The organism is Ruegeria sp. CG8 (assembly GCF_056537165.1).
Genome location: NZ_JBQFRA010000008.1, coordinates 1 through 56104 on the forward strand (window position 1 = coordinate 1; position 56104 = coordinate 56104).

Annotated in this window: 54 protein-coding genes and 2 tRNA genes (1 of these 56 cut by a window edge); 33 read left to right on the plus strand and 23 right to left on the minus strand. The window is 63.5% G+C overall.

From position 1 onward, the window contains the following. Window positions 1-11: 11 nt before the first annotated feature. Window positions 12-88: transfer RNA gene (locus ACR0EF_RS18130), tRNA-Met, on the plus strand. A 165-nt stretch (window positions 89-253) separates the two neighbouring features. Here the strand turns inward: ACR0EF_RS18130 and ACR0EF_RS18135 are convergent. The 4 genes from ACR0EF_RS18135 to gntH all read right to left on the minus strand — a co-directional run bounded on the left by ACR0EF_RS18135 (window position 254) and on the right by gntH (window position 5793). After that, a complete protein-coding gene (locus ACR0EF_RS18135) occupies window positions 254-1486 on the minus strand; it encodes a DUF3179 domain-containing (seleno)protein (RefSeq protein WP_170373438.1) in 1233 nt (410 codons plus the stop codon). 47 nt (window positions 1487-1533) lie between these two features. Then, window positions 1534-3162: a sulfatase-like hydrolase/transferase gene (locus ACR0EF_RS18140; RefSeq protein ID WP_254438896.1), complete on the minus strand. Its 1629-nt coding sequence runs from the start codon at window positions 3160-3162 to the stop codon at window positions 1534-1536. A 173-nt stretch (window positions 3163-3335) separates the two neighbouring features. Next, window positions 3336-4316: a CobW family GTP-binding protein gene (locus ACR0EF_RS18145; protein ID WP_170337610.1), complete on the minus strand. Its 981-nt coding sequence runs from the start codon at window positions 4314-4316 to the stop codon at window positions 3336-3338. A gap of 4 nt (window positions 4317-4320) precedes the next feature. Then, a complete protein-coding gene (gene gntH / locus ACR0EF_RS18150; RefSeq protein ID WP_217353659.1) occupies window positions 4321-5793 on the minus strand; it encodes a guanitoxin biosynthesis MBL fold metallo-hydrolase GntH in 1473 nt (490 codons plus the stop codon). Window positions 5794-5870: 77 nt separating this feature from the next. On the opposite strand from gntH, the gene ACR0EF_RS18155 reads away from it, so the two are divergent. From ACR0EF_RS18155 to ACR0EF_RS18185, 7 genes are all read left to right on the plus strand, one after another. Then, entirely contained in the window at window positions 5871-6044 is a 174-nt protein-coding gene (locus ACR0EF_RS18155; protein WP_480771330.1) for a hypothetical protein, read from the plus strand. Window positions 6045-6136: 92 nt separating this feature from the next. Further along, the gene (locus ACR0EF_RS18160) at window positions 6137-7471 is read left to right on the plus strand and encodes a tetratricopeptide repeat protein (RefSeq protein WP_170373436.1); all 1335 of its coding nucleotides are present in this window, start codon (window positions 6137-6139) and stop codon (window positions 7469-7471) included. Window positions 7472-7754: 283 nt separating this feature from the next. Continuing rightward, window positions 7755-8204 (plus strand): c-type cytochrome, encoded by a 450-nt coding sequence (locus tag ACR0EF_RS18165; protein ID WP_170370964.1) that lies wholly within the window; start codon window positions 7755-7757, stop codon window positions 8202-8204. Between the two features lie 24 nt (window positions 8205-8228). Next, window positions 8229-8549, plus strand: a complete 321-nt coding sequence (locus tag ACR0EF_RS18170; RefSeq protein WP_170370963.1) for a hypothetical protein — start codon at window positions 8229-8231, stop codon at window positions 8547-8549. A gap of 54 nt (window positions 8550-8603) precedes the next feature. Beyond that, complete coding sequence (locus ACR0EF_RS18175) at window positions 8604-9176, plus strand: c-type cytochrome (RefSeq protein WP_170337416.1); 573 nt, start codon at window positions 8604-8606, stop codon at window positions 9174-9176. Between the two features lie 9 nt (window positions 9177-9185). Further along, entirely contained in the window at window positions 9186-10085 is a 900-nt protein-coding gene (locus tag ACR0EF_RS18180; protein WP_170373435.1) for a c-type cytochrome, read from the plus strand. Next, on the plus strand, window positions 10072-10584 hold the full coding sequence (locus ACR0EF_RS18185; RefSeq protein WP_437342552.1) for a c-type cytochrome: 513 nt from the start codon (window positions 10072-10074) through the stop codon (window positions 10582-10584). Before ACR0EF_RS18180 ends, ACR0EF_RS18185 begins: the two co-directional genes overlap by 14 nt. Before the next feature lie 98 nt (window positions 10585-10682). On the opposite strand, the gene ACR0EF_RS18190 is transcribed toward ACR0EF_RS18185, so the two are convergent. The 4 genes from ACR0EF_RS18190 to ACR0EF_RS18205 all read right to left on the minus strand — a co-directional run bounded on the left by ACR0EF_RS18190 (window position 10683) and on the right by ACR0EF_RS18205 (window position 14802). Continuing rightward, window positions 10683-11462 (minus strand): IclR family transcriptional regulator, encoded by a 780-nt coding sequence (locus ACR0EF_RS18190; protein WP_170337627.1) that lies wholly within the window; start codon window positions 11460-11462, stop codon window positions 10683-10685. Between the two features lie 11 nt (window positions 11463-11473). Beyond that, window positions 11474-12832, minus strand: coding sequence for a TRAP transporter large permease (locus tag ACR0EF_RS18195; protein ID WP_170370961.1), 1359 nt, complete (start codon window positions 12830-12832; stop codon window positions 11474-11476). Next, a complete protein-coding gene (locus tag ACR0EF_RS18200; RefSeq protein WP_170370960.1) occupies window positions 12832-13497 on the minus strand; it encodes a TRAP transporter small permease in 666 nt (221 codons plus the stop codon). Before ACR0EF_RS18200 ends, ACR0EF_RS18195 begins: the two co-directional genes overlap by 1 nt. A gap of 66 nt (window positions 13498-13563) precedes the next feature. Beyond that, a complete protein-coding gene (locus tag ACR0EF_RS18205) occupies window positions 13564-14802 on the minus strand; it encodes a TRAP transporter substrate-binding protein (RefSeq protein ID WP_093962894.1) in 1239 nt (412 codons plus the stop codon). Window positions 14803-14910: 108 nt separating this feature from the next. On the opposite strand from ACR0EF_RS18205, the gene ACR0EF_RS18210 reads away from it, so the two are divergent. Next, complete coding sequence (locus ACR0EF_RS18210) at window positions 14911-16506, plus strand: GMC family oxidoreductase (protein WP_170370959.1); 1596 nt, start codon at window positions 14911-14913, stop codon at window positions 16504-16506. Between the two features lie 44 nt (window positions 16507-16550). On the opposite strand, the gene ACR0EF_RS18215 is transcribed toward ACR0EF_RS18210, so the two are convergent. Then, window positions 16551-17753: an APC family permease gene (locus ACR0EF_RS18215; protein ID WP_254438895.1), complete on the minus strand. Its 1203-nt coding sequence runs from the start codon at window positions 17751-17753 to the stop codon at window positions 16551-16553. 385 nt (window positions 17754-18138) lie between these two features. Between ACR0EF_RS18215 and ACR0EF_RS18220 the strand changes: the two genes are divergently transcribed. Both ACR0EF_RS18220 and ACR0EF_RS18225 read left to right on the plus strand, forming a co-directional pair. Then, on the plus strand, window positions 18139-19527 hold the full coding sequence (locus ACR0EF_RS18220; protein ID WP_170370958.1) for a bifunctional enoyl-CoA hydratase/phosphate acetyltransferase: 1389 nt from the start codon (window positions 18139-18141) through the stop codon (window positions 19525-19527). Beyond that, entirely contained in the window at window positions 19524-20771 is a 1248-nt protein-coding gene (locus tag ACR0EF_RS18225; RefSeq protein ID WP_170370957.1) for an acetate/propionate family kinase, read from the plus strand. Before ACR0EF_RS18220 ends, ACR0EF_RS18225 begins: the two co-directional genes overlap by 4 nt. A gap of 222 nt (window positions 20772-20993) precedes the next feature. Here ACR0EF_RS18225 and gph read toward each other — a convergent pair whose 3' ends face one another. After that, window positions 20994-21668, minus strand: a complete 675-nt coding sequence (gene gph, locus ACR0EF_RS18230; protein WP_170366743.1) for a phosphoglycolate phosphatase — start codon at window positions 21666-21668, stop codon at window positions 20994-20996. A gap of 220 nt (window positions 21669-21888) precedes the next feature. Here gph and hemP point away from each other — a divergent pair, with 220 nt between their 5' ends. Together hemP and ACR0EF_RS18240 are read left to right on the plus strand one after the other, a co-directional pair. Beyond that, entirely contained in the window at window positions 21889-22056 is a 168-nt protein-coding gene (gene hemP / locus ACR0EF_RS18235; RefSeq protein ID WP_005978533.1) for a hemin uptake protein HemP, read from the plus strand. After that, a complete protein-coding gene (locus ACR0EF_RS18240) occupies window positions 22053-22529 on the plus strand; it encodes a hypothetical protein (protein ID WP_170370955.1) in 477 nt (158 codons plus the stop codon). The genes hemP and ACR0EF_RS18240 overlap by 4 nt, the downstream gene beginning before the upstream one ends. Window positions 22530-22572: 43 nt before the next feature. On the opposite strand, the gene ACR0EF_RS18245 is transcribed toward ACR0EF_RS18240, so the two are convergent. The 6 genes from ACR0EF_RS18245 to ACR0EF_RS18270 form a co-directional block, all read right to left on the minus strand. After that, window positions 22573-25638 (minus strand): aminotransferase class III-fold pyridoxal phosphate-dependent enzyme, encoded by a 3066-nt coding sequence (locus ACR0EF_RS18245; RefSeq protein WP_170373434.1) that lies wholly within the window; start codon window positions 25636-25638, stop codon window positions 22573-22575. Window positions 25639-25740: 102 nt separating this feature from the next. Next, on the minus strand, window positions 25741-26613 hold the full coding sequence (locus tag ACR0EF_RS18250) for an NAD(P)-dependent oxidoreductase (protein ID WP_170373433.1): 873 nt from the start codon (window positions 26611-26613) through the stop codon (window positions 25741-25743). Window positions 26614-26746: 133 nt separating this feature from the next. Continuing rightward, window positions 26747-27505 (minus strand): SDR family NAD(P)-dependent oxidoreductase, encoded by a 759-nt coding sequence (locus ACR0EF_RS18255; protein WP_170373432.1) that lies wholly within the window; start codon window positions 27503-27505, stop codon window positions 26747-26749. Continuing rightward, window positions 27502-28434, minus strand: coding sequence for an SDR family oxidoreductase (locus ACR0EF_RS18260; RefSeq protein WP_170373431.1), 933 nt, complete (start codon window positions 28432-28434; stop codon window positions 27502-27504). Before ACR0EF_RS18260 ends, ACR0EF_RS18255 begins: the two co-directional genes overlap by 4 nt. Further along, window positions 28431-29333, minus strand: a complete 903-nt coding sequence (locus ACR0EF_RS18265; protein WP_170373430.1) for a bile acid:sodium symporter family protein — start codon at window positions 29331-29333, stop codon at window positions 28431-28433. Before ACR0EF_RS18265 ends, ACR0EF_RS18260 begins: the two co-directional genes overlap by 4 nt. After that, complete coding sequence (locus tag ACR0EF_RS18270) at window positions 29330-30646, minus strand: flavin-containing monooxygenase (RefSeq protein WP_170373429.1); 1317 nt, start codon at window positions 30644-30646, stop codon at window positions 29330-29332. Before ACR0EF_RS18270 ends, ACR0EF_RS18265 begins: the two co-directional genes overlap by 4 nt. Window positions 30647-30710: 64 nt before the next feature. Here ACR0EF_RS18270 and ACR0EF_RS18275 point away from each other — a divergent pair, with 64 nt between their 5' ends. Beyond that, complete coding sequence (locus ACR0EF_RS18275; protein WP_170373428.1) at window positions 30711-31385, plus strand: TetR/AcrR family transcriptional regulator; 675 nt, start codon at window positions 30711-30713, stop codon at window positions 31383-31385. Between the two features lie 51 nt (window positions 31386-31436). Here the strand turns inward: ACR0EF_RS18275 and ACR0EF_RS18280 are convergent, their stop codons facing one another. From ACR0EF_RS18280 to ACR0EF_RS18290, 3 genes are read right to left on the minus strand one after another with little or no spacing between them, the layout of a single operon-like run. Beyond that, the gene (locus tag ACR0EF_RS18280; protein WP_174819685.1) at window positions 31437-31685 is read right to left on the minus strand and encodes a hypothetical protein; all 249 of its coding nucleotides are present in this window, start codon (window positions 31683-31685) and stop codon (window positions 31437-31439) included. Window positions 31686-31732: 47 nt separating this feature from the next. Next, a complete protein-coding gene (locus ACR0EF_RS18285) occupies window positions 31733-32347 on the minus strand; it encodes a pyridoxamine 5'-phosphate oxidase family protein (RefSeq protein WP_170373427.1) in 615 nt (204 codons plus the stop codon). A 13-nt stretch (window positions 32348-32360) separates the two neighbouring features. After that, the gene (locus ACR0EF_RS18290; RefSeq protein ID WP_170373426.1) at window positions 32361-32822 is read right to left on the minus strand and encodes a nuclear transport factor 2 family protein; all 462 of its coding nucleotides are present in this window, start codon (window positions 32820-32822) and stop codon (window positions 32361-32363) included. Window positions 32823-33126: 304 nt separating this feature from the next. Between ACR0EF_RS18290 and ACR0EF_RS18295 the strand changes: the two genes are divergently transcribed. The 3 genes from ACR0EF_RS18295 (at window position 33127) to ACR0EF_RS18305 (ending at window position 35795) form a co-directional block, all read left to right on the plus strand. After that, window positions 33127-33690: a TetR/AcrR family transcriptional regulator gene (locus tag ACR0EF_RS18295; RefSeq protein WP_170373425.1), complete on the plus strand. Its 564-nt coding sequence runs from the start codon at window positions 33127-33129 to the stop codon at window positions 33688-33690. Between the two features lie 47 nt (window positions 33691-33737). Continuing rightward, window positions 33738-34529, plus strand: a complete 792-nt coding sequence (locus tag ACR0EF_RS18300; RefSeq protein ID WP_170373424.1) for a TIGR03084 family metal-binding protein — start codon at window positions 33738-33740, stop codon at window positions 34527-34529. 108 nt (window positions 34530-34637) lie between these two features. After that, on the plus strand, window positions 34638-35795 hold the full coding sequence (locus tag ACR0EF_RS18305) for an acyl-CoA dehydrogenase family protein (protein ID WP_170373423.1): 1158 nt from the start codon (window positions 34638-34640) through the stop codon (window positions 35793-35795). 101 nt (window positions 35796-35896) lie between these two features. On the opposite strand, the gene ACR0EF_RS18310 is transcribed toward ACR0EF_RS18305, so the two are convergent. Then, the gene (locus tag ACR0EF_RS18310) at window positions 35897-36781 is read right to left on the minus strand and encodes a LysR substrate-binding domain-containing protein (RefSeq protein WP_170373439.1); all 885 of its coding nucleotides are present in this window, start codon (window positions 36779-36781) and stop codon (window positions 35897-35899) included. Window positions 36782-36879: 98 nt separating this feature from the next. On the opposite strand from ACR0EF_RS18310, the gene ACR0EF_RS18315 reads away from it, so the two are divergent. The 4 genes from ACR0EF_RS18315 to ACR0EF_RS18330 are packed head-to-tail and all read left to right on the plus strand — an operon-like array spanning window position 36880 to window position 42601. Then, window positions 36880-38046 (plus strand): pyridoxal phosphate-dependent aminotransferase, encoded by a 1167-nt coding sequence (locus tag ACR0EF_RS18315; protein ID WP_170373422.1) that lies wholly within the window; start codon window positions 36880-36882, stop codon window positions 38044-38046. Between the two features lie 18 nt (window positions 38047-38064). Continuing rightward, window positions 38065-40254, plus strand: a complete 2190-nt coding sequence (locus ACR0EF_RS18320; protein WP_170373421.1) for a dehydrogenase E1 component subunit alpha/beta — start codon at window positions 38065-38067, stop codon at window positions 40252-40254. Further along, window positions 40251-41285 (plus strand): ACP S-malonyltransferase, encoded by a 1035-nt coding sequence (locus ACR0EF_RS18325; protein ID WP_170373420.1) that lies wholly within the window; start codon window positions 40251-40253, stop codon window positions 41283-41285. Before ACR0EF_RS18320 ends, ACR0EF_RS18325 begins: the two co-directional genes overlap by 4 nt. A 41-nt stretch (window positions 41286-41326) precedes the next feature. Continuing rightward, the gene (locus tag ACR0EF_RS18330; RefSeq protein ID WP_170373419.1) at window positions 41327-42601 is read left to right on the plus strand and encodes an NAD(P)/FAD-dependent oxidoreductase; all 1275 of its coding nucleotides are present in this window, start codon (window positions 41327-41329) and stop codon (window positions 42599-42601) included. A gap of 4 nt (window positions 42602-42605) precedes the next feature. Here ACR0EF_RS18330 and ACR0EF_RS18335 read toward each other — a convergent pair whose 3' ends face one another. Beyond that, entirely contained in the window at window positions 42606-43310 is a 705-nt protein-coding gene (locus tag ACR0EF_RS18335) for an SDR family oxidoreductase (protein ID WP_170373418.1), read from the minus strand. A 104-nt stretch (window positions 43311-43414) separates the two neighbouring features. On the opposite strand from ACR0EF_RS18335, the gene ACR0EF_RS18340 reads away from it, so the two are divergent. Next, window positions 43415-44266, plus strand: a complete 852-nt coding sequence (locus ACR0EF_RS18340; RefSeq protein ID WP_170373417.1) for a LysR substrate-binding domain-containing protein — start codon at window positions 43415-43417, stop codon at window positions 44264-44266. Here ACR0EF_RS18340 and ACR0EF_RS18345 read toward each other — a convergent pair. Then, complete coding sequence (locus tag ACR0EF_RS18345) at window positions 44257-45159, minus strand: LysR family transcriptional regulator (protein WP_170373416.1); 903 nt, start codon at window positions 45157-45159, stop codon at window positions 44257-44259. The genes ACR0EF_RS18340 and ACR0EF_RS18345 overlap by 10 nt on opposite strands. Window positions 45160-45234: 75 nt before the next feature. Here ACR0EF_RS18345 and ACR0EF_RS18350 point away from each other — a divergent pair, with 75 nt between their 5' ends. The 5 genes from ACR0EF_RS18350 to ACR0EF_RS18370 all read left to right on the plus strand — a co-directional run bounded on the left by ACR0EF_RS18350 (window position 45235) and on the right by ACR0EF_RS18370 (window position 52409). Beyond that, window positions 45235-48447 carry a reductive dehalogenase gene (locus tag ACR0EF_RS18350; RefSeq protein ID WP_170373415.1) on the plus strand — a complete coding sequence of 1071 codons (3213 nt, stop codon included), beginning with the start codon at window positions 45235-45237 and terminating at the stop codon, window positions 48445-48447. A gap of 126 nt (window positions 48448-48573) precedes the next feature. Next, window positions 48574-49440: an FAD binding domain-containing protein gene (locus tag ACR0EF_RS18355; protein WP_170370938.1), complete on the plus strand. Its 867-nt coding sequence runs from the start codon at window positions 48574-48576 to the stop codon at window positions 49438-49440. Continuing rightward, the gene (locus ACR0EF_RS18360; protein WP_170373414.1) at window positions 49437-49916 is read left to right on the plus strand and encodes a (2Fe-2S)-binding protein; all 480 of its coding nucleotides are present in this window, start codon (window positions 49437-49439) and stop codon (window positions 49914-49916) included. Before ACR0EF_RS18355 ends, ACR0EF_RS18360 begins: the two co-directional genes overlap by 4 nt. Beyond that, window positions 49916-52171 (plus strand): xanthine dehydrogenase family protein molybdopterin-binding subunit, encoded by a 2256-nt coding sequence (locus ACR0EF_RS18365; protein ID WP_170373413.1) that lies wholly within the window; start codon window positions 49916-49918, stop codon window positions 52169-52171. The genes ACR0EF_RS18360 and ACR0EF_RS18365 overlap by 1 nt, the downstream gene beginning before the upstream one ends. Beyond that, window positions 52164-52409 carry a MoaD/ThiS family protein gene (locus ACR0EF_RS18370; protein ID WP_170373412.1) on the plus strand — a complete coding sequence of 82 codons (246 nt, stop codon included), beginning with the start codon at window positions 52164-52166 and terminating at the stop codon, window positions 52407-52409. The genes ACR0EF_RS18365 and ACR0EF_RS18370 overlap by 8 nt, the downstream gene beginning before the upstream one ends. A 275-nt stretch (window positions 52410-52684) precedes the next feature. On the opposite strand, the gene ACR0EF_RS18375 is transcribed toward ACR0EF_RS18370, so the two are convergent. Beyond that, window positions 52685-52759, minus strand: a tRNA-Thr gene (locus tag ACR0EF_RS18375). Window positions 52760-52842: 83 nt separating this feature from the next. Between ACR0EF_RS18375 and ACR0EF_RS18380 the strand changes: the two genes are divergently transcribed. The 6 genes from ACR0EF_RS18380 to hisD all read left to right on the plus strand — a co-directional run. Further along, window positions 52843-52998 carry a hypothetical protein gene (locus ACR0EF_RS18380; RefSeq protein ID WP_170337448.1) on the plus strand — a complete coding sequence of 52 codons (156 nt, stop codon included), beginning with the start codon at window positions 52843-52845 and terminating at the stop codon, window positions 52996-52998. A gap of 6 nt (window positions 52999-53004) precedes the next feature. Next, window positions 53005-54270 carry a UDP-N-acetylglucosamine 1-carboxyvinyltransferase gene (murA, locus tag ACR0EF_RS18385; RefSeq protein ID WP_170373411.1) on the plus strand — a complete coding sequence of 422 codons (1266 nt, stop codon included), beginning with the start codon at window positions 53005-53007 and terminating at the stop codon, window positions 54268-54270. Then, the gene (locus ACR0EF_RS18390; RefSeq protein WP_170370934.1) at window positions 54270-54746 is read left to right on the plus strand and encodes a DUF2948 family protein; all 477 of its coding nucleotides are present in this window, start codon (window positions 54270-54272) and stop codon (window positions 54744-54746) included. The genes murA and ACR0EF_RS18390 overlap by 1 nt, the downstream gene beginning before the upstream one ends. Before the next feature lie 168 nt (window positions 54747-54914). Then, window positions 54915-55148: a GNAT family N-acetyltransferase gene (locus tag ACR0EF_RS18395; RefSeq protein WP_367646432.1), complete on the plus strand. Its 234-nt coding sequence runs from the start codon at window positions 54915-54917 to the stop codon at window positions 55146-55148. Continuing rightward, complete coding sequence (locus ACR0EF_RS18400) at window positions 55148-55270, plus strand: GNAT family N-acetyltransferase (protein ID WP_254438894.1); 123 nt, start codon at window positions 55148-55150, stop codon at window positions 55268-55270. Before ACR0EF_RS18395 ends, ACR0EF_RS18400 begins: the two co-directional genes overlap by 1 nt. Before the next feature lie 58 nt (window positions 55271-55328). Next, window positions 55329-56104: the 5' portion of a histidinol dehydrogenase gene (gene hisD / locus ACR0EF_RS18405; protein ID WP_170373410.1), read on the plus strand. Its footprint extends 526 nt past the window's final position; only the first 776 of its 1302 coding nucleotides appear in the window; its start codon is at window positions 55329-55331; its stop codon lies off the right edge, out of view.

The window sequence follows — 56104 nt, forward strand, 5'->3', positions numbered from 1 at the left end:
ACCCAAAGTGTCGCGGGATGGAGCAGCCCGGTAGCTCGTCAGGCTCATAACCTGAAGGTCGCAGGTTCAAATCCTGCTCCCGCAACCAAAATCACAAAATCAAAACTATCCACAAAACCCAAGCTGTGGACCAAGGCTAGTCCTGTACCAATAGGGTAATGTCTTGGGACGCGAAGCAGATGCGCTTTAGGAATGTTTCTCCGAAAGCGTTGCGCTGTGGCGCCGCACCTTCACGCTCGATGAGCCAATCCGCCTAACTTACGTTCGCGCTACCGCCGATGCGATTGACATCTGTGTTGGGAAAGAACTCTGCCCAGACGTGCCAGAACAAACCGGCACGCAAGGTTTCAACCCGCGTGAGTTGCCCCTGATCGCTATTTCCCCAAAAGTCACATCGCTTTACTGGCTTTCCGCTGTCGTTGTACCAGACCCCGAGGCTTTCGAAATGTGGGTCTATTTGCACCACAAGATCACGCCCACCGACTTGTGTGTTCACTAGCCAGTTCTGATCAACCACGAAGTCGTCGGTCCAACACACGGCATCCGACCCGATGGTCACGCCCCAAACAGGTGTCTTGTTGGGCAGGCGTGTGTCGGGCGCGTGCTCCATGTTGTCCATGACGGGGTCAGCCTCTTGATGCTGCCTGGCGATCCCCCATCCGAAAATGATCTCTAGCGCCATGTCGAGCAGTCTCAGGAACGGGTTGCTTGACGGCTTGTTCAGAAAGACCTCACCTTCCGGATAGGCTTTCTTGAAGCCACGGAATGTCATGCGGAACGTTGGCCATGGCTTCATTTGAGCTTCCGGGCGCAATGGACAGGCGGGACCGTCCGACGCGGTGTCCCGATCCGCTTCTCGGAACCCATAGATGTGTTGAATCGGTTCCCCGGTGTCGTTGTCCCGCAGGATCAGGTTGTTGCCATGTTGCGCAAGAACTTGAAGGTTCAGCCGCTTTCCTTCGATGGATGGCCTGTAACCCTGGCCAAGATTGGCCATTGCACAATAGGTCATGACGATGTCTTCGCCCCCAAGCCCCTTGGCGTCGCCGGCCAGGTGAGGCCGCATGATCTGGGCGTCAGGATGTGCCCGGGCGTGATCGCCGTTTGTCATCACGATCACGGGCGCGGTCGGTCCGACGAATCGTTCCGCTTCGGCAATGCTGTAATACCGGGCTGTGTTGAGCTGGTTTCTCAACCCTAAATGGACCCACACATAGGGAAAGCCATACAGAACCAATGCCAGAGCCGCGCCCAACCACCAGATCGCGCCGATGCCAGCACCGAACGCAAAGTAGGCTATGGTCGCAACCGCAAAAGCCGCAAGGCCAAGCCCGATCAACCGATATTCGTTGCGAATGAAGCGGATCATGTTTTCTCGCTTTACCTTCAGCAACATCTGGGAGACGTCACCGAGGTCACGGAAATAGAGAAAGCCAATCCCGAGCGAGATAGCGAGTCCGATATAGAAGATCAGGTTGGCAAGCATGGAGGTGCCTCTTGAACGTGGCGGGCCGACGTGAGGTCGGACCGCAGTTAGCGTTCGACCGCAGCCTGTTTGGTCAGAAAGGCTTCGACCGCGGCAACGGTTTCCGGGCGCAGGTTTTCGATGCCTTCATACGGCACGCCGCGCGCAGGTTCGGTATCAGGATACAGCTTCTTTCGGGCAAGATGCCGGCCCAGAATGCGCTGGAATTCCTGGCCGCCCCACGCGCCGACTTCGGTCGAAACCGGGTACTTTTCATGCGTATCCCGATAAATATCGAAGAAATTCGCCAGAATTGCACTTTCTCCGGCACCCGGAAGGTTCAGTTTCAACTGGTCCTTCACGATCGCCTTCGGGGACGCCACCGAATAGATGATCACGTGATCGCGCCGCGTTTTCGACTCATCGCCGAACAGGATTGACGCGGATTGGTCCACTCCATCCACAAGCCTGTCCCGCGGGATGAACGCGTCGGCGCCCGCCAGGCGGGACAGGGTCGTATACAGATCCGACACATGGATGATGTTGTTCACGATCGAGTCCGCCTCGATCATTCCGGGCCAGCGGATGAAGGCATCCACACGTACGCCGCCTTCTGTCGTATCTCCCTTGCCGCCGCGGAAAATCATCGGCGTGAAACCTGACTGTGGGGAATATTTCGTGAAGTGCCCGTTGTCGCCCATCAGCACCACAATGGTGTTTTCGGCTACGCCGAGCGTCTCCATCTCGTCAAAGAGCACGCCCAGATATTCGTCCAGCAGTTGCAACTTGTCGGCGTAAAGGCCGCCATTCACGCTTTCGGGGCCGTCGCGTCCTGCACGCGTGTTGTCCAGCGGGATCATCGGCCAGTATTGCAGAAAGAAGGGGGTGTCGCCGCCTGCCAGCCGCTGCAGTTCAGACAGCGCCTTGAGCTGGAACTGTTCGTTCATCTCATCATATTTTTCTGCGTCCCACCGCTCGCCGGGCTGCATGCGGATTTCGCGGATTGGACCGCCGGCCTCACCTTCGATGACGGTGGCCATAGCGGCAGGATCGGGGCGGAACCAATCGTCTACGATATAGTCCTCTTCGAAGTCCTGGATACCGACCGAGACCTGCTCGCGGATGGCGTCATCGTTGAAGATCGTCAGCTGACCCTGTTGATGGATGGCATGCTGCGCATAGTCGAAACCCTGGTTCATCGCCCAGCTTTCCGCGATATCACCCATATGCCACTTGCCGACATGGCTGGTGGCATAGCCGGCCTTTTTCAGAACCTCTGCCAGCGTGACCTCATCTCCGGGAAGGCCAAAGCCGGCTATGTCGACCGTGGTATCGCCCATGCCCATGCGCACCGGCAGGCGCCCGGTCATCTGGGCCACGCGCGTCGGCGTGCACGAGGGCTCGGTATACATTCGAACCATGCGCATGGCTTCGTCCGAGAACGCATTGATGTTGGGGGTCTCAATTCCGCGTACCGCATTCAGTTCGGGAATGCCCATGTCGCCGAAACCCAGATCGTCGATCAGAATGGACACGATGTTGGGAGGGTTGCCAGCATTGCCTTCACGGAACTCTTCCAGCACCGCATCGACGGCAGCGTTGTCTTCAATCCACTGCTCGCCATTCTGCGCTTCCAGAATATAGTACTGTGCGTCATGGATGATCGGTGTGTCCTGCGCAAAAAGCGGGGAAGACAACAGGATCGAGATGGCCGGCGCCAAACAAAAGAGTCTTGTGAACATAAGGGTTTCCCCGCTGCAGGATGGTTGCGACTGCGACAAGTCTAATTATTTCTGTCCCTAAATCAAATTCAGGGGCGGTGGCATGAAGGCCGGTCACCCCGTTTGGGGGCAAACCACCGGCGTGATCACTAGGCTGTTTCGAACAGGGCGTCGGTGAGCACATGTTCCGAAAGCGCACCGGGCGCGCCGATTGCCACAAGCCGCGTCTCGGGCTTTCGGTCACCCCATGCGCCATCCCGTGAGATATCCATGCGCTTTCCGACGACCTGCACAAGAATGCGATGGTCCGGGTCCTCCTCGCTGAAAACGAATCCTTTGAGGCGATAGACGTCGCCCGGAAGCTTTCGAATTGCGCCTCTCAGCGATGACAGGCTGATGGGTTGCTCGGCCTTCATCATCGTTGTTGAAAAGCCGTCTGAATGATCAGCGTGTCGGCACCCGCAGTCAGGCCCATGCTCATGATGCTCCGGCACTTCTGTCTCAAGCTGTTCGGCGGCAAACCGGCCGACCGACAGCAATATGTTCAGCGGGACATCCGCATTGACCGCTTCGACCAGGCGATACCTGCGGAAACGCGAGCCGAGCCAGTCGTGCACTTTCTGGACTGTTTCTCTGCTGACCAGGTCCACCTTGTTCAAGATGACCATGTCGGAGAACGCGATTTGCCTGAGTTTCAACTCCATCTGCTCTGGTGCGGCGAACAGCTGCTCGGCGTCGACAAGGCACATGAGGCTGTCGAGCCGGATCATGTCCCGGAACTTCTGGTCCGTGAACGTCATCGCAATTGAAGACGGATCAGATACGCCACTGGCCTCGAGGACGATGTATTCCGGTTTCTCCGGTCGGGCGAGAACGGCCTCGACCGTTTCGATCAGGTCATCCCGGATCGAGCAGCACACACACCCATTCGCCAGGCTCATCACATCGTCTTCCAGGCCAACCACAAGATCAGCATCCACATTGATCGAGCCGAAATCGTTGACCAGAACCGCAACCCGCAGACCATGATTGCCGGTCAGGATGCGGTTCAGTAGGGTTGTTTTCCCCGCCCCGAGAAAGCCGGTCAGAATTGTGACCGGAATTGCCGCAGTCGAACCAAACTCGATCATACTGTCACTCCGTCTTCTTCTTGCGGTTTGGAATGACGTCGTCGGTCTTGATCACAAAGTCGCTGGGCCATTCGGGATTGGGCGCGCGGAACACGTCGGAGGGGTAGTATTCCTTGGGGTCGATCTCCATGTCGCGGTACTTTTGGTCCTGCTGTTCGGCGCGCGATGACCGCGGGGCAGGTGGCTTGATTTCATCGGGCAAGGTGATCTTGCCTTCGGCTTCCATCTTGCCCAATTCACGGAACGGTGCGACCGAGCCTGACTTGCCGGGCAGTGTCGCCTTCCGATACCAGATCGCATCTTTTGTGACGTTGACCACGGCCACGTCCAGACCCCAGGCGAACAGCCCATCATAATGGGCCCGGATACCCGCCAGCATCTCGGCATCAATGTCCTCGTCCTGCGTGTAATGGGTCACCATCGCAAGCCGGGGGCGTGCCTCAGCCATCATCTTGCCAACCGCATAATGCGAGGTGTGATGGGTATCGATCGTGTAGTTGAACAGCTCCTGCGGCAGGCCGTATTTGTAGGTCATCAACTGGCCGATATCCTGACCCGACATTTCGGTGACGAACACATCAACGCCTTTGCCGTATTCAAGGCTCAATTCATCCGGTCGGCCGTCCCCGGTCCAAACGAAGCTCAGGCCGTTCCAATCCAGGCGATACCCGACGGCGCCGTCCTTGGCATGGCTGCGTGGCCAAGAGCGCACGGTGACGCCATCTTCGTCATAGACGATGCCGCCTTCCTGACGGAAATCGAACTCGTTGACCTCGATTTCGTAACCGTCTCCAATCGGGAATACGTCGAAGGCCTCTAAATGCCATTTCAGCATTTGCTTCATGCCGTCCACCATGCCCGCCGTTCCAAGCTCGGGTGTCCGGCCGGACGGGCCGTGGATCCGCAGCGGCGTGTAGCCACCCGACCAGGCTCTGAACGGGTAGATATAGGGGATGTCGGCGTAGTGATCGACATGCAGATGCGTGATGAAGATATCGTTGATCAATTGCGCAGGCACCTGCATCCCGATGATGTTGCGCACACAGCCCGACCCGAAATCGAAGAAGAACCGTTTTCCATTGCCCAGCTCGACCATCACACAGGTGCCTGCCTGATCCTCACGCGGAGGAAACGGCGTTGACCCGCAGAACGAGATGCGCATCTCGTCGGGCCCCAATTCCTCGGAAAGCGGGAAATAGTTTGCGTTCGACCCGGTCATGTATTTCGTCGGCCGGAAGTACTCCGGCAGAGTGATGCCGCCGGCAGGCCGGCCGCCATAGGGGTTCTTCAGGCTTTCACCCAGAGGGCCGTCCCCCTCATGCGCCTGTGCTGCGCCGGAGCCGTAGCTGACAGCCCCCGTTGCCACCGCACCTGCCGCCAGCCCCTGCATGACATGCCGGCGCGAAGGGTTTTCGATTTCATCCGCTGGCTGGTTTTGCTCGTTTACGTGATCGTTGCTTTGGTCTTTGTCGGTCATTGCGATACCCTAAGTCGGATGCGTTTCGAAGATTGCGCTTCGCCAGACGACGAAGCTCGTTCACAAGTTCAGATTTGATGTGGGCCCATTCCTCGCGCTCGGACGCGGTGATCGACGTATCCTTGAGCTTTGCGCAGACTTTGCCGAAGTCCTCGATGGCCTCGCTCAGAAACGCGTCCGGCTCGAACTGGCTGGAAAGCGCAGTCGAAAGCTCGGGTAGCTCGTCTTTGAGGTCGTCCGTCACTGGATAAAGCCCGATTCCCACTATCTATTCTCGCATCAAGATGCGTGCGGTTGACCGGGGCGGCCAAGTGAGTCACCGTGAGTTGGGGGTGAGTTTGCAGTGAACCAAGCCAATGATTTATCGATAGATCAAGATGTTGGGCTGCCATCACCTGACCTGGTTCGGCAGGCGCTGCGTGACGTTGTTGCCAGCGCCGAGTTCCAAACTTCGCCCCGGCTTCAGCAGTTTCTGACCTATGTCGTCGAGGAAACCCTCGCCGGTCGCGGTTCCCAGATCCGCGGCAAGGCCATTGCCGTCGAAGTGTACGGCCGCAGCATTGATGGCAGCGGCGGTCGAAATCTGGTTCGGGTAGAGGCGAGGCGACTACGGCGTTTGCTGCGTGAGTTTTACGAAGACCATTGGGACGGCCAGGGCGTTCGGATCTTCGTCGATCCCGGCGGATACAAGCCGCGGTTTTCGCACCAAGCTTCCCCGGATGATCCGAAGTCAGACCTGGCAAGCCACGGCCCGCCCGGCGGGGCCAGGCACCTGCGTGGACTTCTGTTGGTCGGGCTGGGCGTTGTGGCCATGATCGTCATGCTGGGCATGTGGCTGGGACCCGGCAACGACGAGGTCGGGCAACCCTCCAACACCACCCGGCAGGCCGAACGGGCTGCGCTTGGTCAGCAATCGCTTGCCAGATTGCAGGCGGCCAACCTGGCGGATCAGGCGCGGGGGATGTTCTTTCCGGTCTTCGATGTCAAACGCCAGCAGATCGCCCTGGGAATGTTCCAGCATTCCACCGGGCTCGACCCGGCCTTGCCCGATGGCTATGCGGGAATGGCTCAGGTCTTGGCCACACTGGCTCTGCTGTCTCAAGACGAGGACACACGAGATGATCTGTTGCGCCAAGCATCCCAAATGTCAGGAACGGCGCTTGAGTTGTCGCCGTCGGGTGCATGGGCCAATGCCTCGAATGCGTGGCGATTGGCGGTGTCGGGCGATGCGGATGAGGCTTTGAATTACGCGCGCCTGTCTGCCGAACTTGCGCCTGAAGATGGGCATGTACTTGACCTTGTCGGAATTGCCGCCCTGATTGCGAACGAGCCTGAACTAGCGGCGGAGGTCAGCAATCCGTCGCGGGTCAGATCAGGGTCCGGCCGATTTGGGGCGAGAAATATCTGGGGCGTATCGCAGCTTGTGCTCGGGAACTACGAAAACGTTGTCGATGCCTTTCAGGGTGCGCCTGCTGCAGGAGCGCCCGTAAGCGGGCCATCACTTTTGTTCCAGGCCGTCGCTCATGATCAGCTGGGCAATTTTGACGAAGCGCAAAGACTTGTTGATGAGTTGGAGGCCACGTGGCCGGATTTTCCGTCCGAATTTCTGGTGCAAAGGATCTTTCCGGGTGACGCCGATATACGGAAGAAGATACTCGGATCTCTGGCGAAGTACTGACAGACCCGTCGCAGCCTGCGCCGCTAAGAAGTCTTCAAGTTCCAAGTGATGGCTTCGTGCGCGGCCCAGCTCGGCGTTGACGTTTCGGTGCTGCAGTCCATCGTCGGCTTTGGGGAAACTTGCGGCAAACTTTTCTTGACCTTCCAGCGCGGGAATGGGGCAGACAGTCCCCCCGAAACTGTGCGCAAGGCGGCAAGACCGGCAGGTCAAGCAGGTTTGATCAGTGTCAGACCGTTTTGGTGTCGCCCGCGCCAAGCCAAAAACAACCGAGTGAAACGAGCCGATGAACAAACTGACGCTATTGGTAGGCGGCGTTCTGATCGCAGGCGCTGCCGTGTTCGCCTACAACCTCAGCCAACAACCTGCAGGGCACTCGATGGAGGTGCCTGACACCTCGTCGCTGTCGCGGGGGGACCCGATCGCGCAAGTCAGCGTGCCGGCGACGTTCAGTGCGCCGGCCCAGATGGGCAAGGTTGCCTTTGACGTCAAATGCGCAGCCTGCCATGGGGCGAATGCCACGGGTTTGGAAGGCCTGGCTCCGCCCTTGGTGCACAAGATCTATGAGCCCAGCCACCACGGGGACGAGGCTTTTCAGCGGGCGGTTCAATATGGTGTTCAGGCCCACCACTGGCGCTTTGGCGACATGCCACCGGTCGCTGGCTTGACCCGTGCAGACGTGCAGGGCATCGTTGCCTATGTCAGGGAACTGCAGCGCGAGAACGGGATAAACTGAACCTTGCACAGTTGGGCGGACAGGATGATCGGACGGTGGGTTCTGGCCTTGGGCCTGGTTCTGGCCGGTATTCTGGTGTTCTCGGAACCCGCCTTTGCGCATGGGGGCGATGGGGGCACACATGCCGTCGTCGATCTGGAAGCATCCGACCCCGACCATGTCGAACAGGGCCACCCGGGCCATTGCCACGGCGGGGCCTTCTGCAACGGCGTGGCCATGACCGTGGCCGCGCCCGTCGTTTCCGCGCTGGTCTCAACGATCAACCGCCGTGCCATCCCGTCGGGCCAATACCGGATGTTGCCGGTGGCCCTGTTCGATCCGCCCCCGCCGCGCGCCGTGTCCTGAGTCAGGTAAGGCCTCTTCTGGGGGCGAGTTGAAGCAGACATACAGGACAAGACGATGACCCTTTTCAAGCTGACGACGGGCGCCGTGCTGGCGTCGATGATTGCCGTGACCGCCCTGGCGCATGGTGGCGCCACCGGGATCGTGAAGGAACGGATGGACGGCATGTCCGCCATGAAGGACGCCATGAAGACCCTGACGCCGATGATGCAGGGCAAGACGCCCTATGACGCCGCCACCGTCCGGCGCGCAGCCGAGGCGATCGGCCGCCATGCCGGCGACAGCATGACCCGGCTGTTCCCCGAAGGCAGCAACGGCATGCCCTCCGAGGCCAAACCCGCGATCTGGCAGGACTGGGACGCTTTCGCCGAACTGGCCGAACAGCTGCAGACCAATGCCGAGGGGCTGGCTTTGGCGGCCGACAACGGGCTGATGATGGCCGGTGCCGGGCAGGGGTCCGGCATGATGAGCGGATCGGGCATGATGGGTGGCGCCTCGATGATGGGGGGCGGGGCCATGATGGGCGGAACCCCCAAGCGCGAGGAGCTGTCCGAGATGCCCGCCGATGACGTGTTCATGATGCTGGGCCAGACCTGCTCGGCCTGTCACACGCGGTTTCGGTCGGAATAGGGTGCCACGATGAAACGCATCTATCGTCTGGGCCTTGCCTCTGCCGTTCTGGCAGCGGCGGGGCTGGCCGCCGTGATCGCGTGGCCGATCGGCCTGACGCCGCAACTGCCCGACCTGACAGGCGAGGTTGACCGCGGGGCCTACCTAGCGCGGGCGGGCGGCTGCATCGCCTGCCACACCAACTTCGCCGAGGGCGGCGCGCCTCTGGCCGGCGGCGTCAAGCTAAAGACACCCTTTGGCACGCTGTATTCCCCGAACCTGACCACCGACCCGGACCACGGCATTGGCGGCTGGACGATCGAGGAATTTGCCAAGGCTGTGCGTCAAGGCGTGGCGCCGGACGGGCAGCCTTATTACCCGGCCTTCCCGTACCCGTTCTACGCCGATTTCACCGATCAGGACATCGCCGACCTGTGGGCGGCTTTCCAGACCGTGCCGCCGGTGGCCACGCCGTCCCGCGCGCAAGAGATGGCCTTTCCCTTCAACCAGCGCTGGGGGCTGAAACTGTGGCGCGCGGCCTTCCTTGAACCTCCACGCACCGATCCGGTCCCCGGCAAAGGTGATGTGTGGAACCGCGGCCGGCTGCTGGTCGAAGGCGCCACCCACTGCGCCGCCTGCCACACCGGGCGCAATCTGCTGGGTGCCCGAAAATCGGATTCCGAGCGCTTCAGGGGCAGTGATGCATTGCCGGGCGGCGACAAGGCGCCGGCCATCGACTCTGCAACCCTGCAGAGGCGGGGCTGGACGGTCGACAGCCTGGCCTATGCCCTGCGCACAGGTATCATGCCCGACGGTGACGTATTCGGCGGCGCAATGGGCGAGGTCGTGACCTACGGCACCCGCTTCCTGACCGAAGAAGACCACCGCGCCATGGCCACCTGTCTGCTCGATGCCCATGACGAAGGGTAAAAAGGTGGAGCCGCCGCGCCGAGCGATCTCGCCAATGATGAAATGGGGTACACCGGTGGCCGTTGTGATCATCGGTGTAGCCAGCGCTCAATGGTGGATGTCAAAAGGGGTGCCTGACGGTGCATCCGCCGATCCGCTACGTGGGGCGGCGTTTTATGCCGAAAACTGTGCGTCGTGTCACGGGGCCAAGCTGGAGGGTCAAGCCGATTGGCAAACGCCTGATGCGGACGGCGTCCTGCCAGCCCCGCCGCATGATCGAACCGGGCATACCTGGCATCATGGCGATGGCCTATTGTTCGACTATACCAAGTTGGGCGGCGAGGAGATGCTCAAGCGAATGGGAGTCTCGGGGGTCCAAAGCGGAATGCCGGGATTTGCCGACAGCCTTGCCGATCAGGATATCTGGGACATCCTCGCGTTCATTAGGAACAGCTGGCCCGAACGTGAACGCGCGATTCAACGCCAACGCACGGAAGCGGAGCATCAGGCAGGCAACTGACTATTGCCGGGGTTGGCGCGTCAATTCTGTGTCTGCGCAAGTCGGTCGGGCGAGATCATTACTCGCCTCCGCACGGCTGGGACCCGTACAGGTCCACCCTATGAAGCAAGCAGACCCGACAGCTTGAGTGCCCCGGACTGCAGCAGTGGCAGGAATTGCTTTAGGCTTGTCAAATCGTGCCGCTGTGTGGGTGCGTGCACGGACAGAGTGGCCGCAAGCCGGTCATTCTCGTCAAAGACCGGAACCGCGACGGCGGCCATGCCGGGCATGAACTCCTCGTCGTCGGTCGAGTATCCATTCTGGGCGATTTTGGCGATCTCGGCACGCATGGCCGTGGGGTCGGTAATGGTTTTCTCGGTGTTTGCGGCCAGTCCGCGGGCCGAGAGAAACCCATCCAAGGTGTTTCGGCGCAGGGTCGAGAGGTACATCTTTCCGCTGGCGGTGCAGTGGAACGGCACTTGGGTCCCGATCGGCAGCTGGATTCTCAGCGGCCATTTGGTCTCGACCCGGTCGAGATAGATCATCCCCTCGCGGTCGGGGATGGCAAGGTTGCAGGTCTCACCAATTTCGTCGGCTACTCCGCGCAGAATGGCCAGGCGGGCCGTGCGCAGATGTTCGGACGAAACAGTGTTCACGGACATCTGCCGCAATCGGGGGCCGGGCCCATAGGACCGGCCGTCCAGATCACGTTGAAGGAACCCTTCGGCCTCGGCCGTCTGCAGCAGCCGGTGGACCGTCGGCTTTGCCAGACCCAACGCTTCGATCAGGTCTGCCGGTTTGACCGCGACCCCGCGCCGCGCGACCTCTTCCAAAATCAGCAACAGGCGTAGGTTCGTTGGAATCTGGGTATCCTTGTCTTGTGTGTCCGTCGCGGTCATCCGGCTACAGTCTAGTTTTTCGGCAGTAGTATCAAGGCCAGATCAGGCACCAGTGACACCAGAATCCAGACCGAGAGCAACGCCACCAGATAAGGCACCGTATACCGCAGAAGACGGAAATACGGCACGCCTGTAACTCCCGAGGCGACATACAGGTTCAGCCCGTATGGCGGCGTGATGAAACCAATGGATGCTCCGACAAGGAAGATCACCGAGAAGTGGATCGGATCAATCCCGACCGAAGCTGCGATCGGTGCCAGAATCGGGGCCAGAATGATGGTCACCGGCAGGCTTTCCAGAACCATGCCCGAGAAAAACACGATCACCATCGAGGTGAACAGAACAGCATGGTAGCCCCCCATCGAGGTCACGAAATTGCCGATCGTTTCCTGGGCACCCAACAGGGAAAGGATCTGCTGCATTACCACCGAGATGGCAATCAGAGGCGCCAGGATCCCGGTGATCTGTGCCGAACGGATGACGATTGACGGGATCTCGGGGATCGTGAAGCCCTCGACCACCAGCATTTCGGCAAAGCTCTTGTCCGTTGGGGAAACATCGTCGCGGGCGCCCATGATCCGGTTGATCGGATAACTCACCAGCCCGGCGATTACGCAGAAGCCAACGGTGACTCCGGCGGCCTCGGTCGGAGAGAACTTGCCGGTGTAGATGCCCCACAGCACAAGTCCGATGGCAAAAAAGCCCAGCCATGCGCCGAAGGCGGTTTTCAGAACGCGGTTCAGCTGCAGCGGGATCAGGTGACCCCAGCCGTTCATGCGGCAGATGATCCAGCAGGCAAACTGCATCCCGATCACCATCAGCGCGCCGGGCAGGATGCCGGCCACGAACAACTCGGAAATCGGCAGGTTCATCAGGAACCCATAGACGATGAAGATGATCGACGGCGGGATGATGATCCCGACCGTGCCGCCCGCTGCGGCGGTTGCCGCGCTGAAGCGTTCGTCATACCCGCCCTTGACCATCTCGGGGTGCAGCATCGATCCGATCGTAGCGGTCGTGGCCGAGTTCGACCCCGAGATCGCCGCGAACAACCCGCAGGCCCCAAGCGAAGCCATCGCCAGACCGCCGCGTATCCAGCCGAGACAGGCATAGGCGAAGTCGCTGAGCCTTCGGGCGATACCCGACTTGTTGATCAGGTCTCCGGTCAGGATGAAGAGGGGCATGGCCAGCAGCGCGAAGCCCTTGTTGAACACGTTCAAAAGCTCGGCGCCCATGTTGTCGAGCGTCAGGCCCAGAACAAACGAGCAGCCGATCACCCAATAGCCGATGACCAGAAAGACCGGCACGCCCAACATGAACAGGAATGTCACGCCGAGCGAAATCAAAGTAACCCAAGTTCCGTCTGCCATCAGTCTGCCCCGATCACGGCCTGCCTGATCAGCGGCTCGCCTGTTTTGAAGTTGCGCAGATCGTCCGCCAGGTTCTGGAACACGCGGCCGACCATAAGAAAGAATGACAACGGTGCAGCCAGCAGGAACCACCACTGCATGACGTTGTCCGTGCCCAGAACGATCTGGAAGTTGGACGCTGACAAGGCCACCAGCCGCGACGTGGTCACGATGACGATGACCGCGAAGATGAACCACAGCACCGCGTCCAGGATCAGGCAGGCCAACTGCCCGCCGCGTGGCATCGCGGTCCGGAATTCGCTGAAGCTCAAATGCGTTCTGAGGCGCACGTTGTAGGAGGCCCCGAACCACGCCATCACCATGAACAGCAAGGGTGGAATCGTTGTGGACCACGGCTCCTGGTCATTGAAGACGAACCTGTCGATCACGCCCCAGAAGATGATCAGCGCAATGGCGAGATAGGAATACACCATCACGGATCGTTCCAGATGGCGCTCGATGAAGGGAACCTTGCGATAGATCAGCATGACCAGAAGCCCGCCCAGCGCAGCGACTACGGCGCCGACAACCCACGCTGCGTCGGACTCCAACGCTGATTGAATTTCAAAGGAATCCTGGCTGAGAAAGGCGCTGAATATCGCGCCGATGTCTGCCCAAAATGACATGAACCCCGTCCTCCCAGTCGGTCTTCGGATGAACCGGCCCACGCGGGGCCGGTTCAAATCAGTTTATCAGGCTTGGCCCATCCACCAACGGCGCGGCTCGACATTTTCCGGCAGGGTGTCTGCCGGGATCTCGCGCGCGATGTCGTAGATCTCCTGATAGGTGTCGATGCCGCCGGCCCATTTGTTCAGGCGCTCGCGCCATTCCGCCCAGGGTTCCGGGTTGAAGTTCGGGGCACACATTTCCTCGGCCAGCTTGATCTGGTCGTCCGGCAGGAAGGCCGCACGCACACCGTTCTCGGCAAAGATCGTGTTGGGCAGCTGCGGATCCGAGAAGCCGACCGTGTTCAGCAGCGCGGCTTCGTTTGCACCCTGGATCAGGGCCTGCGTGAAGTAGGACGATTCCATGACCGCATCCTGCAACTCGCCGCCCAGGCTGTCGAAGACCTTGGCCGACATCGACGTGTGTTCGGTACCGCAGAAGAACTTGAGGTTGACCGACTGGGAAACGACCGGCGCCATGTTCGCATAGGCCACCGCCGATGCCCAGGTTTCGGCGCCATCGATCAGACCGGTCTTCAGCGCATCCAGCGTTTCTTCCCAAGCCACCGGAACCGGGTTCAGGTTCAGCAGCTGCATCGCGATCCGACCCAGCTGGGTGCCGGTTACGCGGTTCTTGGTGCCAAACAGCTCTTCCAGTTTGGTGACGGTGGGCTTGTCCGCAAAGGTCGACCCCATCTGAAGCCCGCGCAATTCGCAGTGGGTGAACAGGAACTTCAATCCGTGGCGCTTCTCGAGCGGCTCGCGCAGGATCCGCTGGCTGGCGGGGCTGTAGAAGAAATGATATTGCGCTGCGCGGCTTGGGAACATGTAGGCATAGTCCAACACGTTCAGATAGGGTGCGCCACCGGCCGAGTTCTGGGTCGAGGCCGCGTAAATGTCCACGATACCCTGCTGGGTTTTCTCGACACAGCTCAGCTGACCGCAGATCTGGTTGTCGCCGATGAACTCGATGCGAATCTCACCGTCCGTGCGCTCTTCGAGGTCGCGGGCGAATTCGATGGCGCCGGCCCGTTCGATGAGAAGGTTGCGCGTGTTGAAACCTGCCGCGCCGAATTTCAGCGTATGCTTGGGCTCTTTCGAGAACCGTTTTTCATACGTGGATTCAGCCGCCTGCGCGAGATTGGCAAGGCTCATGGCCCCACCGAAACCCCCTGCTGCCAGCAGAGTGGAACTCATGCCATAGCGTCCGGCAACGCGGAAAAAGTCCCGCCGTGAAATGCCACTTAACTTTCGTCCGATCTCCATTGCTATCCTCCCGTTTCGCAATTATTGAGACGTTTTGTATCAAAAAATGCTAGCTTAATTCATGCATCTTGCATAGGGTTTTTTTAGCAACTTCGGGAGGAGCCGATCATGGAAGTGGACTATGTGATTGTCGGTGCCGGTTCTGCGGGATGTGTCATCGCCAATCGGCTTAGTGCTGACCCCCAAACCAAAGTTGCATTGATCGAGGCGGGCGGACCAGACACCAACCCGTGGATTCACATCCCGGTCGGGTACTTCAAGACCATGCACAACCCCTCGGTCGATTGGTGTTATCGCACCGAGCCTGACCCGGGCCTGAATGGGCGTTCCATTGATTGGCCGCGCGGAAAAGTGTTGGGTGGGTCGTCGTCGTTGAACGGGCTTCTGTACGTTCGCGGACAAAAAGAGGACTATGACCGCTGGCGCCAGATGGGAAACGTCGGGTGGGGCTGGGACGATGTTTTGCCCCTGTTCAAACGCAGCGAAGATCAAGAGCGTGGAGAGGATGAGTATCATGGCGTAGGTGGGCCATTGTCCGTCTCCAATATGCGCATACAGCGCCCGATCTGCGATGCTTGGGTCGCTGCGGCACAGGCCGCAGGCTATCCGTTCAATCCCGACTACAACGGCGCCAACCAGGAGGGTGTCGGGTATTTTCAGCTGACCACGCGCAACGGGCGACGTTGCAGTGCAGCCGTCGCCTATCTCAAGCCCATCCGCAACCGTCAGAATCTGACGATCGTCACGCGCGCGCTGGTGACGCGGGTTGCCATGGACGGCAAGCGCGCAACAGGCGTTGTCTACCGCGATCGGTCGGGCGAAACCAAAACGGTGAAAGCCCGGCGCGAGGTCATCCTGTCCGGGGGGGCAATCAACTCTCCGCAGATCCTGATGCTGTCAGGCATTGGTGACCCCGATCATTTGAAGGCAAACGGAATCGAACCCGTTCACGCCTTGCCGAACGTAGGCAGGGGGCTGCAGGATCACCTGCAGGCGCGCCTGGTATTCAAGTGCAACGAGCCGACCCTGAACGATGAGGTGCGAAGCCTGTTCAACCAGGCCCGCATCGCGCTGAAATACGCGTTGTTCCGGGCCGGTCCCATGACCATGGCGGCCAGTCTGGCAACCGGTTTCATGAAGACCCGTCCCGATGTTCAAACCCCGGACATCCAATTTCACGTCCAGCCCTGGTCGGCGGACAGCCCTGGCGAAGGCGTGCACCCGTTTTCGGCCTTTACGATGTCGGTCTGCCAGCTCAGGCCGGAAAGCCGTGGAGAGTTGCGGTTGGACGGACCGGACCCCGCCAGCTATGTCAAAATCATCCCGAATTATCTGTCGACAGAAACCGATTGCCGAACGATTGTCGCGGGCGTCAACATCGCTCGCAACATTGCGCGCCACAATCCGTTGGCCTCAAAGATCTCCGAGGAGTTCCGACCGACGGCCGATCTGTCCTGTGACGACTATGAAGGTACGTTGGACTGGGCACGCTCGAATTCGGTGTCGATCTATCATCCGACCGGAACCTGCGCGATGGGCACGACCGACGCGGCCGTTGTCGGTCCTGATTTGAAGGTGAGGGGGATCGAGGGGTTGCGCGTGGCCGATTGCTCGATCATGCCGGAAATCGTCAGCGGAAACACCAATGCGCCCGCCATCATGATCGGCGAGAAAGCCAGCGATCTGATCGCGGGACACGGCTGACACGGCGTCTGTGGGCCAGTTATTGGCTGGGTAAGGTCAGAGCGTCATTCGACGGGCAATCCGAATACCGCGATTGCTGCGCCAAGAATGCAGAACAAAGCAAACACCAACGCGCGGAAGCGCAGGTTCTGCTGAGATGCCGACCGGGCCGCGATGCCGGCCTGCAGCGCGTAATAGGCTGCAAAGGCGCGCGACGCATAGCTGATGATTTCAAAGACATTCGATGTCCAGGTCAGTACCAACCCGACGCCGACCAGAACGGTATAGGCGGTCCGTTCAGAGACGCGCCCGCCTGAAATCTCGGACAGCAGTCCACCGGACCCGCTGGTATCCGCGACGGCGGCGCTGAACTGGGCCGACAGGGCCGCAATAACCAGAAGGACGGGCAGTATCGGGGCGACGACCTGCATCAGGTCAATGATCGCCGTTTCGTCCAGAACCAAGCCGCCCGGTTCGACCCAATAGGTCAACAGGCCGATATAGATCAGGTAAACCGCGCTTGCGATCAACTGGGCCCACCGCATGGAGCGAATGCGCGTCTCCGCATCATAGGCGTGGCCGAGGTAACGCGAGGTTTCAAATCCCTGCACGGTGACGATCAGGCCCGCCAACAACATGAACGCGTGCGAGCCGCGCTCGGCCGGCGGGTCAAAGACAAGCGCATCTTGGCTGTATTGCTCGGCGAAATACGTGGCAAGTCCGACGAGCAGCCCGGCGATGATTGCCAGTTTCAGGCCGACTGAAATCTGCTCCAACCGTTCCAGCGCGGAAAACCCCCGGGTGCAGCCAACGAAAAGGATCAGCACAAGCACGCCCGAGGTCACAAGGCGGGCATGAAACGCGTCATCCACCTGGGTCAGGCTCACGCCAAACGAGCCGAACAGGTTCAGGTAGTAGGCGACCGAAATGAAGTAGGCAAAAGCCAGGCTTGCCGAGGCGACCCTTTCGGCCCGCTCGATACCGGCGCCGCGGTCGGGCCTGTGCGCAATGTCGCGGATGTTGTATCGAATTGCGCTTCCGAACCCCCAGGCCGCTGCGCAGAGGCCAAGCATGGCCAGCGGGGCCAGATCGCCAAAACTGACGTCCAGGATTGGACCAAGAACAAGGAACCCGCTGCCGATGATCGACGCCAACGGGGTGATCGAAGCTCGCCACATCCGGGAACTGGCGACACGCGGCCAAACCAGAATGGCCAGGACCACCACCACCGCGGACAGGATCAGCGTATTCTGCAACTCGGTCGTCAAGGGAACGGTTCGGCCTCGCTAGTGCTCGTCGGGATGCCGCTGGTGGGGGCAATCGCTGAGGGGCGATCATGGTATGTGTACCGGCATCCAAGGTCGCTCAGATTTACCAACCAGCGGTATCCCGTTCAACTCTGGCGCTTGATTGTGCCGCGTTCCATCTCCTTTTTCGAAGCCAGATGGTTAGCGCGTCAAAAAAAACCGGGTGGCTGTCAACGTCTTGTTGCATCGCTCGTGCAAGGTCTTCCTGCGCGCCAATATGACGTGACGTGCCGGGGTATGAGTTGGACATTTCGCGTGCAATCCATCAGGTTCCGGGCAACACAGCTCCGGTCGCTCGGCCCTTGCATGGCCGCGTTCGGCGCGCAGCATTCGCAGGTTGAACCAGATGCAGTATCACAACAAACCCTATGATCAACTCAACATCGGGGACACGGCCGAACTGAAGCGTCTGTGCACCGAGGACGACTTTTATGCCTTTGCCGCGAATTCGGGCAATCACAACCCGCTGCACCTGGCCCATGAGGACGGGGATGGAGACGACCGGCCCGAGGCGGTGGCGCCATCGCTGTTCGTGGGCGCGCTGATCTCGGCGGTTCTGGGGAACATCCTTCCCGGGGCCGGGACGCTTTACAAATCGCAACAGTTCGACTTCGTGGGCCGTGCCATGGCCGGGGACGAGCTTTTGGCGCGCGTGGTCGTCACGGAAAAGCGTGCAAACCGCGAGGTGGTCTTGGATACCACCGTCACCCGTTGCAGGGATGACGCGGTCATCGTCAGCGGCAAGGCCGTGGTAATCGCCCCGGACCGCGCGCTGTCGTTCCGTGAAATCGAGGTTCCCGGCCTGATCGTTCAGCGGCACCGTCACTTCGACGCCTTGCTGGAGAAATCCCGGCCGCTGGATCCCATCCCGACCGCCGTCGTCGCGCCGGAGGACCCGAACTCGTTGGGCGGCGCGATCCTGGCTGCGCGGGAAACGATCATTGAGCCGATACTTGTCGGTCGCCCGGACCTGATCGGGCAGGCGGCGCAGGAACTGGGCGAAAAGCTGGATGGTTTCGAGATTGTCGTCGCGGAAGAGCACAGCGAAGCCGCCCGCATCGCCGTCGACCTTGTGGTCGAAGGCCGGGCCGGGGCGCTGATGAAGGGGCATCTGCACACCGATGATCTGCTGAGGGCCGCATTGCGGAAGGATCAGGGATTGCGCGCGGGCCGGCGCTTTACCCATGTTTTTGTCATGGACGTGCCCGGGCAACCACACCCGCTGCTGGTGACCGACGCCGCGATCAATATCGAGCCCGATCTGCAAACCAAGATCGACATCACCCAGAACGCGATTGATCTGGCGATCTCGATCGGGATGGAAACGCCCAAGGTCGGCGTACTGTCGGCGGTCGAGACGGTGAACCCGGCCATTCGGTCCTCGATCGACGCGGCGTTGCTGTCCAAAATGGCTGAACGGGGCCAGATCACAGGAGGCTTGGTCGACGGTCCGCTGGCCATGGACAATGCGGTCAGCATGGCCGCAGCACGGATCAAGGGGATTGTCTCGCCAGTGGCCGGACAGGCAGACATACTTGTGGTTCCGAACCTGGATGCGGGCAACATGCTGGCCAAACAGCTGACATATATCGCCAACGCCGAAGCGGCAGGGGTGGTTCTGGGGGCGAAGGTGCCGATCATCCTGAACAGCCGCGCGGATGACGACAAGGCGCGTTTGGCATCCTGCGCCGTGGCTGCTCTGCACGCCGCCCGCATTGCCGGGGGGCGGTCATGAGCCATGTCATCACGCTGAACGCAGGCTCGTCGTCTCTGAAGTTCGGGCTGTTTTCGTTGCCATCTGATGACCCGGTGGCAATATGCACCGGAATCGTGGACCGCATCGGCGCCGCTGGCGCGACCATCCGCGCCAAAACGTCGGATGGCCGCACGTTGGGCGGTGATGTGGCAGACGGGATTGCCGATCATCACGAGGCCCTGAACCATGTTCTGGACCTGATCGTCCAGCAATTTCCCGCGGCCAATATTGCAGCCGTCGGCCACCGCATCGTTCATGGTGGTCCTGACCACGATCAACCGATCTTGCTGACGCCGGAAAGCCTTGCAGCGCTTGACGAACTCTCGCCCTTCGCACCATTGCATCAACCTTATAACCTCAGCGGTGTTCGTGCCTCGGTCGAGCGGTTCCCCGATGCGGTGCAGGTTGCCTGTTTCGACACCGCCTTTCACCGCAGTCACCCCTGGGTCAACGATACGTTTGCCTTGCCGACCGAGTATTATGACAAGGGCGTTCGCCGCTATGGGTTTCACGGCCTCAGCTACGAATACATCTCGGGCCATCTGGCCAAAACCGCACCGCTGCTGCATGGCGGCCGGGTCATCGTGGCGCATCTGGGCAACGGCGCGTCGATGTGCGGTATGATCCACGGCCGCTCGGTCGGGTCCAGCATGGGGTTCTCGGCCATAGACGGTCTGCCGATGGGAACCCGATGCGGCCAGTTGGATCCCGGTGTCGTCCTCTACCTCATGGACCAGAAGGGCATGAGCGTGGATGAGATCACCGAACTTCTGTATCGCAAATCCGGTCTGCTGGGTCTGTCCGGTCTGTCCAGCGACATGCGCACGCTGGAAAAGTCTGACAGCGGCAGCGCGCGCCGGGCCATCAGCTATTTCAATTTTCGTGCGCGGCGTGAACTCGGTGCCCTTGCGGCTGTGCTGGGTGGGCTGGATGCGGTGGTGTTCACTGGTGGGATCGGCGAGAATTCTGCGCTGGTGCGCGAAAGGATTTGCGTCAACATGGGGTGGTTGGGGATTGAACTGGACCATGATGCCAATACGGACCACGCCCGGATCATCTCGACACCGCTGTCCCGGGTTCAGGTCATGGTAATCCCCACCAACGAGGAACTGGTGATCGCCCGTGCGGCTGCTCGCTTCGTCTATCCGCACATGTACGAGACGCTATTGGACAAAGCGAGCCCAGCAGCGCTACCACCGGCCGGTGGTTCGGGGCCTGAGTGATCAGACGCTAGACGTCAGCGAAGGGTCTTCGGCGAATTTTTCGCAAAAAATGTCTCTCTACGGGAAACCCCCAATTTCGGGCATAGGTGGGCTGGGCTATTGTCTGATTAACCAAGGTCAAACTTGGCCTACCACTTTCCCCGAAGAGGGGCTGGCTACCTACCCCCTCAGCCGGCCCCTCAAAAACCCCCAAAAAAGTTGAATCCCTTGACAGCCAAAGCCTTAGAGCCCGGTACCAGATAAGCCCGTGATGCGCATTGCCAGGTCAGGGAGGCGCGCAAAGTCGTCGAAGCTGGCCAAATGGGGAAGTTCCGAGACCGGCGACTTTCGATACCCTTCCGAATACAGAATAAATGGGACTTGGGCACGTTGGGCGGTTTCTGCGTCCACTTCGCTGTCGCCCACAAAGACCCGCGCGTCGTTTGTGCCCAGTGCCTCGAACGTGGCGGTCAGGTGGGCGGGGTCGGGTTTGCGGGATTTCACTGTATCTCCGCCGATCACCACGTCGAAGAACTGCGCCAGATCCAGAACCTCAAGGATATGCTGCGCGGGCGCTTCCGGTTTGTTGGTGCAGACCCCTAGCGCGATATTTGCAGCCCGCAGTCGTCGCAGAGCGTCTTTGACACCTGGATAAGGCCTGGTGATCGCACTTGATGCCTGGCTGTAATGGTTCAGCGTGACCTGTGTCAGTTCGGAATGGCGCTCAATGCTCAGTCCGCAGTGGAGGATCACGCGCTCAACCAGTTTTGGCAGACCATTGCCGACGAATCCCCGGATCGTTTCTTCGGGCAGGGGCGCATAGCCCTGATCGGCCAGCATCCGGTTCGCTGCTGCCGCAATGTCGGCCAGGCTGTCCACCAGCGTGCCATCCAGATCAAACACGATTGCCGCCGTCATCTCCGCTCCCGTCTCTAAGTGCCGAGACCCGGCCTAACGGGCCTGCCGCAAGGGCGCAATGGTTCGGTGTGCGAATAGCAGGAAACCGGCACTTGACATACCTTAGTATTTTTATCAGATTAAGCATGAAGACACGCAGCCAACCCGGTTCCGGGCCAGCCAGATCCATGAAAGTTGAACGGAAAAGGCGCTTTGCCTGAACACAACCGGAGATGACCCGATGAACGCGCAGAACCCGAATCCGACCCAAGCTTATGCCGTTTCGATGCTGCCGGCCCACAAGGCCGAGGACCTGACGCAGGGCGGCAACCTGGCCCATATCGAACTGGGCGACCAGCTGTATACCCTGCGCATCACCCGCGCGGGTAAATTGATCCTGACAAAATGAGCGGCGCATCGACCCGGGGCGGCGCCCCGGTCGGACGGCTGGCCGATCTGACCCCGATCGAGGCTGGCGCCGTCATGTACCTGCGGATGTGGAGTGACGGGGCCGCCGGCCGTGCCGACGCCGCACATGACTTCGACATCGCGCTGGGCGCCGATCATGGGCAGCTGGCCATGCTGGCGCTGGATCGTCTGTGCAGCCTGTGCGCCCATCACGCCCGCCGCCCCTTGATCCGGCACGGGCTGGGCTGCGCCTGTCTGGGCGCGGACGAAAGCTGTTTCGCGCAGATGATCGCTGCGGCCTCGGAAGGGGCGCGCGAGGATGCGATGATGCTGGCCGCCTTGATCGTACGCCCCGATTTCGCGCCCGCGCTGGCGTCACTGTCCGAAGAGTTCGGGCTGGCCCTGCGGCGTATGACCACCGCCATCCCATTGCCGACCACCGGCCATCAGACCCCCTCGGCCGTGCTGCACTGACGGCGCGGTTCAGTGCCCTGGCCGAACCCGGCCGGGGCGTATCTCAGCAGCAGCCGCACCCGTCATGGTGATGGGTGTGGTCGCAAACCGGAGCAGGGGCATAGTCGCCCACCTCGACCAACACAGACCGCAGCGCCCACAGAATCATGTCCACATCCTCGGCCTCGATGGTCAAAGGCGGGCGGATCTTCAGGATGTTGTCCTTCGGCCCCTCGCTGCCGATCAGGATGCGGTGGTCCCGCATCCGGTTCTTGACGTACCGGCAGATCTCGGTGCCTTCCGAGCCGTCGGGGTTGATCAGTTCGACCCCAAGAAACAGGCCCATCCCCCGCACGTCGCCCACGCAGGCGAACTCGGCTTCGATCGCGCGCAGACCATCCATCAGCCGTGCGCCCATCACGCGGGCATTCTCCTGCAGGCCCTCGTCATCGACGATGTCCAGCACCTCCTTGCCGATCCGGCAGGACAGGGTCGAGCCGCCGAAGGTCGAGAAGAACTCGATCCCGTTGTCGAAACTGTCGGCGATATCGCGCGTGGTGACCAGCACGCCCAGGGGGTGGCCGTTGCCGATGGGTTTGCCCAGAACCACGATATCAGGGGACGCGCCCTGATGTTCGAAGCCGAAATAGTACTCGCCCAGCCGGCCCAGGCCCGTCTGCACCTCGTCGGCGATGCAGACGCCGCCGGCGGCGCGGATCTTTTCGTAAACCGCTGGCAGATAGCCTTTTGGCGGGATGAACTGCCCTCCGACCGAGGGGAAGGTCTCGGCGATGAACCCCGCGACCCCGTGCCCCTTGCGCTGCAGGGCTGCAATCGCGTCGTCGACCAGGTCGGCATATTTCTGCGCGCGGTCGGGGTCATCACGTTTGAACCGGCCGCGATAATCGTCGGCCACCTCGACCAGTTCCACCCAATCGGCTTGGCCCACGCCGCCGGGCTTGTTGAATTTGTAAGCCGAAATGGCCACCGCCGCATTGGTGTTGCCGTGATAGCCGTGATCGGGCGTCACCATGCCCTTGGCCCCGCTATGCGCCCGCGCCAGGCGCAGGGCCAGCTCGTTGGCCTCGGTGCCCGAGTTGACGAAGAAGCACACCTGCAGGTGTTCGGGCAGTTTCGACAGCAGCTTGTCGGCAAACTCCACCTGCGCCGGATGCAGATAGCGGGTGTTCGAATTCATCCGCTTCAACTGATCCGCCGCCACGGCCTGAATGCGCGGATGCGCGTGCCCCACATGCGGCACGTTGTTGTAGGCGTCCAGATAGGGCCGCCCCCATTCGTCGAACAGGTGATGTTTCCACCCACGCACCAGCATCACCGGGTCGTCATAGGTCAGGCTCAGGTTGCCGCCAAAATGCGCCCGCCGTTTGTTCAGGATCTCGGCCTTGTCGGTCGGGCGATAGAAGACCTTCTCGTCGGGCAGGTTCAGCAGGGCCGCCGGGTTCGGGCAGACCGCATGCCACGGGTCCAGCTCGTCCGGGTCGGCGACGCCCGGCCAGTCGGCCTGCATGCCGTCCGTGGTCAGCGCCAGCTGGAAATGCACATGTGGCGCCCAGCCGCCATTTTGGTCGGCATCGCCCAACCGGGCGAATGCCGCCCCCTGCGCCACCGGGTCTCCGGGTTTCAGCCGGTCACAGACCTCGGGGTCCAGATGCCCGTACAGCGTATAGAACGCGTCACCCTCGGGGGTTTCGTGATGCAGGATCACCACGCCGCCATAGTCCAGATGGTTCGCCCGGTTCTCGACCGCCTCGACCCGCCCGCTCAGCGGCGCCAGCAAAGGCGTCCCCGCCGGCGCGAACACATCCACAGCCAGATGCACCGTGCGCCTGTCCGAGGCCTTCCACGGACCCTTGCGGAACGTCGGCTCGGCATAGATCAGGCGCGGTTCGTTGTAATAGCCCAGCCACAACCCGTCGCCGAATTCCGCGCCCACCCGCGCCGCCTCGTCCAGCGGCATGTGAAACGGGTTCTGCGGCCAGGTCGAGTTTTCGACTGACAGCGAACCCATCGGAACGTCCGACAGATCCTGTCCCAACAGCTGCGCAAACTGACCGCGATGTTCGGACAGGTACGCGTGAATGCGATCGGCCCCGTCGGTGACGGGCAGCCCGCAGGCCGCCCGCAGCCGCGCGGACATCAGCTCGCCATTGACCGAACCATCTTCGAGGAACCGCCAGGCCGGTGCCTGGCTGATCGTCACATACGGGTCGTCGGGGTTTTCGGCGGCCATCAGCGTGGAATTGACGACCGACACGGCCAGCCGCATCCGCAGCAGAGGCCAGAGCAAATCCACCTCCTGCGGGCGCAGCCGGTTTGCGGCGTGATAGCCCCGCACCAGCGCGGCCAGTGCCCGTTCAGGGCGGGGGTGATCCAGCACCACATACGCCCCAGCGATCGCCAGTTCGCACACCCGCGGCGCGGCGCACATGTCGCCCAAATCGATGAGGCCCGAAACCTGCCGGCGCTCCGACAGCTCTCCTTCGACCAGGATGTTGTAGTCATTCACGTCATTGTGGATGGCCTGCCGGGGCAGCTCGGCCAGCATGTCCGCGACGGCATCGAACTGTGCACAAATCTCGCGCAGAAGGGCCGCGCGATCGGGGTCGGCAACCGCATCCAGCTTGTCAGCGATCCAGCCGGCCTGGGTCAGGTCCCATTTGAACTCCGGCCGCTCCAGGCCGGGATGCGAAAACCGCTCCAGCGCCCGATCGGTTGCTCCCAAGACCCGGCCCAGTTTCAGGATCAGGTCCTCGGATTTCGGCACCGTCTTGGCATAGCACCGGCCCGGCAGCCTTTCCAACAGCCACGCCAGACGAGGCCGTCCCACGTCGTCGTCGATCTGCAGCAGCAAACCGCCGTCCAGACCGGGGATGACCTTGGGAAACGGTAGCCCCGGGGCCTCGGCCGCGATATGCTCCAACGCCTTGATCTGCAGATCCACCAACTGCGAGTCACACCCGGCCCGCATGACCTTCAGAACATAATCCTGCCCATTGGTGGCTTGCACCAGGAAATTCAGGTCATACTCGCCATCCAGCCGCGAGAGCCGGGCGTCCAGCCCCCAGACCCGCCGCAGCGCGGCCGCCCAAAATTCACTGATGTCATTCATTCGAACTTCCGCCCCGTGCGCGCCGGAGCCCTTTTCATCTGGCCAAAAGTATCCTCGGGGGAATCGCGTCTTGGCGCGATGGGCGGCAGACGGCCCCCCGTCTTATCCCAATGCCCGCAGGCGTTTGATCAGTGACGAGGTGTCCCAGCGGGCGCCGCCCATCTTCTGAACATCTTTGTAGAACTGATCGACCAGCGCGGTCACCGGCAGCGATGCCCCGGTCTCGTCCGCCGTTTCCAGGCAGATGCCAAGGTCCTTGCGCATCCAGTCCACCGCAAAGCCGTGGTCGAAATGGTCATCCAGCATGGTTTCGTACCGGTTCGACATCTGCCAGCTTCCGGCGGCCCCCTGGCTGATCACCTCGACCACTGCGCGCCCGTCCAGCCCGGCCTTCTCTGCAAAATGCAGCGCTTCGCTCAGGCCTTGGACCAGCCCGGCGATGGCGATCTGGTTGCACATCTTGGTCATCTGGCCCGCGCCGCTGTCTCCGATGCGGCGGCAGATCTTGGCATATACTTGCATCACCGGCTCGGCCCGGTCATAGGCGGCCTGGTCGCCGCCGCACATGATCGACAGAACCCCATTCTCGGCCCCGGCCTGACCGCCCGAGATCGGCGCATCGACAAAAGAAATCCCGCGCGCCTTGGCCGCCGCGTACAGCTCGCGCGTGACCTTGGCCGAAACGGTGGTGTGGTCAACGAAAACCGCGCCTTCCGCCATGCCGTCGAATGCGCCGTCCTCGCCGGTGCAGACCATGCGCAGATCGTCGTCGTTGCCGACGCAGGCCATCACGAACTCGGCCCCTTCGGCGGCACCGCGCGGCGTGGTCGCCATCTGGCCACCATGCTGCGCCACCCATTTCTCAGCCTTGGCCGCGGTGCGGTTGTAGACGGTCACCTCATGCCCGGCCGCCTGCAGATGCCCGGCCATCGGATAGCCCATGACGCCCAGGCCAAGGAATGCAACTTTCGCCATTTTCGAGATCCTCCCTGTGACCGGTCCGGGACATGAAACGCCCACTGGCCGGAATGCTTGCCAGAGACAAAGCAAAGCCGCGCCGAAAGGGCAACCCCACACCGGGAGACGTGCCGCAAATAATGGCCGTGCGTCACGCGCCGCTGATATTGCGCTCCATCAGGCGTTGGTACAGGCGTGGGGCCAGCCGGTTCAGCCACCAGGCCAGCCGCGCCACCCGGCCCACCGGGATGACGGGCCGCCCGCGATCCATCCCTTGCAGGATCACGCGGGCGGCCGCCTCGGGGGTCATCTCGTCCATGCCGTCGCTGGCCGATCCGGGGCGTGCGGTGCCATCGGGCTGCCGCTCGGCCCGGCCCGGGTTGGTCGCCACGAATGAGGGCGCCGCGATATGCACCCGCACGCCATGGGGCCGTTCTTCGGACCGCAGCGATTTGAAGAAACCTTCCAGCGCGTGTTTCGAGGCCGCATAGGCCGTGCGGTGATACAAGGGCGCAAACCCCGCCACCGACGAGATCGCCAGATGCGCCCCGCGCGACTGGCGCAGCGCGGGCAGAAAGGCGCGTGCCATCGAGACGGCCGCGAAATAGTTGATCTCGAACACCTTGCGATGGCTGGCGTCGTCGGACTGATCGAACCCGCAGATCTGGGTGATCCCGGCGTTGTAGATGACCAGATCGATGCTGTCGCAATGCGCAAGCGTATCGTTCACGGCGCGCGCCAGTTGCGCCGGATCGGTCAGGTCACAGGCAATCGCAATCTGCGTGGCGGTGTCCTGCACCCCGTCCACCTTCAGATCCAGCAGGACCACGCGCCATCCACGCTCTTGCAGCGCGGCCGAGAGCGCCTGACCCAGCCCGCCGGCCCCGCCCGAGATCACTGCGGTTTTCACAGGCCCACACTCCTTTTCCAAAGGTCGAACACCTCGGCGCTGGTCTTCTGCGGGACATAGCCGAACACGGTTTTCAGCGCGGTATTGTCAAGAACCGGTCGGTATTGCAGGAACCGCACCTGTTCGGGCCCGTAGCGCGACAGGCGCAAGGGTCGGGCCACGGCCAGCGCCGCCTTGAGCGCCCAGGCCGGCAGGCGCAGCACGGGTTTGTCCAACGCGCGCGCCAGATCGTCGACGCTCAGCGCGCCGTCTCCGGCGACGTTGTACACTCCCGGCGGCCCGTCGGTGGCCGCGCGTTTCAGGATGCGGGCCAGATCGCGGGTCCAGATGAACACGAAGGGGCTGTCGCTGCCCGCCACCGCCAGCAGGCGGGGTTTGCGGAACAGGGCGGTGATCTGGTTGTCGGTGCCGTCGCCCAGCACTGTGCCCACCCGCAGCACCACCTGCTCCAGTTGCGGCGCGGCGGTTCGGACCTCGGCCAGCAATTCCTCGACCTGCCGCTTGTGGTCGGAATAGGGAAACTCGGGGTTGCCGCGCACCGGATCGGTTTCGCGCAGCGGCACCGGGTTGTCTGCGTGATAGCCATAGGCCGCTCCCGACGAGGTGATGACCAGCCGCCGTACGCCATGGGCCAGCGCGGCATCGACCACCTTGCGCGTGCCGCCCACATCCACCGCATGGGCCTCGGCCCGCGACATCCCCGGCGGCGGCGTGACGATCGAGGCCAGATGCGCGATCACCTCGGGCTTCACCTTGGCGATCACCCGGGCGGGGTCGCCCGTGGTGACATCCATGCGCAGAAACGGAACCTCGTCCGGCAGCGTCGCGGGGCGGCGCAGGTCGGTGGCAAACACCTGATGGTCGCTCAGCTCGTCCAGCAGGGCGCGGCCCACCAGCCCTGCGGCGCCGGTGATCAGGATGCGGGTCATCGGGCAGCCTTGGTCCGGGCCATCAGCTGCGCCAGCGCCAGCCCCGAGATGGCATGCCAGATCCCCCAGAAGGCGGCCACCACGGCCATCCCGCCCAAGCCGTTGAAAAAGGCGAAGATCAGCACCAGCCCTAGGCCCGAATTCTGGATGCCGGTCTCGATCGTGACTGCACGCCGGTCAAAGGGGGACAGCCGGGTCAGAGTGGCCACAACCCAACCGCCCCCCAGTGCCAGTGCGTTGTGAGCGATCACAAGCCCGGCGACCGCCCCGGCGTAACCTAGGAAGAAACTCCAGTTGGCCGCCAGGGCGAGCACGATGAAAGCCACGAAAATGGCCATGGACAGGATCTGCAGCGGCCCGCGCAGCCGCGCCGTCAGGGCGGGGCGCTTCTGGTTCAGGGTCACCCCCAGAACCAGCGGCAGGATCAGCATCAGTCCGACGATGATGGCGATTTGCACCGGGTCGATCTGGGTCTGCTGCAGAATCGCGCGGGTCGGCGGGTACAGCCCGCCCCACAGCGCGATGTTGAACGGGGTCATCACGATGGCCCCAATGGTGGCGAAGGCGGTCATCGACACCGACAGCGCCGCGTTTCCGCCTGCCCGATGGGTGATGAAATTCGAGATATTGCCCCCCGGACAGGCCGCCACCAGGATCAGCCCCAATGCGATCGAGGGGCGCGGCTCGGTCAGCCAGACCAGCAGGAAGGTCAGCGCCGGCAGCACCAGGAATTGCGAGGCCAGCCCCACCACCACAGGCTTGGGCGCGCGCCGCAGCCGGTCGAAGTCGCGTGGTGACAGGTCGATGGCGATCGAGAACATCACGATCGCCAGGATCGCGTTCAGAAGGGTCAGCGAGCCGGGGCTGAAATTCAGCGTGATCTCGTCGATGCCGGTCATGCGCGGGCTTTCCGGAACCGCGCGATCCAATCCGTCACCGCCTTGCGATAGGTCGCCTTGTCCACGTAATAGGCCATGCGGGGCAGGTTCAGGTACTGCATGCCTCCGGTGGCGCGCCGATAGTCTTTTTGTTTTTCCGCCTTCAGCGCTGCAGCCACGGGGCAGCCGGACTGAAGACCCTTGATATAGCGCGCCACCATTTCGGCCTGCTCGTGGCGTCCTTGCCAGCCCAGCCCGGTGGCCTCGATCATGCCCAGCACAAACAGATCGTCGCGTTCGGGATGCATGGCGTTCAGGTACAGATGCGGTGCATCGCCCTGCCAGTTCAGCAGGTTGGGGTCGATGAACGGGTAATGCAGCTTGTACCCGGTCGCGGCCAGGATCATGTCATAGTCGCTGGCGCTGCCGCCCTTGAAGTGGACCGTGCGGCCCTCGATCCGCTCGATGTCGGGGCGAATGCGCAGGTCGCCGTGGCCCGCGTGGTACAGGACCAGCGAATTCACCACCGGGTGGCTTTCGTAGAGTTTGTAGTCAGGCTTGGGGAATCCGTATTTCTGCGGGTCGCCCACGAACCAGCGCAGGATCATCCCGTCGATCCGGCGCTTCAGCCACATGGGCAGGCGGATCATCCCGCCCAGCGTGTCGGCGGGTTTGCCAAAGACGTATTTCGGAACGAAATAGTATCCCCGCCGCATCGACAGGTCGCACTGCGCGGCGTGATGGATGGCGTCCACCGCAATGTCGCACCCGGAATTGCCCGCGCCCACGACCAGCACCCGCTTGCCGTCGAACTGGCTGGGATAGCGGTACTGCGCGGCGTGGATCAACTCGCCGTCGAACCGGCCGGGAAAATCGGGCATGTTGGGTTCCGACAGGGTGCCATTGGCGATCAGTACCCCGGCAAACTCACCGCTATGCGTGCCTTGGTCGTCCCGCCAGGTCAGTCGCCAGCCATCGCCCGGTGTACCCAGCGGCGAGGCGTCGATCACTTCGGTGTTGAACTTGTAGTGATCGTGCAGGCCGAAATGATCGGCAAAAGCCCGGAAATAGTCGCGCATCTGCCGGTGCGACGGGTATTCGGCAACGTCGTCGCCCATCGGGAAATCGGCAAATTCGGTCATCGTCTTGGACGAGATCAGATGCGCGGATTCGTACATGGTCGACCGTGGCGCATCGATATCCCACAACCCGCCCACATCGGAATGCAGCTCGAAACCTTGGAACGGGATGCCCTGTTCCTTCAGCACCTTGGCCGCCGCCAGCCCCATCGGACCTGCGCCGATCAAGGCATAAGCCTTGCGCGCCTGTGTCATGAACCCTCCCCTATTCGTGGCGCTTAACTTGAACGATCGTCCAAAATAAGGCAAGATGAAAAACATGAGCGCGAAATACATTGAAAAACAAAGGCAAAGGGCGCCGTCGGCCCGGTCGCTGGAAACCAAGGCGCGGATTTTGGACGCGGCCGAGGCGCTGTTTGCCGAGCGGGGATTCGAGGGCGCCTCGATCCGCGATATCGCCGGGCGGGCCGGGGTGCAGGTGGGACTGGTCCACCACCATGGCGGCGGCAAGGAAGAGCTGTTCTTCCAGACCGTCGCGCGCCGCGCCGACGAGCTTGCCCGGATCCGGATGCAGGCGCTGGAGGATCGGCGCGCGCAGGGCCCGCTGACCCTGCGGGGCATTCTGGACTGTTTCATCCGCCCCTATGTCAGCCTAGCCGAAACCGGCGGTCCGGGCTGGATGGCCTATGGGCGGCTGGTGGCACATGTTTCGGTCGATCCGCGCTGGCGCCATATTGCGGCCGAGTGTTTCGACCCAACTGCTCAGCTGTTCATCCGTGAGATCGCCGCACTGTATCCGCAGGCCGACCCGGCGCTTTTGGCCACTGGCCAGGTCTATTCGGTCTCGGCGATGCTGGCGCATCTCAACAGCGCCTGGCGGGTGCAGGCGCTGTCACAGGGGGGCGATCTGTCCGGGATCGACCAACTGGTCGAATTCTGCGCCGCGGGGATCGAGGCAATGGTGCACTCGGGCCGCGCTCGGCTCAGTCGATAGCGCGGGCGGTGCCCGAGACGCGCGGGGATTCAAGATTTCGGTCCTCAATTGTCAGTTTGTCGGCAGCTTGGGTGAAGACTCGGGCTTTGGTTGCGCCTTGGATTCTGTGTAGGGGGTGAGCACGGGATAAGCGCTCTGCATCGCTTCGATGGTCTGTGCCCGGAACTGGGTCTGAAACGGGTCGGGCTCGGCGGCGCGCACGGCCTCGGGCGAGAGGTAGAAGCCGACGGTCACGACCGAGACGGCGAAGACCGATCCGGCGGTCAGGGTGGCAAGTGTGTTGGTAATCGCGCGTAGCATGGCATTGATACTCCTGTTGCTGACGGGTTCGGGGTCTTGGGGGTGGCTCAGGCCTTTCGGGCCAGGGTCTGCTTCAGGCGGTCGTTCTCGGCCTGCAGTTGGGCCAGTTGGCGGCCAAGCTCGTTCAGATGCGGGCGCAGCTCGGCCTCGGTGAAGCGGGGGGTGATGTGGCGCGGGCAGTTCCAGTCCAGCGCCGCGACATGGATGATCGCCGCGCGTTCGGCCTCGGCCCCATCGGGAAACAGATCGCGCGCGGCATCGGCCCCTTCGCGAAAGTCCACGCGGCCCAGAATCTTGAGCCTGCGCTGGTTGGCGTAGTCCATCAGGATCAGCGCGATCCGGTCATTGCCGTCCAGATTCCCGCGCGAGATATACTGTTTGTTGCCCGAGAAATCGGCATAGCCGATGGTCCGGTCGTCCAGCACCTTCAGAAACCCGGCCGGGCCGCCGCGATACTGGACATAAGGCCAGCCGGTCTCGGACACGGTGGATTGATAGAACCCGTCGCGCGCCTCGATGAAGGCCTGCTCGGCGGGGCCGATCAGGTGGCCCTGCTGCGGGCCGCCGTCGATGAACTTGGAGTAAGAGGCGGCGGACCCCATCCGCTCTTGATGCGCGCGGACGGCGGGGGTGAAGGTCAGTTCGGAAAAGGCGCGGGGCATTGGGTGCCTCCTTTCACAGGTTCAGGTCGGACAGGCCGGGATGGTCGGCGGGCCGTGACCCCAGGGGCCAGTGAAACAGGCGCTGGGCGTCGGTGATCGGCAGATCGTTCAAGGACGTATGTCGCTTGGCCATCCGGCCATCGGCGGCAAACTCCCAGTTTTCGTTGCCATAGGAGCGGAACCACTGGCCGCTGTCGTCGTGCCATTCATAGGCATAGCGCACCGCGATGCGGGTGCCGTCACAGGCCCACAGCTCTTTGATCAGGCGATAGTCCAGTTCGGTGCGCCATTTGCGGGTCAGAAAGGCGTGGATCTCGGCGTGGCCGGTCAGGAACTCAGCCCGGTTCCGCCACTGGCTGTCCTCGGTATAGGCCGGGGTCACGACGTCGGGGTTGCGGCTGTTCCAGGCGTCTTCGGCCTTGCGGACCTTTTTGATGGCGGTCTGCGTCGTGAACGGGGGCAGAGGAGGGGGCATGGTCAGGGCTTTCAGGCGAGGGTGGCGGCCAGAAGGGCCAGGGTCAGAAGGAAGGGAACATAGCTTGCGGGAAATGGGCTGGCGCGGCGTCGCATCGGTCAAATCCTTTGGGTGTACAGATCAGTAAACTGTGTTGATAAGGTGTACAGATCGGTCAAGGATTTCAACCCTTGAGCCGAAAAAAGTATTTCATTCAGCCTTTCTGTACGGAGAATAATATTAAAAAACAGAGACTTCAGCGGTATGAATTGCATCTGCGCGGGAGAGGCATTATGTACTGATCTGTACATAAAGGAGCCGAATCATGCGTCCGAACAAACGGGATGAGCTGGTCCGCAAAGCGCTGCGGGTGTTTTACCGCGACGGGTTTCACGCCACCGGAATGGACCGGCTGGTGGTCGAGACCGGCGTGTCCAAGACCTCGATGTACAAGCATTTCCGCACCAAGGAAGAGCTGATCCTGGCGGTGCTGCGCCTGCGGGACGAGAATTTCCGCAACTGGTTCGTGCGCCGGATCGAGGAACTGGCCGACACCCCCGCCGATCAACTGCTGGCCGCGTTCGATGCGCTGGGCGAATGGTTCCGCGAGGACAATTTCCGCGGCTGCATGTTCATCAAGGCGGGGGCCGAATACCAGGATCCCGACCACCCGATCCATGTGCAGGCGGGCGAGCACAAGCGCCTGCTGCTGGAATATTTCACCGACCTGTGTCGCAAGGCTGGCGCGCGGGACCCGGACAAGCTGGCCTGCCAGCTGCTGCTGCTGAAAGAGGGCGCGATCGTCACCGCCGTGCTGCTTCGCAACGGCGATCCCGCGCGCGACGCGAAGGAGGCGGCTGCCGTCTTGCTGAAAAACGCGCTGGCTTGACCATTGAAAACCCGCTTTAGTTCCCGAAGCAGGTAAAAGGGGGGTATATGCAGCAGGCTTCGGATTTTCTGGAAGAATGTCAGGTTCTTGATGACGCACTGACGGGGCTGGGTGCCGCGGACTGGCAGATCGTGACCCAGTTCAAAGACTGGACGATCGACGATGTGCTGGTGCACCTGCATTTCTGGAACCAGATGGCCGACCTGTCACAGCGCGACCCGAATGCGTTCGATGCAAGGGTGCAGCAGGTGATGCCGCGCATTCAGGCCGAGGGCTTTCGCGCCATGGAAAACGCTGCAATCACTGAGCGTGGACATGATCTGCGCGCCGCATGGTCTGATCTATGCAGCCGAATGGGCCGCGACTGGTCGGGGCTGGACCCCAAGTCGCGGGTCAAATGGGTGGGGCCGGACATGTCAGTGCGGTCCTCGATGACCGCCCGGCAGATGGAGACTTGGGCGCATGGGCAGGAGGTATTCGACATTCTTGGCCTGACCCGGCCCGAGACCGACCGGATCCGCAACATCGTCGTGCTGGGCGTGAACACCTTTGGCTGGACTTTCACGGTGCATGGCCGCCCGGTTCCTCCGGTGACGCCCCATCTGCGCCTGATCGCGCCTTCGGGGGCGCTGTGGGAGTTCGGCGCGCCCGGCGCCGACCTGATCGAAGGGCCGGCCGTCGATTTTGCCCGCGTTGTGACCCAGACCCGAAACGTGGCGGACACCGGCCTGTCGGTGCAGGGGCCGGTCGCGCAGGAATGGATGGCCATCGCCCAGTGTTTCGCCGGCGCCCCGGAAACGCCGCCGCCGCCCGGCGCCCGGCACCGCGTAGGGCATTGACGCCAAAGGACGTTGCGTAGCAGCGCAAACCGACGCGGCGTCACCCGGATTGGCGGAATCGGCGGCGAAAGCTACCCTTTTCGCCAACAGAATTCCGGAGAACCAATCATGTCCCTTTTTACTTCGACCGCCCCTTGGGTCACTGACGAACACCGCATGTTTGCCGAAATGGCCGGACGGTTCATGGATGATGAACTGGTGCCCAACATCGAAGCCTGGGCCGAGCAGGGCGTGGTCGATCGTGATTTCTGGCGGAAGGCCGGGGAAACCGGGCTGATGGCCGGGGCCATCCCCGAGGAATTCGGCGGTGTCGGTGGCGGCATGGGTTTTGACGCGGTCACGATCTATGAGCAGACCTCGCGGGGGGATGCGGGCTGGGGCTATGGCATCCAGTCGATCGTGACCCACTACATCACCGCTTATGGCAGCGAGGATCAAAAGAGCAAATGGCTGCCCAAGTTGGCCTCCGGCGAGATGGTCGGCGCGCTGGCCATGACCGAACCGGGTACCGGTTCGGACGTGCAGGCGATCCGCACCACAGCCGAAAAGGATGGCAATTCCTACCGGATGAACGGGTCCAAGATCTTCATCACCAACGGCCAGACCGCCGACCTGATCATCGTGGCCGCCAAGACAGACAAGTCGCTGGGTTCCAAGGGCGTGTCGCTGATCGCGGTCGAGACCGAAGGGGCCGAGGGCTTCCGCCGAGGCCGCAACCTCAAGAAGCTGGGCATGAAGGCCAATGACACGGCCGAGCTGTTCTTCGAGGACGTGAAGGTGCCGATGACCAACCTGCTGGGTTCCGAAGAAGGTCAGGGTTTCTATCAGCTGATGAAGCAACTGCCGTGGGAACGTCTGACCATCGGCATCATGGCGCTGGGCGCGATCGATTTCGCCATCTCCGAGACGGTCAAATACACCCAAGAGCGCAAGGCGTTCGGCCAGCGGGTGATGGACTTCCAGAACACTCGCTTCAAGCTGGCGGAATGCAAGACCAAGGCCGAGGTGCTGCGCAGCTTCGTCAATGACTGCATCGGCAAGCTGGAGGCCGGTCAGCTGGACGCAGCCACGGCCTCGATGGTGAAATACTGGGGCTCCGAGGTGCAGAACGAGATCATGCACGAATGCCTGCAGCTGTTCGGCGGCTATGGCTTCATGATGGAATACCCGATCGCGCGGCTTTACGCGGATGCTCGGGTGCAGATGATCTATGGCGGCACCAACGAGGTGATGAAGGAACTCATCGCCCGCTCGATCGACGTCTGACCGGGCGCTCCCGCCCGTCGTCAACGGCCCTTGCGGGCCGCCTCCTCCGGTTGGGCCCGGCCGCGCCCGAGCGATGCTCGGCCGCGGCGGTACCGGATCGGCTAAGGCAGCTGCCCCTGCAGCCAAGCGCGGAACGAGACAAGTGGGGCCGGTTCCGTGCGATCTTGCGGCCAGACAAGATAGTAGTCGCCCAAGCTGACCGGCGGAGCTGCGCAGGCCGGAACCAACCGGCCGGCTTCCAGCTCGGCCGAAATCAGGTAGCTGGGCAGCAGTGCTACGCCCAGCCCATGGATCGTGGCCTGGATCATGGTCGAAAACTGGTCGAACAACATGCCTCGGACGCCCTCGACAGGGGTGCCTTGCGCGGCGAACCAGCGTTCCCACGCATCGGGCCGGGTATCCAGATGCAGCAGTGGTGCGTCGACCAGCCATTCAGCATTCGGGGTTTCGGCTGGCAGCAGGGCTGGCGCGCAGACCGGCAGAACCTCTTCGCACATGATCGGCAGATAGTTCACCCCGGCCCAGTCGCGCTGGCCGAAGTGGATGGCTGCGTCGAAGGGTTCGGTGCCGAAGTCGAATGGCTTGAGCCGTGTGCTGAGGTTCATCGTCACTTCGGGGTGGCGTTGCGCGAAATCCTGAAGCCGTGGCGCCAGCCAGTGCATACCGAAGGCGGGCAGGATCGACAGTTGCAAAGAGCCGCCGGAAGGGTTGGCCTTCAGCTTCAGTGAGGCCTGCGCCAGTTGCTGCAGCGCCGTTCGGGCAGTTTCCACGTATTCCTTGCCAGCGGGTGTGAGTTGCAGGCGCATTTGGTCGCGTTGGATCAGTGCGACGCCCAGCTGTTCTTCGACGGCCTTCAACTGGCGACTGACCGCGCTTTGGGTCAGCGAGAGCTCATCGGCAGCTGCCGAGGCGCTGCCCAGGCGGTCGACGGCTTCGAGCGCCAACAGGGAAGAAATAGACGGCAGAAATCGACGCGGCGCCAGCATATGATTTTTCCTCATGGCTTTTGGAGGGAATATCACTGGTGGATCCTCCAACCCAATAGCAAAAAGGCGCAGCGGTAGAAAAGTGCAGCGGGGCGATCATGACCATTCAGAACAGTTCGAGCGGATTTCGGCGGGCAGGGAGACTCGACGGGATCGAATTGTCTGAGATCGTCCAAATCTCGGAACGGGCCGCGCAGTTGCGTGCGCAGGGTGTGGACGTGATCGCGCTCAGCACCGGCGAGCCCGACTTTCCCACGCCGCCGCACGTGGTCGAGGCCGCCCACAAGGCGGCGCTGGAAGGCCAGACCCGATACCCCGCCACCGCCGGAACGCCGGCCCTGCGTGCCGCTATCGCGGAACAGGCCGGGGTCGAGCCGGCGCAGGTCATCGTCTCGACCGGGGCCAAGCAGGTGCTGGCCGGCGCGTTCCTCGCGACGCTCGATTCGGGCGATGAGGTCATCACCACCGCGCCTTTCTGGACCAGCTATGCCGACATGGTGAAACTGGCGGGCGGTGTGCCGGTCGTGCTGGATTGTCCGCGCGAACAGGGCTTCAAGCTGACCCCAGAACAGCTGGAGGCGGCGATCACCCCGCGCACCCGCTGGCTGCTGTTGAACACACCGTCGAACCCGACCGGGGCGGTTTACTCTGAGGCCGAATTGCAGGCGCTGGGCGCTGTGTTGGAACAGCACCCGCAGGTCTGGGTAACCTCGGACGAGATCTATCAGCACCTCGCCTATGTGCCCTTCACGCCCTTTACCCAGGCGGTTCCGGCGCTGGCCGACCGCACGCTGACGGTGAATGGCGTGTCCAAGGCCTATTCGATGACCGGCTGGCGCATCGGCTGGGGCATCGGCCCCGCGCCGCTGATCAAGGCGATGGCGGCGGTGCAGGGGCAGATCACCTCGGGCGCCTGTTCCATCGCGCAGGCGGCGGCGCTGGCCGCGCTGACCGGCCCGCAGGACCTGTTGGCCGAACGCCGCGCGGCGATGCGTGCGCGCCGCGATCTGGTCGTTGCAGGCCTGAACGCCGCCGGTTTGGACTGCCCGGTGCCCGACGGCGCCTTCTACGTCTTTCCGCAGACGCCCGCGGCGATGCCCTCGGACCCGGAATTCTGCCGACACCTTCTAGATCACGCGGGCGTCGCGGTGGTGCCGGGGCGGGCCTGCGGCATGCCGGGGCATTTTCGGCTTTCCTTTGCCTATGACACCGATAGCCTGACCCAAGGCCTGCGCCGGATTGCCGACGCCACGGCCAAACTCTGACCTGACCGGGGAACCCAGATGGATCGCGCCCAGATCGTTCACGAAAACTTCCTGACCCGCGTTGCCAACCGCGACCTGCCCGCGGGCGCGCCGCCGCGCCCGGGCCTGACTGCGCCCGAGGCGGTCTCGCTGTTCCGCTCTCAGGTCCTCAGCCGCGCGCTGGACCGCACCAGCCGGGCGATGCAGAAGGCGGGGCAGGGGTTCTACACCATCGGCTCGTCGGGGCACGAAGGCATGGCCGCCGTGGCCCATGCCCTGCGCCCGACCGACATCGCCTTTCTGCACTATCGCGACGCCGCCTTTCAGATCGCCCGGGCCGAGCAGGTGCCCGGCCAGCAGATCGCCTGGGACATGCTGCTGAGTTTCGCCTGTTCCGAGGAGGACCCGACCTCGGGCGGGCGGCACAAGGTGCTGGGCTCCAAGGCGCTGATGATCCCGCCGCAGACCTCGACCATCGCCAGCCACCTGCCCAAGGCGGTGGGGGCGGCCTATAGCCTGGGTGCGGCGCGGCGGCATGACCCCGAACACCGGCAACTGCCCGAGGACGGCATCGCGATGTGCTCCTTTGGCGACGCTTCGGCCAACCACTCCACCGCGCAGGGGGCGATCAACACCGCCGGCTGGACCAGCGTGCAGTCGATCCCGCTGCCGCTGCTCTTTGTCTGCGAGGACAACGGCATCGGCATCTCGGTCAAGACGCCCAAGGGCTGGATTCAGGCTTCGATGGAGTATCGTCCGGGCATCAGGTATTTCCAGGCCAACGGGTTGGACATCTATGAAACCTTCGCGGTGGCGCAGCAAGCGGCCGAATACGTCCGCACCCGGCGCAAGCCGGCCTTCCTGCACCTGAAAACCGTGCGGCTGTATGGCCATGCGGGGGCGGATGTGCCCACCACCTATCTCAGCCGCGCCGAGGTCGAGGCCGACGAGGCCAACGATCCGCTGCTGCATTCGGTGCGCCTGCTGGATCAGGCCGGGGCGCTGTCGCCCGATCAGGCGTTGAAGATCTATGAACAAACTTGCGCCCGCACCGACCGCATCGCGGCGCAGGCCGCCACGCGCCCGCATCTGGCCACCGCCGCCGAAGTCGCGGCCAGCCTGATCCCGCCGAAACGTCCTTGCAAGCCCACCAACGGCCCCAGCGCCGAGGCCCGCGCCGCCGCCTTCGGCAGCGACCTGCGCGCGATGGACGACCCGCAGCCGATGGCCCGCCTGATCAACTGGGCGCTGACCGACCTGATGCTGGAACATGGCGAGCTCGTCTGCATGGGCGAGGATGTGGGCCGCAAGGGCGGCGTCTATGGCGTGACGCAGAAGCTGCAGCAGCGCTTTGGACCCGACCGGGTGATCGACACGCTGCTGGACGAACAGTCCATCCTCGGCCTAGCCATCGGCATGGCCCATAACGGCTTTCTCCCGATCCCCGAGATCCAGTTCCTCGCCTATCTGCACAATGCCGAGGACCAGATCCGCGGCGAGGCCGCCACGCTGCCCTTCTTCTCGAACGGGCAGTTCACCAACCCGATGGTCGTGCGGATCGCGGGGCTGGGCTACCAGAAAGGCTTTGGCGGGCATTTCCACAACGACAACTCGCTGGCGGTGCTGCGCGACATTCCGGGCGTCATCATCGCCTGCCCCTCGACCGGGGCGGACGCGGCGCGGATGCTGCGCGAATGCGTGCGCCTTGCGCGCGAGGAGCAGCGGGTGGTGGTGTTCCTGGAACCAATCGCGCTCTACCCGATGCGCGACCTGCACGAAGGGCAGGACAGCGCGTGGATGACCCGCTATCCCGCGCCCGGCGAACGGATCGCGCTGGGCGAGGTGGGCGTGCATGGCGATGGCACCGATCTGGCGATCGTGACTTACGGCAACGGCCATTACCTGTCGAAACAGGCGCTGCCCGAACTGGCAGCGGCGGGCCTCAAGACCCGCATCATCGACATGCGCTGGCTGGCGCCGCTGCCGGAACAGGCGCTGCTGGAGGCCACCAAGGGCTGCAAACACGTCCTGATCGTCGATGAATGCCGCCGCACCGGCAGCCAGTCCGAGGCCCTGATGACGCTCTTTGCCGAACAGACCGACCTGCCCACCGCCCGCGTGGTGGCCGAGGATTGCTTCATCGCAACCGGCCCCGCCTATGCCGCGCCGCTGCCTTCGAAGGATGGCATCGTGGCCGCCGCCCTGACCCTGACCGGAGCCGCAAAATGACCCGCACCGCCGTCGTGATCTGCCCCGGCCGGGGCACCTACAACAAGCCCGAGCTGGGCTATCTGCACCGTCACCATTCGAACCGCATGGAACTGTTCCGCGAATTCGACGCGATCCGCGCCGAGACGGGCCAGGAGGCGGTGACCGCACTGGACGGCGCGTCGCGCTTCTCGGTCAGCAAATATTCCCGCGGCGACGTGGCCTCGCCGCTGATTTACGCCGCGGCGCTGGCCGATGCGCAGGCGCTGTCCGAGGATATCGAGGTGGTGGCCGTCACCGGCAACTCAATGGGCTGGTATATCGCGCTGGCCGCTGCTGGCGCGCTGTCGCCGGAAAACGGGTTCCGGGTGGTCAACACCATGGGCACGCTGATGCAGACCCACCTGATCGGCGGGCAGCTGGTCTATCCCTTCACCGGCGACGACTGGCGCGACGATCCCGCCCGCAAGGCCGAGCTTTTGGCCGAAGTAGCGCGTATCAATGCATTGCCGGAGCATGACCTCGCCCTGTCGATCGACCTGGGTGGGATGCTTGTGCTGGCGGGCAACGAAGCCGGGCTCAAGGGCTTCGAGGCCGCCCAGCCCGTAGTGCAGGAGCGGTTCCCGATGAGGCTGGCCAACCACGCGGCCTTTCACACGCGCCTGCAGGCGCCCGTGGCGCAGGAGGGCCGCCGCCAACTGCCCGCCACGCTGTTCACTCAGCCCGACCTGCCGATGATCGACGGGCGCGGCAAGATTTGGTGGCCCGGCGCCACCGACACGGGCGCGCTGTGGGATTATACGCTGGGCCATCAGGTGACCGAGCCTTACGATTTCACCCGCGCGGTGCAGACCGCCGCCCGCGAATTCGCACCCGACCTGTTCATCGTCACCGGCCCTGGCGCGACGCTGGGCGGCGCGGTGGCGCAATCGCTGGTGCTGGCCAACTGGCGCGGCATGTCCGACAAAGAGAGCTTTCAGGCCCTGCAGGCACAGGACCCCTTCCTGATCGCGCTGGGGCGCGAGGATCAAAGACCCCTTGCCATCGGCTGAGCCCTCGGGAAATCTGCGCGCGCATTCAAGGACATCCCGCCATGAACTCGGACCCGGAAATCAGCCTGTGGACCAAGACCAGCCGCGAGCGGGTGGACGTCCCGCCCCTGACCGGGTCCGCCACGGTGGACCTCGCCGTGATCGGCGGAGGCTATACGGGCTGCTCGGCGGCGTTGCACGCGGCGCAGGCGGGGGCGTCGGTCTGTTTGCTCGAGGCGTACCAGATCGGCCATGGCGGGTCGGGCCGCAATGTCGGGCTGGCCAATGCCGGGCTGTGGCTGCCCCCGGCCGAGATCCGCGCCCATCTGGGCCACGAGGCCGGCGACCGGTTGATCGCCCTGCTGGCGCAGGCCCCGGCCGAGGTGTTCCGTCTGATCCGAGACCACGCCATCGACTGCGAGCCGGTGCAGGCCGGAACCCTGCACCTGGCCCATTCGCCCAAGGGCCTGCGCGACCTCCAAACCCGCCATCAACAGCTGTCCGCCGATGGCGCGCCGGTCGAATTGCTGTCCGCGCGGGAAACCGCCCGCCGCACCGGCAGCGAGGCCTTTCACGGCGCCATCTTCGACCCGCGCGCCGGGACGATCCAGCCGCTGGCCTATGTGCAGGGCCTTGCCCGCGCGGCGCGGCAGGCCGGGGCCGCGATCCACGCCAACAGCCCGGTGCAGACCCTGCGCCACGATGGCGACGCTTGGCATCTGGACACGCCGCAAGGCACGGTGCGGGCCAAAGCGCTGATCCAGGCCACCAACGCCTATCACGCGGGGCTGCCTGACACCCGGCAGGACTATGTGCCGGTCTACTACTTCCAATACGCCACCGACCCGCTGCCCGAAAACATCCGCGCCATCCTGCTGCCGGGGGGCGAGGGCTGTTGGGATACCGGGCTGATCATGACCTCGTTCCGCATGGATCAGGCCGGGCGGCTGGTGATCGGGGCGATGGGCGATCTGGGCCACGCGGGCAGTTTCGCTCATCGCAGCTGGATCACGCGCAAACTGGCGCAGATCTTCCCCGCTCTGGCCGATCAGCCGCTGAAGGACGGCTGGCATGGGCGCATCGCCATGAACTCGGACCATATCCCGAAGCTGGTGCAGATCGGGCCAAACGCGCTGTCGGCGCATGGCTATTCCGGGCGCGGGATCGGGCCGGGCACGGTGTTCGGCCGCATGATGGCCGACAGCCTGCTGTCGGGCGACCCCGCCCGCCTGCCGCTGCCGCCGGTGCCTGAGCACAGCGAAAGCTGGACAGGCCTGCGCCGCGCCTTCTTTGAGACCGGCGCGACGCTGACGCATCTGGCCAAGGCAAGGGTCTGACCAATCAGACCGAGCGGGTGATCCCGCCATCCACCCGGATGTTCTGCCCGGTGATGTAGCCGCCGCCCTCGGAGGCCAGGAACGCGATGACCGAGGCGATCTCGTCATAGCTGCGCCCGTAGCGGCCCATGGGGATCTTGGCCTTGAACTCCTCCTTTTCCGGCAGGCTGTCGATGAAGCCGGGCAGGACGTTGTTCATGCGGATGTTCTCGGCGGCATATCTGTCGGCGAACAGCTTGGTGAACGCCGCAAGCCCTGCCCGGAATACGCTCGAGGTCGGAAAGACCGGGTCCGGCTCAAACGCCGCGAAGGTCGAGATGTTGATGATCGCCCCGCCGCCCTGCGCCTGCATGATCGGGGTGACCAACCTTGTGGGGCGCACGGCGTTCAGGAAATAGACCTCCATCCCCTGATGCCAGTCCTCGTCGGTCAGCTCCAGCACCGGCGCGCGGGGTCCGTGACCGGCCGAGTTCACCAGCACGTCGATCCGCCCCCAATGGGCCATCGCCGCATCGACCAGCCTCTGCAGGTCGTCATTCGACTGGTTCGAGCCGGTCACGCCCACGCCGCCCAGTTCGGCCGCCAGCGCCTCGCCCTTGCCCGACGAGGACAGGATGCCCACCTTGAACCCGTCCGCCGCCAGACGCCGCGCCGCATCCGCGCCCATGCCGCTGCCGCCGGCGGTGATCAGAGCCACTTTTTCTGTCATCTTCGTTCTCCGTTTCCATCTGCCGCCAAGATGAAGCGTGGCCCGCCGTTTGACCAATCAGTTCTTCTGCTCTATGGCTGTAGAAAATCTATTGTGTGAGCGTCATGGCTGCCCTTCCTCCGCTGAACGCCCTGCGCGCCTTCGAGGCGTCGGCCCGACACCTGAACTTCAGGCTGGCGGCGCAGGAACTGGGTGTCACCCAAGGGGCTGTGGCGCAGCAGGTCCGCGGCCTCGAGGCGCGGCTGGGCACCCTGTTGTTCGACCGTCTGCCACGCGGCCTGCGCCTGACCGAGGCCGGTCGGCGGTTCCACGCGCCCCTGCGCCGCGCTTTCCGTCTGATCGAAGAGGCGGTCGAAGACCTGTCCGGCCAGCGTCAGATCACCCTGTCGGTCACACCCAGCTTTGCTTCGAAATGGCTGGTGCCGCGGCTGGGCGATTTCACCGCGCGCCACCCGGATGTCTCGGTGCAGGTCGATGCGCGCGAGCGGCTGGCTGATTTCCAGACGGACGGGGTGGATATCGCGGTGCGGCAGGGCCGCGCGCCGTTCGGCGACGGCCTGGTGGCCGAGCCGCTGTTCCCCACCGAATTCGTCGTCGTCGGCAGCCCCGGCCTGGCCGCGCAGGTGACGTCGGCGCAAGACCTGCTGGCGCATGTATTGCTCAGCGATTCACACGGTCTGTGGCCCCTGTTTCTGGAACGCGCCGGCGTTCAGGGGCGCCCGAGGATGATGAATTTCAGCCAGACCAGCCTGGCCATCGACGCTGCCGTGGCCGGGCAGGGTTTTGCGCTGGCCAATGCGCCACTGGTCGCGGCCGAGCTGACGGCGGGACGGTTGGTGCAACCGCTGGCGCAGGTGCTGCTGGACGATCTGGGGTTCCATATCGTCACCCCGCGCAAGCCGCGGCAGCCGGATCTGGTGGCGCTGATGCGCGACTGGCTGCGGGCTCAGGCCTGAAGCGTGGCGGCAATCGCCGCGATTTGGCCCCGCAGCCAGCGATGGGCGGGATCGTTGGCGAACCGCTGGTGCCAGACCATGTAGATCGAAACCGGCTGACAATCGAAGGGCAGGGGCGCGCAGTCCAGCGCCGCCAATGGGCCGCATTTCATCAGCGCCGTGTCGGTCGAGATCAGATCGCTGCCCTTCACGAAGGCCGGGATCGCGTTGAAATGCGGCAGGGTCACGGTGGGCGGGCGGATCTGGCTTTGATCCACGCCGCGCATCACCGCCCGCGCGTTGCGCCCATCGGGAAACCGCACCTCGACATGGTCCGAGGCGCAATAGGCGGCCCAGTCGGCGGGCGGGTCGCGGCGTTCGGCGTCGTAGAACACTATCAGGGGGCTGCTCACCAGCAGCTTCTGAAAGATGTCGGGGCCGTCCGGCGGCAGCGGGGTCAGCATCAGCTGGCACCGGTCGCTGCGCAGCAGTTCAGGGTCGGGCACGCCCGAGGGCATGAACCCCAGCCGCAGCCGCACCCCATCGGCCCGCGCCCTGCGCAGCAACTGCGGAAAGATCAGCTCGCGCGGCATGTCGTTGGTGGCGATCTGGACGGTGATCTCTTCTGACAGCGGGTCAAAGGGCCGCTCATCGGTCAGGGCGCGCATCCCGTCCAGCACCCTCTGCACCGGGTCTTTCAGCGCCAGCGCCCGCTCGGTCGCGCGCAGCCCCTGGCCCGACCGCACGAACAGCGGATCGCCCAGCACCTGCCGCAGTTTGGCCAACGTGTGGCTGATGGCCGATTGCGTGACACCCAGCCGGTCGGCGGCCTTGGACACCGAGTTTTCCTCGAGGATCGTCAGGAAGGTGCGCAGGACCTTGCCGTCCAGATCCGTGAAATCAATTTTCTTCATACCGTTTATGATCCGCCATGAATGGTGTTGCTGTTCATGCCGCGCTAGGGGAAGCTTGGCAACAGGAGGCACGCGATGGGGATCCGCTTTTTCTCGGACAAGAACCGACCCGTTCACATGGGTCCTTATCCGCTTGAGCGGCTGCGGCGACAGGATGCGCTGCCCGATCTGTCGGCGCTGGCGCCCATGCCGGTGCTGAGTTTCGACCGCCCCGAAAAGCCCCACAGCATCGTCAACGCAATGGGCGAGTTTCAGGCGATGCTGGACACCATCCGCGATGGTTTCGTCAATCCGGCCCGGGCCGAGATGCCTCACGATCCGGCTGAACGCGCCAACCACCTGAAGGCATTCGGCTATTTCAACGATGCATCGATGATGGGCTGCGGGCCTCTGCCGCCGCAGGCGCTGCTGGACCAGCCCCGGCGCAACCCTGATATCGACCGGTTGGCCCATGCGCTGCAGACCCGGCAGACGAAGACCCTGGCCTCGGGGATCGACGTGATCATGGCCGACCTGCGCGACAGCGTCGCGGCCCAGCCGGGGCCGATCACCGCCCATCGCCATGCTATCGTGTTCCTGTACGAACATCATCGCGACCCCGATCCGGCCGAGCCCGGCGCCGAGTGGATCCTGGATGCGCAGGACCACCGCGCCTGCCTGCTGGCCACCGAAAACGCGGTGGTGATCGCCAATTACATCCGGCTTTTGGGGTATGACGCGCGGGCGCATTCGGTGATGTCCTCGGACGTGGACCTGCCGCGCCTTGCCGCCGCAGCCGGGCTGGTCTGGGCCGAGGATGGCACCGCCGTGGCCCCTTGGCTGGGGCGCCGGTTCGGGCTGGCCGCCGTGACCACCGAGATGGAAATCGCCCATGATCGACCGCTGGCCCCGCGCGACCGGCAGCCGTGGTTCCGCACCCAAGGCCCCGCGTGGTGGCTGGGCGCGGGTTTTGCCAAAAGCGCGCTGAACTGCGACCCTTTCGCCCGCCGCCGCTATGTCGATGGCGCGCACCCGTTCGAGACGCTCAAACGCGTGGACAGCCCGACCACCTATATCGACGAAGCGAACGTGCCCCGCGTGCCCAAACGCGCCGACATGTTTGCGCGGGCGCAGTTCGGCGACATGGGCAAACCGCTGCAGGACGCGGCGAAGGGCGGGCACTACGTCCGAAAATCCGCGCCCAGCTTTGCCCAACGGCGCGCGCTGGGGGCCTTCGTCCTGCTGCAGGATGGCGACAGCGCCGATGGCCCCAAACCCAATGACGCAGATCGCAACGCCGCCAACCTGAAGGCGGCCAGCTATTTCCTGGGCGTCGATGCCGTGGGCCTCAGCCGCTGCCCCGAGTGGGCGTGGTATTCCCACGACGCTACCGGCGAGGAAATCGTGCCGCCCCACGATCAGGCCGTTAGCATGATCATCGACCAGGGTTATGAGACGATGGAGGGCGCATCCGGCGATGACTGGATCAGCGTCGCCCAGTCGATGCGCGCCTATCTGCGGTTCTCGCTGCTGGGTGGGGTATTGGCCCGTCAGATCCGCAATCTGGGCTACAAGGCCAAGGCGCATACGGTGATGGATGGCGAAGTGCTGCAGCCGCCGCTGCTGTTGCTGTCGGGGCTGGGCGAGGTCAGCCGCATGGGCGAGGTCATTCTGAACCCGTTCCTGGGCCCGCGCTTGAAATCGGGGGTCGTGACGACCGACATGCCCATGACCCACGACAAGCCCATCGACTTTGGCCTGCAGCGGTTCTGCGAAAGCTGCAACAAATGTGCTCGCGAATGCCCCTCGGGGGCGATCACCGCCGGGCCCAAGCTGATGTTCAACGGCTACGAGATCTGGAAATCCGACAGCCAGAAATGCGCCACCTACCGGATCACCACGCCCGGCGGGGCGATGTGCGGGCGCTGCATGAAGACCTGCCCCTGGAACCTGGAAGGGCTGTTCGCCGAACGCCCCTTCCGCTGGGCTGCGATGACCATTCCCGCCGCTGCGCCCGCGCTGGCGAAACTGGACGATGCGCTGGGCAATGGCGGGCTGAACGACACCAAGAAATGGTGGTGGGATCTGGAACTGCAGCCCGACGGCGCCTATCGGCCCACAGCGCACCCGCTGAACCGGCGCGATCTGCAAAAGGATCTTGACCTGAAATACGAGGATCAGACGCTGGCCGTCTATCCCGCCCCGCTGGCCCCGCATCCCTGGCCCTATCCGTTCGCGATGGATCGCGAGGCCGGGATTGCCGCCTATAAGGCGATGGTCACGGCCGAGGACTACAAGACCCGTCTGGCCGCCGGAGACATGTCGGTTATCCACCGCTACACGATCTCGGGCGATGCGCCGGTGATGCAGCTGGTGCTGTCGAAGGTCGAGAAGATGACGGCAGACGTCACCAAATACGAGTTCTCCACACCAGATAGTACGCCCTTGCCGGATTGGACGGCCGGCGCGCATCTGGATGTGCTGGTGGCGCCGGAATTCCTGCGGCAATACTCGATGTCCGGAGACCCGGCCGACCGCATGACCTATCAGATCGGGGTCCTGCGCGAGGATCAGGGCCGCGGCGGATCGGCCCTGCTGCACCGGATCTTCACGCCGGGCCGCAAGGTGTTCGTGTCAAAGCCGATCAATCATTTCCAACTGGATGAGACCGCCTCCCGCACTCTGTTGATGGGCGGCGGCATCGGCATCACCCCGATGATCGCCTTCGCGCATCGCCTGCACGCGCTGGGCCGCGATTTCGATCTGCATTATTCCGTTCCCTCACGGGAAAAGGCCGGGTATCTGGCCGATCTGGCCGCAGCGCCCTGGGCGGACCGCGTGCATCTGCAAGTCTCGGACGAGGGCACCCGCGCCGACCTGGACGCGATCCTGGCGGGCTATCGCGACGGCTGGCATGTCTATACCTGCGGCCCGGACCGCTACATGGAGGCGGTGATGCAGGCCGCCGAACGCCAGGGCTGGCCCGAGGAGGCCCGGCATCTGGAGTATTTCTCGGTGCCCGAGCAGCCCGATTATGAAAACCACCCGTTCACCCTGCGGTTGGCACGGTCAGGGCGTGACCTTGAGGTACCCGCCGACAAGGACGCGGCGCAGGTGCTGAACGAGGCCGGCATCCATGTCGACGTGAAATGCGCCGACGGTATCTGTGGCGTCTGCAAATGCGGGCTGATTGCAGGCGAGGTCGAGCATCGCGATTTCGTTCTGTCGCGCAAGCAGCGGGAATCGGCGCTGATTCTGTGCCAGAGCCGGGCGGCCGAGCCGGGCGGGGTGGTCGAGATCGACCTCTGACGCCGGTCGAAAAGCGACATTTTCAGGCGAAAAAATAGGTCGCGCGGGCCATGGACGCCGCCGCGCGGCTGCTCTAACGTCGCCCCAAACCCAGTGAACCCTGACCAACAGGCGCGAGGTACAATCATGCAATATCACCGCCCCGCCAGCTTTGCCGAAGCTTCGGATCTGGCTGCCCATGCAACGGGCATCACGCGGTTTCTGGCCGGCGGCACCGACGTTCTGGTGCAGCTGCGGTCCGAGATCGTGCCCCCCGACACCCTGATCGACATCAAGGCGATCGACGGCGTACACGCCATCACCCGCAACGCCGATGGCAGCTGGACGCTGGGCGTGGCCGTCACCGGCGCCGAGATGAGCGAACACCCCCAGTTGGGCCGCGAGTGGCCCGGTGTAGTCGAGGCGATGGACCTGATCGGCTCGACCCAGGTTCAGGGCCGTGCCACGCTGACAGGCAACTTGTGCAACGGCTCGCCTGCAGCCGACTCGGTTCCGGCCATGGTGGCCGCAGGGGTTACGGCGACGGTGACCGGCCCGAACGGCGATCGGGTCGTGGCGGTCGAGGGCATCCCGACCGGCCCCGGCAAGACCTCGCTGGCGCAGGGCGAGCTGATCTCGGCTCTGCACATCCCGGCGCGGGGCGAAAATGGCGGCGACGCCTATCTGCGCTTCATTCCGCGCACCGAGATGGACATCGCCGTGGTCGGCGTGGGCGTGAACCTGCGCGTCGATGGTGACACGATCACCGAGGCCCGCGTTGCGCTGGGGGCCGTGGCACCCACCGTCCTGCTGGTCGAAGACTGCGCCCGGGCGCTGATCGGCACCACGCTGGACGATGCCGCGTTGGCGGCGCTGGCCACCGCCGCCTCGGCCGCGTGCAAACCCATCGACGACAAACGCGGCACGATCGAATTCCGCACCGAAGTGGCCGGCGTTCTGGCAAAACGCGCCGCGAAAATCGCCTATGCCCGCGCCAAGGGAGAGACCGCATGACCAAGCATCACGTCACCACCACCGTCAACGGCGACACCGTCGAATACCTGTGCGACGCGCGCGAAACCCTACTGGACTGTCTGCGCGACAAGCTGAACCTGACCGGCGCCAAGGAAGGCTGCGGCACCGGCGATTGCGGGGCCTGCTCGGTCACGCTGGACGGGCGGCTGGTCTGTTCCTGCCTGGTGCTGGGGGTCGAGGCCGAGGCCAAGCAGATCGAAACCATTGAAGGCATGGCCCAGGGCGAAACCCTGCACCCGCTGCAGCGCAAGTTCATCGACCATGCCGCGCTGCAATGCGGGGTTTGCACACCGGGCGTTCTGGTCGCCGCAAAGGCGCTGCTGGAAAAGAACCCCGACCCGACCGAGGAAGAGGCCCGCTATTGGCTGGCCGGCAACCTGTGCCGCTGTACGGGTTATGACAAGATCATCCGCGCCGTTCTGGAGACGGCCGCCGAGCTGCGGGAGGCTTCGTAATGGCACTCGACGATCGCAAGTCGCATTTCACCTTCGTGGGTACCCGCCCGAATCGTCCCGACGGTTTGGACAAAGTCACCGGCCGCGCCCGGTTCGGAGCCGACGTGACCGCGCCGGGCATGCTGTTCGGCGCCATCCTGCGCTCGCCCCACGCCCATGCGCGGATCGTCCGGATCGACACCTCGAAGGCCGAGGCGCATCGGGACGTGAAAGCCGTGGTCACCCGCGCCGATTTCGCCGATGTCCCGTTCAAGCCGGGGCTCGAGGGCGAGTTCTGGAACGTTCTGGAAAACGTCATGGCCGGGGAAAAGGCGCTCTATGACGGGCACGCGGTGGCGGCGGTTGCGGCCAGTTCGGCGCTGGCGGCGCGGGATGCGCTCAAGCTGATCGAGGTCGAATACGAGGTGCTGCCCCATGTCACCGACGTGGACAAGGCGATGGCGCCCGACGCACCGGTGATCCGCGAGGGCGCGGCCGATTATTCGGTGCCCGAGGGCATGCACCCCAATGTCGTGCGCTATCACGAAAGCGGGCATGGCGATGTCGAGGCGGGCTTTGCCGAGGCCGATCTGGTGATCGAGGATCACTTCGTCACCGAGGCCACCCACCAGGGGTATATCGAACCGCACGCCTGCCTTGCTTCGCTGGGCGCTGACGGCAAGGGCGAGCTGTGGTGCTGCACCCAGGGCCACTGGATCGTACAAAAGACCTGCGCGGCGCTGCTAGGGATCGAAACCGCGCAGCTGCGCGTGACCGCATCGGAAATCGGCGGCGGGTTCGGCGGCAAGACCACCGTGTTCATCGAACCGGTGGCGCTGGCGCTGTCGCGCAAGGCCAACCGTCCGGTCAAGATCGTGATGTCCCGGTCCGAGGTTCTGCGGGCCACGGGGCCGACCGCCTCGGCCTCGATGGACGTCAAGATCGGAATGAAAAAAGACGGCACCATCACCGCCGCCCAGGGCGTGTTCCGCTTGCAAGGCGGTGCCTTTCCGGGTGCGCCGGGCGACATGACCGCGATGTGCGCCTTTGCCCCCTACAACCTGACCAACGTGCGGCAGGTGGGATATGACGTCATGTCCAACCGCCCGAAACAGGCCGCCTATCGCGCGCCGGGCGCGCCGATGGGGGCGTTTGCTGTGGAGTCGGTCATTGACGAGCTGTGCAAGAAACTGGGCCTCGACCCGGTCGATGTGCGCCTGAAGAACGCCGCGCGCGAGGGCACCAAGGCCAGCTATGGCCCCACCTATGACCGGATCGGCCTGGTCGAGACGCTCGAGGCCGCCAAGGCCCACCCGCATTATTCCGCGCCGCTGAAGCCGGGGCAGGGGCGGGGCATCGCCTGTGGGTTCTGGTTCAACCACGGGGGCGAGACCTCGGTGTCGCTGGCCCTGTCCGAGGACGGCTCGGCACAGCTGATGGTCGGCACGCCCGATATCGGCGGCTCGCGCGCGTCGATGGCGCTGATGGCGGCCGAGGTGCTGGGTATTCCGTACGAGAACATCCGCGTGACCATCGCCGACACCGCCACGCTGGGTTACAACGACGTCAGCCACGGCTCGCGCGTGACCTATGCCAGCGGTCTGGCCACGATCAAGGCGGCGCAGCACGCCGTCGAGAAACTGTGCGAACGCGCGGCCGCCAAATGGGGCATCCCCGTGGACGCGGTGAAATGGGAAAACGGCTGCGCGGTGCCATCCGGCCCCAACGCGGGCGATTTCGACCCGCTGCCGCTGGCCGAGATCACCGCCGACATGGGGCGTACCGGCGGCCCGATCTCGGGCCATTTCGAGGCGACCCCCGAAGGCGCAGGCGTGTCCTTCGGCACCCATATCGTCGATGCCGAGGTCGATTCCGAAACCGGCAAGACCTCGATCACCCGCTACACGGTCATCCAGGACGCAGGCAAGGCGATCCACCCGGCTTATGTCGAGGGCCAGTTCCAGGGCGGCGCGGCGCAGGGCATCGGCTGGGCGCTGAACGAGGAATACATCTACGGCGAGGATGGCCGGCTGCAGAATCCGGTGTTCCTCGACTACCGTATCCCTGTGGCCAGCGACCTGCCAATGATCGACACGGTGATCGTCGAGGTGCCCAACCCCGGCCACCCGTTCGGCGTGCGTGGCGTGGGCGAAACCGGCATCGTGCCACCGCTGGCGGCCATCGCCAATGCGGTTTCGAACGCGGCGGGCGTGCGGATGCGGCAACTGCCGATGTCGCCGCCGCGCATTCTGGCCGCGCTCAAGGGCAATGGTTGAGGTCCATCTCTGGTCCGGTCTCCGGTCGCTGACCGGGGGGCAGGAAGTGGTGCGGGTTCAGGCTGCGACAACCGGCGAGCTGCTGCGCGAACTGGTGCGCCTTCATCCGCAACTGCAGGCGCCGATCGACGCGGGCGTGTCCGTTGCCGTCAATGGCCGGATCATTGCAGCGGGTCTGTCCGAACCTATTCCCGACGGGGCCGAGGTCTATCTGATGCAGAGACTCCGGGGCGGATAGCCCCGTGAAATCGGCGGGGGAGGACCGGAAGCCCCGGTCTTGAATTCAGCGCTTCGGCCTCACCCCTGGTCCTACCGAAGTACCCCCTCGTTAAAAAAACACCATCAAACGGATCGGCAGGATTGATCCGCTATGTATTGCAATATTGGCATTAGTATTGCGGGAAGGTGTCAGATGTGTGTGATTTCCAGCCATGTCTGGTTGACGTTAGGTAAGTCTTTGCTGCCAAGATAGTGAGGCGTCGTGCAACGGAATCCGGAAAAAAAATTGGAAGATGGTGCTGCTGGAGAGAATTGAACTCTCGACCTCTCCCTTACCAAGGGAGTGCTCTACCTCTGAGCTACAGCAGCGCTGTGGGCGGGTGATTAGACTCAAACGAAACGGGGCGCAAGGGTCTCTGGACGGTTTTTTTCGCCTCCTGTAGAGAAAGATCATGGCAGAGAAAAAATCACCCAAAAAACACGGACAATCCGGATCCGCGCGCGAAGATCGGCTCAAGGCTGCCCTCAAGGCAAACCTGGCGCGGCGCAAGGCGCAGGCCAAGGCGCGCAGCGCACAGGATGACCGGCCGGGACAGCACAAGGACTAAGAGCAGATGGATTCGATTCTGGTAACGGGCAACGGGCCGCTTCACGGCCAAATTCCGATCGCGGGGGCCAAGAATGCCTGTCTGACGCTGATGCCGGCCACGTTGCTCAGCGAAGATCCGCTGACGCTGACCAACGCGCCGCGTCTGAGTGACATCAAGACCATGGCCGCGCTGCTGCAGTCGCTGGGGGCCGAGGTGTCGGCCCTGCAGGACGGCCAGGTTCTGGCGATGTCCAGCCATGACCTGACCAGCCACACCGCCGATTACGAGATCGTGCGCAAGATGCGTGCCTCGAACCTCGTTCTGGGGCCGCTCTTGGCGCGTTTCGGGCAGGCCGTGGTGTCGCTGCCGGGCGGCTGTGCGATCGGGGCGCGGCCGATGGACCTGCATGTCGAGGGGCTGGAAGCACTGGGTGCCGAAATCGAGTTGAAGGACGGCTACCTGCACGCCAAGGCGCCAGGTGGATTGAAGGGGGCGGTGCATGAAATGCGCTTTGCCTCGGTGGGTGCCACCGAGAACATCGTCATGGCCGCGACTCTGGCCAAGGGCACCACGGTTCTGAAAAACGCCGCACGCGAGCCCGAGATCGTGGACCTGGTTCAATGCCTGCGCAGCATGGGCGCGCAGATTGAGGGCGAGGGCACCTCGACGATCGAGATCCAGGGTGTCGACCGCCTGCACGGGGCTACGCACCAGGTGGTCACCGACCGGATCGAACTGGGCACCTACATGCTGGCCCCCGCCATATGCGGCGGTGAGGTCGAACTGCTGGGCGGCCGCTTGTCACTGGTCGAATCCTTCGTCGAGAAGCTGACGGCCGCCGGGGTGGACGTCGCCGAGACGAAACAGGGCCTGAAAGTCTCTCGCAAGAATGGCCGGGTGCGCGCCGTGGACGTGGTGACCGAGCCGTTCCCGGGCTTTCCTACCGATCTGCAGGCGCAAATGATGGCGCTGATGTGCACGGCCGAGGGAACCTCGGTGCTGGAGGAACGGATTTTCGAGAACCGCTTCATGCACGCCCCTGAACTGGTGCGCATGGGCGCGCAGATCGAGGTGCATGGCGGCACCGCGACGGTGACCGGGGTCGAGCGTCTTAAGGGTGCGCCAGTCATGGCCACCGATCTGCGGGCCTCGGTCTCGCTGATCCTGGCCGGGTTGGCGGCCGAGGGCGAAACAACCGTCAGCCGGGTCTATCATCTGGACCGCGGATATGAGCATGTGGTCCGCAAGCTGGAAGGCGTGGGCGCGAAAATAGAACGGATCAAGGGCTGATGGCAGACGCAACATTCGAAGACGGGCGCGAGGCGCCGCTGAACCTTGGCGCATTGGATGCCGAGGACCTCAAGGTGATCGCAACGCTGACGCAGGATGCGGTTTTTCCGGTCAGCGAAATGACCTGGCAACCAACCCGCCGCCGCTTTGCCTTGCTGCTCAACCGGTTCCGGTGGGAGGACAAGGAAGCAGCCGAGCGCCGTGGTCGGGAATTCGAGCGGGTGCAGTCGCTGCTGGTATTCGACTCGGTCCTGTCGGTGTCCAGCCAGGGGGTTGATCGATCCGACAAGGACCTGATCCTCTCGGTTCTTGATATCGAGTTCCACCCTTCGGAAGATGGCACAGGCGAGGTGCTGCTTGTGCTGGCCGGGGATGGCGCGATCCGTCTGACGGTGGAAGCGGTTGATGCAACGCTCAAGGATGTGACCCGCCCCTATCGTGCGCCTTCGGGCAAGGCGCCTCGGCACCCGGACTGACATGCAGAACAAGCGTGGCATTTCGCAGGCGCTGGCTCCGGGGCAGGCCGGCGTGTCGCTGCGCCGGGCCACCGTGTTCGACGTGTTCGGGTTGAGTCAGGTTCTGGTCCGCTCCATCACCCGACTGAGTGAGGCCGACCACGAAAATCGACCAGACAAGATCGCAGCGTGGACTGCCAACAAGGACCCGCAGACCGTTCGCAACTGGATCACGTCGGGCGCCCAGATCTGGCTGGCCGAGCGGAACGGGCATATGTGGCCGCCGTGGGTGGGCTGCGCGCACCGGCCGAGATTTCGCTGCTTTATGTCGATCCGGGCCACGCAGGGCAGGGGGTCGGTGCGGCGCTGCTGTCCCGGCTTGAGTCTGAACTGGCCCTGTCCGGGGCCACCACGGGTATTTGATGTCAACCAAGACCGCGCTGGACTTCTATCGCCGGAACGGCTGGGTCGCGGCGGGAGATCCCGCGGACTGGAACGGCATTCCCCAATTTCCCCTGCGCAAATCGCTGCACCCCTCAGGCTGAGGGTTGAGGCCCGCCCCGGCGGGCGATAAGACCCGTTCAAACGCCCCGGAGTACGCAAATGCCCGTTTTCCTCGACACGACATCCGCCGATTTCGAAACCGGATTCCTGGCCCTTCTGTCCGCCAAACGCGAAGACAGCCCCGATGTCGACGCCGTCGTGGCGCAGATCATCGCAGACGTGCGGTCGCGTGGCGATGCTGCGGTGATCGAATTGACCGCAAAATTCGACCGGTTGCAACTGACGCCGGACACTCTGGCCTTTAGCGCCGCCGAGGTGACGCAGGCCATCGCGACCGTCAGCGACGATGACCGCGCGGCGCTGGAACTGGCGGCCGCGCGCATCCGCGCCTATCACGAACGCCAGATGCCGCAGGACCAGGAATGGACCGACGAGGCGGGCGCGACCCTGGGCTGGCGCTGGTCGGCAGTGTCTGCCGCGGGGCTTTACGTGCCGGGCGGGCTGGCCTCCTACCCGTCCTCGGTGTTGATGAATGCCATTCCGGCCAAGGTGGCCGGGGTCGAGCGGCTGGCCATCGCGGTGCCCACGCCGGACGGACAGGTCAACCCGCTGGTCCTGCTAGCCGCGCGTCTGTCGGGGGTCGACGAAATCTATCGCATTGGCGGCGCGCAGGCGATTGCCGCTCTGGCCTATGGCACCGACACGATCGCGCCGGTGGACAAGATCACCGGACCGGGCAACGCCTTTGTCGCGGCGGCAAAACGGCGGGTGTTCGGCAAGGTGGGCATCGACATGATCGCCGGCCCCTCCGAAATTCTGGTGATCGCGGACAAGGACAACGACCCCGACTGGATCGCACTGGACCTGCTCAGCCA

Bases quoted from the DNA above. Each gene is read 5' to 3' on its own strand.
- ACR0EF_RS18135 (WP_170373438.1), bottom strand. From the start codon at position 1,486: ATGCTTGCCAACCTGATCTTCTATATCGGACTCGCTATCTCGCTCGGG.
- ACR0EF_RS18145 (WP_170337610.1), bottom strand. From the start codon at position 4,316: ATGATCGAGTTTGGTTCGACTGCGGCAATTCCGGTCACAATTCTGACC.
- gntH (WP_217353659.1), bottom strand. From the start codon at position 5,793: ATGACCGACAAAGACCAAAGCAACGATCACGTAAACGAGCAAAACCAG.
- ACR0EF_RS18155 (WP_480771330.1), top strand. From the start codon at position 5,871: ATGTGGGCCCATTCCTCGCGCTCGGACGCGGTGATCGACGTATCCTTG.
- ACR0EF_RS18165 (WP_170370964.1), top strand. From the start codon at position 7,755: ATGAACAAACTGACGCTATTGGTAGGCGGCGTTCTGATCGCAGGCGCT.
- ACR0EF_RS18170 (WP_170370963.1), top strand. From the start codon at position 8,229: ATGATCGGACGGTGGGTTCTGGCCTTGGGCCTGGTTCTGGCCGGTATT.
- ACR0EF_RS18175 (WP_170337416.1), top strand. From the start codon at position 8,604: ATGACCCTTTTCAAGCTGACGACGGGCGCCGTGCTGGCGTCGATGATT.
- ACR0EF_RS18180 (WP_170373435.1), top strand. From the start codon at position 9,186: ATGAAACGCATCTATCGTCTGGGCCTTGCCTCTGCCGTTCTGGCAGCG.
- ACR0EF_RS18185 (WP_437342552.1), top strand. From the start codon at position 10,072: ATGACGAAGGGTAAAAAGGTGGAGCCGCCGCGCCGAGCGATCTCGCCA.
- ACR0EF_RS18190 (WP_170337627.1), bottom strand. From the start codon at position 11,462: ATGACCGCGACGGACACACAAGACAAGGATACCCAGATTCCAACGAAC.
- ACR0EF_RS18195 (WP_170370961.1), bottom strand. From the start codon at position 12,832: ATGGCAGACGGAACTTGGGTTACTTTGATTTCGCTCGGCGTGACATTC.
- ACR0EF_RS18200 (WP_170370960.1), bottom strand. From the start codon at position 13,497: ATGTCATTTTGGGCAGACATCGGCGCGATATTCAGCGCCTTTCTCAGC.
- ACR0EF_RS18205 (WP_093962894.1), bottom strand. From the start codon at position 14,802: ATGGAGATCGGACGAAAGTTAAGTGGCATTTCACGGCGGGACTTTTTC.
- ACR0EF_RS18210 (WP_170370959.1), top strand. From the start codon at position 14,911: ATGGAAGTGGACTATGTGATTGTCGGTGCCGGTTCTGCGGGATGTGTC.
- ACR0EF_RS18220 (WP_170370958.1), top strand. From the start codon at position 18,139: ATGCAGTATCACAACAAACCCTATGATCAACTCAACATCGGGGACACG.
- ACR0EF_RS18225 (WP_170370957.1), top strand. From the start codon at position 19,524: ATGAGCCATGTCATCACGCTGAACGCAGGCTCGTCGTCTCTGAAGTTC.
- gph (WP_170366743.1), bottom strand. From the start codon at position 21,668: ATGACGGCGGCAATCGTGTTTGATCTGGATGGCACGCTGGTGGACAGC.
- hemP (WP_005978533.1), top strand. From the start codon at position 21,889: ATGAACGCGCAGAACCCGAATCCGACCCAAGCTTATGCCGTTTCGATG.
- ACR0EF_RS18240 (WP_170370955.1), top strand. From the start codon at position 22,053: ATGAGCGGCGCATCGACCCGGGGCGGCGCCCCGGTCGGACGGCTGGCC.
- ACR0EF_RS18245 (WP_170373434.1), bottom strand. From the start codon at position 25,638: ATGAATGACATCAGTGAATTTTGGGCGGCCGCGCTGCGGCGGGTCTGG.
- ACR0EF_RS18250 (WP_170373433.1), bottom strand. From the start codon at position 26,613: ATGGCGAAAGTTGCATTCCTTGGCCTGGGCGTCATGGGCTATCCGATG.
- ACR0EF_RS18260 (WP_170373431.1), bottom strand. From the start codon at position 28,434: ATGACCCGCATCCTGATCACCGGCGCCGCAGGGCTGGTGGGCCGCGCC.
- ACR0EF_RS18265 (WP_170373430.1), bottom strand. From the start codon at position 29,333: ATGACCGGCATCGACGAGATCACGCTGAATTTCAGCCCCGGCTCGCTG.
- ACR0EF_RS18270 (WP_170373429.1), bottom strand. From the start codon at position 30,646: ATGACACAGGCGCGCAAGGCTTATGCCTTGATCGGCGCAGGTCCGATG.
- ACR0EF_RS18275 (WP_170373428.1), top strand. From the start codon at position 30,711: ATGAGCGCGAAATACATTGAAAAACAAAGGCAAAGGGCGCCGTCGGCC.
- ACR0EF_RS18280 (WP_174819685.1), bottom strand. From the start codon at position 31,685: ATGCTACGCGCGATTACCAACACACTTGCCACCCTGACCGCCGGATCG.
- ACR0EF_RS18285 (WP_170373427.1), bottom strand. From the start codon at position 32,347: ATGCCCCGCGCCTTTTCCGAACTGACCTTCACCCCCGCCGTCCGCGCG.
- ACR0EF_RS18290 (WP_170373426.1), bottom strand. From the start codon at position 32,822: ATGCCCCCTCCTCTGCCCCCGTTCACGACGCAGACCGCCATCAAAAAG.
- ACR0EF_RS18295 (WP_170373425.1), top strand. From the start codon at position 33,127: ATGCGTCCGAACAAACGGGATGAGCTGGTCCGCAAAGCGCTGCGGGTG.
- ACR0EF_RS18300 (WP_170373424.1), top strand. From the start codon at position 33,738: ATGCAGCAGGCTTCGGATTTTCTGGAAGAATGTCAGGTTCTTGATGAC.
- ACR0EF_RS18305 (WP_170373423.1), top strand. From the start codon at position 34,638: ATGTCCCTTTTTACTTCGACCGCCCCTTGGGTCACTGACGAACACCGC.
- ACR0EF_RS18310 (WP_170373439.1), bottom strand. From the start codon at position 36,781: ATGCTGGCGCCGCGTCGATTTCTGCCGTCTATTTCTTCCCTGTTGGCG.
- ACR0EF_RS18315 (WP_170373422.1), top strand. From the start codon at position 36,880: ATGACCATTCAGAACAGTTCGAGCGGATTTCGGCGGGCAGGGAGACTC.
- ACR0EF_RS18320 (WP_170373421.1), top strand. From the start codon at position 38,065: ATGGATCGCGCCCAGATCGTTCACGAAAACTTCCTGACCCGCGTTGCC.
- ACR0EF_RS18325 (WP_170373420.1), top strand. From the start codon at position 40,251: ATGACCCGCACCGCCGTCGTGATCTGCCCCGGCCGGGGCACCTACAAC.
- ACR0EF_RS18330 (WP_170373419.1), top strand. From the start codon at position 41,327: ATGAACTCGGACCCGGAAATCAGCCTGTGGACCAAGACCAGCCGCGAG.
- ACR0EF_RS18335 (WP_170373418.1), bottom strand. From the start codon at position 43,310: ATGACAGAAAAAGTGGCTCTGATCACCGCCGGCGGCAGCGGCATGGGC.
- ACR0EF_RS18340 (WP_170373417.1), top strand. From the start codon at position 43,415: ATGGCTGCCCTTCCTCCGCTGAACGCCCTGCGCGCCTTCGAGGCGTCG.
- ACR0EF_RS18345 (WP_170373416.1), bottom strand. From the start codon at position 45,159: ATGAAGAAAATTGATTTCACGGATCTGGACGGCAAGGTCCTGCGCACC.
- ACR0EF_RS18350 (WP_170373415.1), top strand. From the start codon at position 45,235: ATGGGGATCCGCTTTTTCTCGGACAAGAACCGACCCGTTCACATGGGT.
- ACR0EF_RS18355 (WP_170370938.1), top strand. From the start codon at position 48,574: ATGCAATATCACCGCCCCGCCAGCTTTGCCGAAGCTTCGGATCTGGCT.
- ACR0EF_RS18360 (WP_170373414.1), top strand. From the start codon at position 49,437: ATGACCAAGCATCACGTCACCACCACCGTCAACGGCGACACCGTCGAA.
- ACR0EF_RS18365 (WP_170373413.1), top strand. From the start codon at position 49,916: ATGGCACTCGACGATCGCAAGTCGCATTTCACCTTCGTGGGTACCCGC.
- ACR0EF_RS18370 (WP_170373412.1), top strand. From the start codon at position 52,164: ATGGTTGAGGTCCATCTCTGGTCCGGTCTCCGGTCGCTGACCGGGGGG.
- ACR0EF_RS18380 (WP_170337448.1), top strand. From the start codon at position 52,843: ATGGCAGAGAAAAAATCACCCAAAAAACACGGACAATCCGGATCCGCG.
- murA (WP_170373411.1), top strand. From the start codon at position 53,005: ATGGATTCGATTCTGGTAACGGGCAACGGGCCGCTTCACGGCCAAATT.
- ACR0EF_RS18390 (WP_170370934.1), top strand. From the start codon at position 54,270: ATGGCAGACGCAACATTCGAAGACGGGCGCGAGGCGCCGCTGAACCTT.
- ACR0EF_RS18400 (WP_254438894.1), top strand. From the start codon at position 55,148: ATGTCAACCAAGACCGCGCTGGACTTCTATCGCCGGAACGGCTGGGTC.